Annotated in this window: 56 protein-coding genes and 2 pseudogenes (2 of these 58 only partly in view); 26 read left to right on the forward strand and 32 right to left on the reverse strand. The window is 54.0% G+C overall.

The window, feature by feature from the left end:
* Positions 1-205, forward strand: the 3' portion of a protein-coding gene (locus FH039_RS04845; RefSeq protein WP_139680415.1) for a hypothetical protein. It extends 551 nt beyond the left edge of the window; only the last 205 of its 756 coding nucleotides appear in the window; its start codon lies beyond the left edge, outside the window; its stop codon occupies positions 203-205.
* On the opposite strand, the gene FH039_RS04850 is transcribed toward FH039_RS04845, so the two are convergent.
* Positions 170-2,050 (reverse strand): threonine--tRNA ligase, encoded by a 1,881-nt coding sequence (locus FH039_RS04850; RefSeq protein ID WP_139680416.1) that lies wholly within the window; start codon positions 2,048-2,050, stop codon positions 170-172. The two genes, FH039_RS04845 and FH039_RS04850, sit on opposite strands and share 36 nt — an antisense overlap.
* A gap of 120 nt (positions 2,051-2,170) precedes the next feature.
* On the opposite strand from FH039_RS04850, the gene FH039_RS04855 reads away from it, so the two are divergent.
* The 5 genes from FH039_RS04855 (at position 2,171) to FH039_RS04875 (ending at position 5,480) form a co-directional block, all read left to right on the forward strand.
* On the forward strand, positions 2,171-2,761 hold the full coding sequence (locus FH039_RS04855; protein WP_139680417.1) for an exosome complex RNA-binding protein Csl4: 591 nt from the start codon (positions 2,171-2,173) through the stop codon (positions 2,759-2,761).
* Between the two features lie 2 nt (positions 2,762-2,763).
* Positions 2,764-3,396: a DUF2067 family protein gene (locus FH039_RS04860; RefSeq protein WP_139680418.1), complete on the forward strand. Its 633-nt coding sequence runs from the start codon at positions 2,764-2,766 to the stop codon at positions 3,394-3,396.
* On the forward strand, positions 3,386-3,673 hold the full coding sequence (locus FH039_RS04865) for a DNA-directed RNA polymerase subunit L (protein ID WP_139680419.1): 288 nt from the start codon (positions 3,386-3,388) through the stop codon (positions 3,671-3,673). The genes FH039_RS04860 and FH039_RS04865 overlap by 11 nt, the downstream gene beginning before the upstream one ends.
* 107 nt (positions 3,674-3,780) lie before the next feature.
* The gene (locus FH039_RS04870) at positions 3,781-5,097 is read left to right on the forward strand and encodes a hypothetical protein (protein ID WP_139680420.1); all 1,317 of its coding nucleotides are present in this window, start codon (positions 3,781-3,783) and stop codon (positions 5,095-5,097) included.
* Positions 5,094-5,480 carry a ribonuclease III family protein gene (locus tag FH039_RS04875; RefSeq protein ID WP_139680421.1) on the forward strand — a complete coding sequence of 129 codons (387 nt, stop codon included), beginning with the start codon at positions 5,094-5,096 and terminating at the stop codon, positions 5,478-5,480. Before FH039_RS04870 ends, FH039_RS04875 begins: the two co-directional genes overlap by 4 nt.
* A 110-nt stretch (positions 5,481-5,590) precedes the next feature.
* Here the strand turns inward: FH039_RS04875 and FH039_RS04880 are convergent, their stop codons facing one another.
* The 10 genes from FH039_RS04880 to FH039_RS04930 form a co-directional block, all read right to left on the reverse strand.
* Positions 5,591-5,971, reverse strand: coding sequence for a hypothetical protein (locus tag FH039_RS04880; protein ID WP_168188371.1), 381 nt, complete (start codon positions 5,969-5,971; stop codon positions 5,591-5,593).
* Positions 5,972-6,067: 96 nt separating this feature from the next.
* Positions 6,068-6,700: a hypothetical protein gene (locus FH039_RS04885; protein WP_139680423.1), complete on the reverse strand. Its 633-nt coding sequence runs from the start codon at positions 6,698-6,700 to the stop codon at positions 6,068-6,070.
* Between the two features lie 4 nt (positions 6,701-6,704).
* Entirely contained in the window at positions 6,705-7,367 is a 663-nt protein-coding gene (locus tag FH039_RS04890; RefSeq protein WP_139680424.1) for a hypothetical protein, read from the reverse strand.
* A gap of 647 nt (positions 7,368-8,014) precedes the next feature.
* Positions 8,015-8,758, reverse strand: a complete 744-nt coding sequence (locus tag FH039_RS04895; RefSeq protein ID WP_139680425.1) for a hypothetical protein — start codon at positions 8,756-8,758, stop codon at positions 8,015-8,017.
* Positions 8,733-9,275 carry a hypothetical protein gene (locus tag FH039_RS04900; protein WP_139680426.1) on the reverse strand — a complete coding sequence of 181 codons (543 nt, stop codon included), beginning with the start codon at positions 9,273-9,275 and terminating at the stop codon, positions 8,733-8,735. Before FH039_RS04900 ends, FH039_RS04895 begins: the two co-directional genes overlap by 26 nt.
* A 3-nt stretch (positions 9,276-9,278) precedes the next feature.
* The gene (locus FH039_RS04905) at positions 9,279-9,668 is read right to left on the reverse strand and encodes a hypothetical protein (protein WP_139680427.1); all 390 of its coding nucleotides are present in this window, start codon (positions 9,666-9,668) and stop codon (positions 9,279-9,281) included.
* A gap of 78 nt (positions 9,669-9,746) precedes the next feature.
* Positions 9,747-10,247 (reverse strand): hypothetical protein, encoded by a 501-nt coding sequence (locus FH039_RS04910; protein WP_139680428.1) that lies wholly within the window; start codon positions 10,245-10,247, stop codon positions 9,747-9,749.
* A 4-nt stretch (positions 10,248-10,251) separates the two neighbouring features.
* Positions 10,252-11,409 carry a hypothetical protein gene (locus tag FH039_RS04915; protein ID WP_139680429.1) on the reverse strand — a complete coding sequence of 386 codons (1,158 nt, stop codon included), beginning with the start codon at positions 11,407-11,409 and terminating at the stop codon, positions 10,252-10,254.
* Between the two features lie 615 nt (positions 11,410-12,024).
* Entirely contained in the window at positions 12,025-15,393 is a 3,369-nt protein-coding gene (locus FH039_RS12345; protein ID WP_240703283.1) for a hypothetical protein, read from the reverse strand.
* A gap of 97 nt (positions 15,394-15,490) precedes the next feature.
* A complete protein-coding gene (locus FH039_RS04930) occupies positions 15,491-16,297 on the reverse strand; it encodes a sugar phosphate isomerase/epimerase family protein (protein WP_139680431.1) in 807 nt (268 codons plus the stop codon).
* A gap of 94 nt (positions 16,298-16,391) precedes the next feature.
* Here FH039_RS04930 and sppA point away from each other — a divergent pair, with 94 nt between their 5' ends.
* The 3 genes from sppA to FH039_RS04945 are packed head-to-tail and all read left to right on the forward strand — an operon-like array spanning position 16,392 to position 18,871.
* The gene (gene sppA / locus FH039_RS04935) at positions 16,392-17,405 is read left to right on the forward strand and encodes a signal peptide peptidase SppA (RefSeq protein WP_139680432.1); all 1,014 of its coding nucleotides are present in this window, start codon (positions 16,392-16,394) and stop codon (positions 17,403-17,405) included.
* Between the two features lies 1 nt (position 17,406).
* A complete protein-coding gene (locus tag FH039_RS04940; protein ID WP_139680433.1) occupies positions 17,407-17,886 on the forward strand; it encodes a PH1570 family protein in 480 nt (159 codons plus the stop codon).
* Positions 17,876-18,871: an AI-2E family transporter gene (locus FH039_RS04945; protein WP_139680434.1), complete on the forward strand. Its 996-nt coding sequence runs from the start codon at positions 17,876-17,878 to the stop codon at positions 18,869-18,871. The genes FH039_RS04940 and FH039_RS04945 overlap by 11 nt, the downstream gene beginning before the upstream one ends.
* Here FH039_RS04945 and folP read toward each other — a convergent pair.
* On the reverse strand, positions 18,861-19,679 hold the full coding sequence (gene folP, locus FH039_RS04950) for a dihydropteroate synthase (RefSeq protein ID WP_139680435.1): 819 nt from the start codon (positions 19,677-19,679) through the stop codon (positions 18,861-18,863). The genes FH039_RS04945 and folP overlap by 11 nt on opposite strands.
* A gap of 170 nt (positions 19,680-19,849) precedes the next feature.
* Here folP and FH039_RS04955 point away from each other — a divergent pair.
* Positions 19,850-21,153 (forward strand): annotated as a pseudogene (locus FH039_RS04955) (RNA-guided endonuclease InsQ/TnpB family protein).
* Positions 21,154-21,173: 20 nt separating this feature from the next.
* Here FH039_RS04955 and FH039_RS04960 read toward each other — a convergent pair.
* Positions 21,174-21,434: a hypothetical protein gene (locus tag FH039_RS04960; protein WP_139680436.1), complete on the reverse strand. Its 261-nt coding sequence runs from the start codon at positions 21,432-21,434 to the stop codon at positions 21,174-21,176.
* Between the two features lie 89 nt (positions 21,435-21,523).
* Between FH039_RS04960 and FH039_RS04965 the strand changes: the two genes are divergently transcribed.
* From FH039_RS04965 to FH039_RS04995, 7 genes are all read left to right on the forward strand, one after another.
* Entirely contained in the window at positions 21,524-22,495 is a 972-nt protein-coding gene (locus tag FH039_RS04965) for a beta-ribofuranosylaminobenzene 5'-phosphate synthase family protein (protein WP_139681652.1), read from the forward strand.
* Between the two features lie 15 nt (positions 22,496-22,510).
* A complete protein-coding gene (locus FH039_RS04970) occupies positions 22,511-22,915 on the forward strand; it encodes a nucleotidyltransferase domain-containing protein (RefSeq protein ID WP_168188372.1) in 405 nt (134 codons plus the stop codon).
* Positions 22,891-23,268 (forward strand): HEPN domain-containing protein, encoded by a 378-nt coding sequence (locus FH039_RS04975; RefSeq protein WP_139680438.1) that lies wholly within the window; start codon positions 22,891-22,893, stop codon positions 23,266-23,268. The genes FH039_RS04970 and FH039_RS04975 overlap by 25 nt, the downstream gene beginning before the upstream one ends.
* Positions 23,265-24,056: an N-glycosylase/DNA lyase gene (locus tag FH039_RS04980; RefSeq protein ID WP_139680439.1), complete on the forward strand. Its 792-nt coding sequence runs from the start codon at positions 23,265-23,267 to the stop codon at positions 24,054-24,056. Before FH039_RS04975 ends, FH039_RS04980 begins: the two co-directional genes overlap by 4 nt.
* Before the next feature lie 122 nt (positions 24,057-24,178).
* Positions 24,179-25,486 carry an RNA-guided endonuclease InsQ/TnpB family protein gene (locus FH039_RS04985; RefSeq protein ID WP_139680440.1) on the forward strand — a complete coding sequence of 436 codons (1,308 nt, stop codon included), beginning with the start codon at positions 24,179-24,181 and terminating at the stop codon, positions 25,484-25,486.
* Positions 25,487-25,764: 278 nt separating this feature from the next.
* Positions 25,765-26,634: an ABC transporter permease gene (locus tag FH039_RS04990; protein ID WP_139680441.1), complete on the forward strand. Its 870-nt coding sequence runs from the start codon at positions 25,765-25,767 to the stop codon at positions 26,632-26,634.
* Positions 26,635-26,639: 5 nt separating this feature from the next.
* Entirely contained in the window at positions 26,640-27,557 is a 918-nt protein-coding gene (locus FH039_RS04995; protein WP_139681653.1) for an ABC transporter ATP-binding protein, read from the forward strand.
* A 3-nt stretch (positions 27,558-27,560) separates the two neighbouring features.
* On the opposite strand, the gene FH039_RS05000 is transcribed toward FH039_RS04995, so the two are convergent.
* Entirely contained in the window at positions 27,561-28,826 is a 1,266-nt protein-coding gene (locus FH039_RS05000) for a UbiD family decarboxylase (RefSeq protein WP_139680442.1), read from the reverse strand.
* Between the two features lie 67 nt (positions 28,827-28,893).
* Between FH039_RS05000 and FH039_RS05005 the strand changes: the two genes are divergently transcribed.
* Positions 28,894-30,294 (forward strand): DEAD/DEAH box helicase, encoded by a 1,401-nt coding sequence (locus FH039_RS05005; RefSeq protein WP_139681654.1) that lies wholly within the window; start codon positions 28,894-28,896, stop codon positions 30,292-30,294.
* Here FH039_RS05005 and truA read toward each other — a convergent pair.
* The 4 genes from truA to tdh form a co-directional block, all read right to left on the reverse strand.
* Positions 30,241-31,044: a tRNA pseudouridine(38-40) synthase TruA gene (truA, locus tag FH039_RS05010; protein ID WP_139680443.1), complete on the reverse strand. Its 804-nt coding sequence runs from the start codon at positions 31,042-31,044 to the stop codon at positions 30,241-30,243. The genes FH039_RS05005 and truA overlap by 54 nt on opposite strands.
* A 255-nt stretch (positions 31,045-31,299) precedes the next feature.
* Positions 31,300-33,006, reverse strand: coding sequence for a phenylalanine--tRNA ligase subunit beta (pheT, locus tag FH039_RS05015; protein ID WP_139681655.1), 1,707 nt, complete (start codon positions 33,004-33,006; stop codon positions 31,300-31,302).
* A 10-nt stretch (positions 33,007-33,016) separates the two neighbouring features.
* Positions 33,017-34,522 (reverse strand): phenylalanine--tRNA ligase subunit alpha, encoded by a 1,506-nt coding sequence (gene pheS, locus FH039_RS05020; RefSeq protein ID WP_139680444.1) that lies wholly within the window; start codon positions 34,520-34,522, stop codon positions 33,017-33,019.
* Between the two features lie 71 nt (positions 34,523-34,593).
* On the reverse strand, positions 34,594-35,646 hold the full coding sequence (gene tdh, locus FH039_RS05025) for an L-threonine 3-dehydrogenase (RefSeq protein ID WP_139681656.1): 1,053 nt from the start codon (positions 35,644-35,646) through the stop codon (positions 34,594-34,596).
* 200 nt (positions 35,647-35,846) lie between these two features.
* Between tdh and FH039_RS05030 the strand changes: the two genes are divergently transcribed.
* Positions 35,847-36,590 (forward strand): MinD/ParA family ATP-binding protein, encoded by a 744-nt coding sequence (locus FH039_RS05030; protein WP_139680445.1) that lies wholly within the window; start codon positions 35,847-35,849, stop codon positions 36,588-36,590.
* A gap of 20 nt (positions 36,591-36,610) precedes the next feature.
* Positions 36,611-37,840, forward strand: coding sequence for a hydroxymethylglutaryl-CoA reductase (NADPH) (hmgA, locus tag FH039_RS05035; RefSeq protein WP_394344277.1), 1,230 nt, complete (start codon positions 36,611-36,613; stop codon positions 37,838-37,840).
* Here hmgA and FH039_RS05040 read toward each other — a convergent pair.
* From FH039_RS05040 to FH039_RS05060, 5 genes are all read right to left on the reverse strand, one after another.
* Positions 37,837-38,490 carry a hypothetical protein gene (locus FH039_RS05040; RefSeq protein ID WP_139680446.1) on the reverse strand — a complete coding sequence of 218 codons (654 nt, stop codon included), beginning with the start codon at positions 38,488-38,490 and terminating at the stop codon, positions 37,837-37,839. The two genes, hmgA and FH039_RS05040, sit on opposite strands and share 4 nt — an antisense overlap.
* A gap of 24 nt (positions 38,491-38,514) precedes the next feature.
* Positions 38,515-39,042 carry a hypothetical protein gene (locus tag FH039_RS05045; RefSeq protein ID WP_139680447.1) on the reverse strand — a complete coding sequence of 176 codons (528 nt, stop codon included), beginning with the start codon at positions 39,040-39,042 and terminating at the stop codon, positions 38,515-38,517.
* 246 nt (positions 39,043-39,288) lie between these two features.
* Positions 39,289-41,175, reverse strand: a complete 1,887-nt coding sequence (gene gatE, locus FH039_RS05050; protein WP_139681658.1) for a Glu-tRNA(Gln) amidotransferase subunit GatE — start codon at positions 41,173-41,175, stop codon at positions 39,289-39,291.
* Between the two features lie 5 nt (positions 41,176-41,180).
* Complete coding sequence (gene gatD / locus FH039_RS05055) at positions 41,181-42,500, reverse strand: Glu-tRNA(Gln) amidotransferase subunit GatD (protein WP_139680448.1); 1,320 nt, start codon at positions 42,498-42,500, stop codon at positions 41,181-41,183.
* A gap of 105 nt (positions 42,501-42,605) precedes the next feature.
* Positions 42,606-42,899 carry a transcriptional regulator gene (locus FH039_RS05060; protein ID WP_139680449.1) on the reverse strand — a complete coding sequence of 98 codons (294 nt, stop codon included), beginning with the start codon at positions 42,897-42,899 and terminating at the stop codon, positions 42,606-42,608.
* A gap of 45 nt (positions 42,900-42,944) precedes the next feature.
* Between FH039_RS05060 and FH039_RS05065 the strand changes: the two genes are divergently transcribed.
* From FH039_RS05065 to rsmA, 5 genes and pseudogenes are all read left to right on the forward strand, one after another.
* A complete protein-coding gene (locus FH039_RS05065) occupies positions 42,945-44,105 on the forward strand; it encodes a tRNA pseudouridine(54/55) synthase Pus10 (RefSeq protein WP_139680450.1) in 1,161 nt (386 codons plus the stop codon).
* A 136-nt stretch (positions 44,106-44,241) separates the two neighbouring features.
* The gene (locus FH039_RS05070; protein ID WP_139680451.1) at positions 44,242-44,538 is read left to right on the forward strand and encodes a 50S ribosomal protein L21e; all 297 of its coding nucleotides are present in this window, start codon (positions 44,242-44,244) and stop codon (positions 44,536-44,538) included.
* A 2-nt stretch (positions 44,539-44,540) separates the two neighbouring features.
* Positions 44,541-44,908: pseudogene (locus FH039_RS05075) on the forward strand (RNA polymerase Rpb4 family protein).
* Positions 44,909-44,977: 69 nt separating this feature from the next.
* Positions 44,978-45,598: a DUF655 domain-containing protein gene (locus tag FH039_RS05080; protein ID WP_058939164.1), complete on the forward strand. Its 621-nt coding sequence runs from the start codon at positions 44,978-44,980 to the stop codon at positions 45,596-45,598.
* Entirely contained in the window at positions 45,595-46,425 is an 831-nt protein-coding gene (rsmA, locus tag FH039_RS05085) for a 16S rRNA (adenine(1518)-N(6)/adenine(1519)-N(6))-dimethyltransferase RsmA (protein WP_139680452.1), read from the forward strand. The genes FH039_RS05080 and rsmA overlap by 4 nt, the downstream gene beginning before the upstream one ends.
* Here rsmA and FH039_RS05090 read toward each other — a convergent pair.
* Positions 46,409-46,930, reverse strand: a complete 522-nt coding sequence (locus tag FH039_RS05090) for a ferritin-like domain-containing protein (protein ID WP_139680453.1) — start codon at positions 46,928-46,930, stop codon at positions 46,409-46,411. The genes rsmA and FH039_RS05090 overlap by 17 nt on opposite strands.
* Positions 46,931-46,990: 60 nt before the next feature.
* Between FH039_RS05090 and FH039_RS05095 the strand changes: the two genes are divergently transcribed.
* Positions 46,991-48,739 carry a radical SAM protein gene (locus tag FH039_RS05095; protein WP_139680454.1) on the forward strand — a complete coding sequence of 583 codons (1,749 nt, stop codon included), beginning with the start codon at positions 46,991-46,993 and terminating at the stop codon, positions 48,737-48,739.
* Here the strand turns inward: FH039_RS05095 and FH039_RS05100 are convergent.
* From FH039_RS05100 to FH039_RS05135, 8 genes are all read right to left on the reverse strand, one after another.
* On the reverse strand, positions 48,726-49,508 hold the full coding sequence (locus FH039_RS05100) for a hypothetical protein (protein ID WP_139680455.1): 783 nt from the start codon (positions 49,506-49,508) through the stop codon (positions 48,726-48,728). The two genes, FH039_RS05095 and FH039_RS05100, sit on opposite strands and share 14 nt — an antisense overlap.
* A gap of 50 nt (positions 49,509-49,558) precedes the next feature.
* A complete protein-coding gene (locus tag FH039_RS05105; RefSeq protein ID WP_139680456.1) occupies positions 49,559-51,373 on the reverse strand; it encodes an S-layer protein in 1,815 nt (604 codons plus the stop codon).
* Positions 51,374-51,574: 201 nt separating this feature from the next.
* A complete protein-coding gene (locus FH039_RS05110; RefSeq protein WP_139680457.1) occupies positions 51,575-52,405 on the reverse strand; it encodes a hypothetical protein in 831 nt (276 codons plus the stop codon).
* A 2-nt stretch (positions 52,406-52,407) separates the two neighbouring features.
* Positions 52,408-53,457 (reverse strand): AmmeMemoRadiSam system radical SAM enzyme, encoded by a 1,050-nt coding sequence (gene amrS, locus FH039_RS05115; protein WP_139680458.1) that lies wholly within the window; start codon positions 53,455-53,457, stop codon positions 52,408-52,410.
* Positions 53,458-53,481: 24 nt separating this feature from the next.
* Entirely contained in the window at positions 53,482-54,204 is a 723-nt protein-coding gene (locus FH039_RS05120; protein WP_139681659.1) for a polysaccharide deacetylase family protein, read from the reverse strand.
* On the reverse strand, positions 54,204-55,427 hold the full coding sequence (locus FH039_RS05125; RefSeq protein ID WP_139680459.1) for a glycosyltransferase family 4 protein: 1,224 nt from the start codon (positions 55,425-55,427) through the stop codon (positions 54,204-54,206). Before FH039_RS05125 ends, FH039_RS05120 begins: the two co-directional genes overlap by 1 nt.
* Complete coding sequence (locus FH039_RS05130) at positions 55,403-56,284, reverse strand: lysylphosphatidylglycerol synthase transmembrane domain-containing protein (RefSeq protein ID WP_139681660.1); 882 nt, start codon at positions 56,282-56,284, stop codon at positions 55,403-55,405. The genes FH039_RS05125 and FH039_RS05130 overlap by 25 nt, the downstream gene beginning before the upstream one ends.
* Positions 56,285-56,324: 40 nt before the next feature.
* Positions 56,325-56,533, reverse strand: the end of a protein-coding gene (locus tag FH039_RS05135; RefSeq protein WP_139680460.1) for a thiamine-phosphate kinase. The gene runs 760 nt beyond the window's last position; 209 of the gene's 969 nt are visible here — the last part of the coding sequence; its start codon lies off the right edge, out of view; its stop codon occupies positions 56,325-56,327.

Raw genomic sequence — 56,533 nt, forward strand, 5'->3', positions numbered from 1 at the left:
GTGGGTTTCAAACGTCAGTGACTACGTGATTCTTGCAAAATCCTGGATACGGGAGGACCATGTCAAGGAACTCCTGTACTTCATAAAAGCCCCCTATGCTGACTTTGAGCCGGGCGTTTATTCACTGAGGGTAAGTGCAGGGAAGAAAAAAATAACACTTGAGAGGCTATCAGCCCCTGAACCTGGGTCTTCTGCTGAGGAGTAGCGGCAGGGGCCTCGGCCTGTACGGGAAGCCCTCGACCTGACCCTTTATCTCTTTGATGAGATCCTCGAGCTGCATCTCGACCTGCCTTCCGTCGCTCCTTCTCCTGACGGTTACGGTGCCCTGCTCCTTCTCGTTCCTGCCGACGACGATGACGTAGGGAATCCACTCCTTCTCGGCCTTCCTTATCTTCTTGTTGAGCCTGTCGCCGGTGTCATCGACATCAACGCGGATCCTGGCCCCCTCAAGCTTCCCGGCCACGTAGAGCGCGTAGTCCATGACCTCCTCACTGACCGGGACAACACGGACCTGTATCGGGCTGAGCCAGAGCGGGAAGGCCGGCTTGGTACCCTTCGCCTGAAGCTTCGCCTGCTTCTCAAGGATGGCGTACATAACGCGCTCAATGGCACCGCTGGGCGAGCAGTGGAGTATGAGCGGGTGCTCCTCCTTGCCTTCCTCGTTGTAGTAGGTTATGCCGAAGCGCTCGGCGTTCTCGACATCGATCTGGACGGTGCTCAGAGCCGCAGCCTTGTCGAGGTTGTCCACGAAGTTGAACTCGAACTTGAGTATGAAGTAGAAGAACCTCTGCTTCCACATCTCGATGAGGACCGGCTTGCCGATTATCCTCGCCAGCTCAACGACGAAGTCCCTGTTCTCCTTCCAGAAGTCCTCGGTGAACCTTATGGCAACCTCGTAGTCGTCCGGGGTGAGGCCAACACCCCTAAGCACTTCCATGCTGAGCTTGTACTGCTTCTTGAACTCGTCCATGGCCTGTTTCAGGTCCCTCGCAACGGTGTGCATATCGGGCATCGTGAAGGCCCTGAGCCTCCTGAGGCCTGAAAGCTCGCCGCTCTTCTCGCGCCTGAACGAGTAGCGGGTGAGCTCGTACATCCTGAGCGGCAGGTTGCGGTAGCTTATCGTGGCGTCCTTCTTTATGAGGAACTGGCCGAAGCAGGCAGCGAAGCGGAGGAAGAACTTCTTGTCGCCGCTCTTGACGACGTACTGCCTCGCCGGGAAGCGGTTGAGGTACTTCTCGAGCGCCGGGTGCTCGAAGTCGTACATAATCGGGGTCTCGACCTCCATGGCGCCGTACTCTATGACCTTCTCGGTGACGTACTGCTCAAGGAGACCCTTTATCAGGCGTCCCTTCGGATAGTAGCGGAGGTTGCCTCCGTCGCTTCCCGGTTCGTAATCAACCAGCTCGTGCTCGAGCATGAGCCTGACGTGGGGCGGCTCCCTGTCGGCTATCCTGTTCTTGCTTATCTCGTAGTTGGCGAACTTCCTGAGGTTCTCGTGCCCGGTGAAGTCGAACTTCTCGACCTCGACCAGCTCACCCTCCGGCGTGAGCACGTACCAGTAGCTCTTCAGCTCCTCCTCCTTCTCAAGGGCTATGTTGCGCTCCTCCTTGCTGACGGTCTCGCCGCTCGGCACTATCGTCCTGCTGAGCTCCGCCAGCGGGTGGCCCTTGCAGCTCAGCCTGAAGGCCTTGTAGTAGCCGAAGGGCGCGCGCTTGACCTCAAAGCCCTCCTGCCTGAGCCTCTCTTCGATCCTCTGGAGAACCTTGAGTGCGACATCTGGCTTTGCCAGTTCGCTGCTCAGGTGGGCGAAGGGATAAACGAATATCCTGTCAGCCTTTACCTGTGATGCAACGTCCTTAATCTCAATAACTGCCTTCTCAACGACCTCGTCGGGGTTGGTCTCGTCGGCCTTCTCAACGCTCATGAAAACCGCCAGAACCTCGTCGAGCCTTCCCTTCTTCTGTTCTTCACTTATCGGCTCCGGGTTCTTAAGGGCCCTGTCTTTGACCTCATACTCCAGATAGTCGCTGTGTATCAGAAGCATTCTCATTCCTAACCACCACCATAGGCTCAATTGGAATTACTAAAACTTTTTCCCTCGCCCTTATAAATCCTCCCGCATGGCAAAGGCTTAAAAAATCCGGATTTCAACTTTCATGGAGGTGGAAGAATGGACGAAAAGAACGGCGCAAAAAGCGGTGATATCGTTCTTCCCGGTGACTACCTCGGCGTCATCGAGGAGTACTTCCCAGGAGAAGGGGTTAAGGAAGAGAACGGCGAGCTCTACGCCGTGAGAGCGGGGAAGGTTGTAATCGACCAGGACAGGATGGAAATCAGCGTTGAACCCGTCACCGACACCCCACCCCTGCCGCAGGTGGGTGACGTGGTCATAGCGAACGTCATAGAGGTCAAGCCGCAGGCGGCGATAGTCCAGCTCATTAAAATCGAAGGAAGGGAGGATGACAGGGAGATAGCCACCTCGAAGCTCGCCGGAATCCATATATCCCAGGTCAGGGACGGCTACGTTGAGGGCATGTCCACGGAGTTCAAGGTCGGCGACATCGTGAGGGCCAGGGTTATAGCGAACGAGAAGAGTCCCATACAGCTCTCCACCAAAGGGCCTGACCTCGGCGTGGTCTATGCCCTCTGCTCCCGCTGCAGGACCCCCCTGGTGAGGCGCGGCGACAGGCTTATCTGCCCGCGCTGCGGAAGCGTCGAGACGAGGAAGCTCTCCACCCTTTACAGGAAGATGAGGGTGTGAGTATGGCGAGGGCTAAGAAGGTAATAACCATCCACGTCCGCGACGACAGGGAGAAGGAGGAGTTCATGCGGGAGCTTCAGCGTCTCCGCCTTCCGGCGTTCATATACGTCCACGGCAAGCTGAACGACCTGAAGATAAACGTCCAGGGGACGAAGGAGGACATCCGCGAGGCCATCCGCAGAATAAGGGAGATACACAACCGCGTCAGGGCCAAGCTCTACCCCGACAAACGCGGTCTCTACAGGTACACCATAGACGACCTCTTCAGAGAGGCGGGGGCCAGCGTTTCAACCCCCATCCTCGTAAAGACCCTCGAGCTCCTGGGCGAAACCGTTGAGGTGCGGGAGGGGGAGCTGGTAACGTCCATGCCCTGGGAGGAGCTGGTCTCCCTGACCGGAACCCTCGGTGGATACCTGTCCGACATCTCCCTCCAGACAACGCGGCAGATAAGGGAGGTCGTCCTGCCCGCCGCCGTTGCCTACGACCTCGATCCCGGGGAGGTAATCGATATCCTCGTAAACCTCGGCGCCGCCGAGTGGAAGGAGGATAAGTTTAAATACGAACTGGTGAAGAACAAGGAGCAGGCGCTGGAGATGCTGATTAACCACTTGAAGGGTGAGGAAAATGAAGATTGAGGTCATCAAGCGTGAGGAAAACGTCCTTGAGTTCTACCTTGAGGGGGAGGATCACACCTTCGCCAACCTGCTCAACGAGGTGCTCCACGAGAACAAGCACGTGACCTTCGCGGGCTACACCATCGAGCACCCGGTTCTCATGGCGAGGAAGCCCAAGTTCCGCATCGTTACCGACGGCAAGGTTACCCCCGAGAAGGCCCTTGAGGAGGCCGCACAGAAGGTGTTCGACAGGGCCAGGGCGGTTCTGGATGCCTGGAAGGCCGCTATAGGCGAGTGACCTTCCTTTTCTCCTTTGATGTGTTCCACGCGGCGATTTCCGAAACCCTTAAATGTGGAACTCTTCTAACTTCCAGTTGAAATGGATACATTTCGAGGGGTGGAATCTTGAGGCACCCTGAGCGAGCCCTTGCCCTCATCCTACTGGCCGGTCTCACAGTCCGGCTTGCCCTTGCGCCCTATTCGGCCGGAAGCGACCTTGCCCAGTTCTACGGCTTTGCCGGGACGATGCTCGAAAAGAAGGCCTGCTTCTACGCCTACGCCGATTGGGTCGGCTACTCCGGCAAGGGCTGGCCATACCCCTGGCCCTACGTTTACGGGCCCGTTCTGGCTTACCTGCTGGCAGGAATCAGATTTCTGGTCGGGGGTGGCGTTGAGTACTTCTGGAGCGGCGGCGTTTACCACGTCTACGTGGACCCCACCTGGGCGTTCTCCGTTAAGCTGGTATTCATAGCCGCAGACACGGCAACCGCGGTTCTTATCTACCTCCTCCTTCGAAAAAAGGGGGAGTGGGAGGGCGTCATGGGGGGTGCGGTTTACTACCTGAATCCAATGGTTATCCACGTTTCAGCTGTTTACGGCATGTTCGACGCCCTGGCCCTGGCCCCGTTCCTTCTTGCCCTGTACCTGGAGGGCAGGAAGGAGGCCTCCCCCTTCCTCCAGGGCCTTTCCCTTGCGGTTAAGCACACCCTCCTGTTTCCGGCCATCGTTTCTTTGTGGGAATACCTCCTGGACGGAGTTGGGGGTCTCAAAAGAGCCGCACTTCTCTTTGTCGGAGCCATTGCCCCGTTTCTCCCCATGCTGCTCCTCTGCCCGTCGAGCCTTCAAAAACTTCCCGAGCTGATGCGGGGGATTGAAGTCGGGTATCCCCTTCCGTTATCGTACAGCATGAACGGCTTCGTCAGCCTAGCCACATACTTTCACGAGGTTTACGGAGTTGAGACGCTGATTTTTATCGAGCACTGGTACGTCCCGGCAGGTTTCCTTCTCTTTCTTACCCTTTTGAGACATTCCTTTGAGAGGAACCTGATAGTTTCCGTCTCGCTTGCCTACGCCACCTTTACTGCAACCTACTGGCGCGTTAATCCCCAGTACCTCCTGCCCCTCGTTGCGTTTCTGGTTCTCCTATCCTTCACCACCGGTGGCCGGATTGGCCCTGTCTCACTCTTTACCGCCTTCTACGTTGGAATCTGGCCGATCCTCCAGCCGAGCGAGTTCTGGTTTCACGTTCACCTCCGGAACCCCAACTGGGCCGTCGTCCGGTTTGTGGGCCACTTTACGATTGGGGTTGGGGGAGACGCTCCATACGTCGCCTATTCCCTCGGCCTGACCCTGCTCCTCTACGCCCTCGTCCTGGGGAGCACCTTGCCGTACCTCAAAAACCTTAAAGCCTGGCTCTCGGAGAGGGTTTGGGTGAGAGCTTGAGGTACGAGAGAAACTTCACGGACAAGGGACTTTCAAAGTTCGGGGACTCACTGGTCAACTTCGTCTTCTCACTCGCTTTGAGCGAGTACCTGGGCAGGCCCACCGGGGAGAGGGTCCCCAACGCGTCTCTCACGATAGCCCTCGAGCTGGCGGGACTTAGGCACGTGATTCCGCCAAGGACCGACAAGCACGGTAAGGGCGACATAGCCGAAGCTATTTTCGCCTACGCGTGGCTCGAGGGCAAGATAACTGTGGAGGAAGCCGTCGAGATTTTGAGGGAGAACTTCACCGAGGACGTTACGCACTTCTCAAGAAGAAAGGAAGCGATAGGGAGGGCCTTCGCGGAGGTTTTTAAGGTAATAGGGGAGAGGTTGGGGCTGTGAAGAATTCCCGCCCCGGCCGATAATTTAATCCGTTAATGGCTACTAAAAAGAGGGTAAAAAACCAGAGGATTTCAAGCACCAGTACACCCCAGTCTCCACTGTCCATACGTTCAACCCCCAATAATATTATTGTTAGGCGTTTCTCGATCCTCAAGCAATGTGTGGTAGTGTAATATCCATGCCAGTTCTTTACCTCCTTTAACCGTTACTGTTTCAAGTATTCCGATTATCTCAGATTTAGCATCGTCGTACGCGCTCTTTATTGTTTTGGCGATCCCGTATGCTTTTCTAGCTTTATCTTCAAAGGTTTGAACATCTACTGGATCACTCAGTTGAACTACATCTGAGACTCTGAGTCCATCGCTAATCTTGGCGACTATCAGGTATGAATACTTAGTCATCTTGTACCCATAGTTAAGGAGAGGATAGTCAAGATAATAGTTTACGAACTCCTTATTTATGTCAATGGTTATCGTTAGATCCTCCTGCATGTTGGTTGGAGTTAGGGTTACTATTTTTAATACTCCCCCACAAGCCTGCCGTAATGTTAACGTAGATATTATGAGTGCTGGCACTGTCCACGTTAATTACTTCACAAACCCATCTTTTTTCTCCTTTAATAGTGCCGGAGTCCTCTTGGTGATGTAGTGGGTCATCACAAACACAGCAAACCCGAAGAGGAATCCCATGCTGAGCACGAGATAGTCTACTTTGTAGACTTGATTTACAAACACCCATAAGATTACATACGACGCTATATACTGAAGTTCTAGTTTTTCCCTGAAGGTGTAGAATGCCAAAGACAGGAGTATCAGCCCTATCGCAATGAGGCTCTTATTTGGTATGCCGAGACACGCTAACAGTGAAAGAGCGAAAACAATGGAATTTGTCTGATTATCCTTAGATCTGTAATACCTCGCTGAGAGTGCTGGAATCAATATGATTAAACCTACTAAAATCCAAGAAAAGGGGCTTTTCGTGGCATATGCGAATGGATATAGTCCTAAAATAGGTAATACTGCATGCACGAACATTAGATCCTCCTTTTCTCTTGCAAAGCGGTAGCCAATAACAAGGAACGGCAGAGATGCCATCGCAAACAGGGTCCCAGCAGCTATCCCATCTTCTCCACCGGAGACCGCTACTATTATCTGAAGCGTGGAGATCATTAAAAGTCCGGGAAAAATGAGGGGAAGAGAAACACGCATGTTTACCTCCATATTATCACCCTCCAGCTATAGAGTTATTGTCATTTTCTCCTGCTCCCGGATCGCTTATCCCCCAGCAATACTCACCCCACAGGTCCCAGAGGAACGTGCCCAGCGGTTTTACCACGTATTCTGTTGTTGCGGCTCCATCAATAAATGTTGCTACGAATGTTAGTGAAAGTGGATTCGAACCTGCAACTGCTGCAACTATTGCACCTCCTGCAAAGTCCGCGCCTAAGCTAACTGCACTATCCTTCCAAGTTTCTTCTTTCTCTGTAATTGTAATGACATCAGATACAGGATAACTCAGGCCTGTCAAATAAGCTTCTATAAGATAAGAGGGAGTTTCCAACAGTTTATGAGTATAACCCCAGTGGCCGAAGTAGTAGTTCGCTAGCTCGTCATTTATGTTAATGGTTATTGTCAGGTCCTCCTGCATGTTGGTTGGAGTTAGGGTCACAGTTTGCTTGTTAACTGTAACGCTGCTTGGCCCGTTCGGCCACACTTTCTTACCCCCAAAATCAACCTCCTCCAGGTTCAACGTAACCGTGTCAGCACTCTTCAGCTCAAAGTGCACAGTACAAGTGGTTGAACCGTCCAAGGGAACAACTGTAGGTTTGCATTCCATACTTGCTTTAACTGGCCCGTTCTGCTTGACGTTGATTTTTGCACTTGCCAATGTCTTACCCCCAACCTTTAAGTACAGAGTAGTAGCCTGACCGATATTGTTGAAATCCGTCCAGTCACTCGGTGTTTACCAGCAATTACAATTTTACTTAGCAGTGTCCATGCGGATACGTAAGTCATCGCTCCGCTAAGTATGTAGTCAGCTGTAATTGTCTTTGCATCCATTCTCATCTCGCTCCCGAATGCATCCTTCATTCTAAGTTTTAACCTGTGATTTCTGGCATCTTTCATTTATCCATCGGTGTGTGAGCCCCATTAAGCCTGTTGTAAGAGGGAAGAGTGACAAGAAGAATCTTGTGGAATCCTCAACCAGCGGAAGATTTGGCAACCCGCTGAGGGCAAAATACCCTACGAAAAGGGCAAAAAGCTGTCGGGATTTCCCCTTAGCACCTGAGAGCTTGGTATAGCCGATGATATACTGTATTATCCTGCCTCTGCAACTCTGAGAATCTAACTGCCTACCAGTCCAGCAAATCATAATCATAAGCGCGAACGCTACTGCAGAGCCAATTAATGTTCTGATTGCGCTACGTACTCCAAAGTACCAGGCCTGCAAAAACAAAGATGAAAAAATCAAAGAGCCAAAGACAAACCTAAGACCAGTTCCACTCCTCATTTTCCATCCCCTTTACGTGTGTTCTAGATAAATGGTTTAATGAACGTGTTCCAGACTATCGGCCACAGGTCTATGCTTAGTTTAATATTAATCATCTTACCAAAGACTGTTACTGTCCCAATATTATAGCTTATCATAGTAGCTGGATCAAGAACAGCCATTCCTCCACTGAGTATGTAGTCTGCCGCAACGGTCTTTGCGTCCATTTTCACCTGAATGGTGTCGTAGATTTCTTCGGAAAAGTGAGTCCAAGTGTTCCCGTCGTAGCTGTACCCGAGGGTGTAGGGTATTTCAACAGTGATGAATTCTCCATCCTTGAGTACTACTTCGGTGGCATCTGCGCCGCTTATTGGAACCCACGAGCTAATCTCTAATGGAAGACTGAACTGGACAATTTTAGTGGTTTGTGCTGGAATAGTGAATGAATCTGGCTGAATGTTCCACTCTCCCGTGTTCAGACTGCCCGCGGGCACATTCTTCAAATCACCCAAAGAGTAGCTGTTTAGCACTGCGATATCTTTGATCCTAACTTCATTTTTAGGATTGGGATTGTGTAAATAAACCCTGCATGACAACGTGGCTCTGTACGCACGATCCTCAAAGTCAAAGTACAAGTCACTGCACTCAAAGCCCACTTGTTTGAGTTCTGTTCCGTTCATCAGCTTCACTTCCACCTTCACTTCGCTCCGGTGTTCTTCTCCTTTTCCGTTGGGTTTTCCGTCGTAATTGTTGATGACATTCTTAACCAGTTTTAGCTTCGCGCGCACTTTCACACATGCGCCAGAGTTTTTTAACGTCTTCGTAGAGCCACCAGAGCAAGATTCCGTAGGGTATCGCGAGGAGTGTACGAAAGAGAGCTGCCATTAAAACTGCAGGAAGATGCACAAGGACAATCACTGTTTTTTCTTGGTGGTACACCATACGAAAACCGTACCACAGGCCAAACCACAGGAAAATTCCGATGAAGGCTATTGCTCCGTACTTCAGGGGCAACACTGTCAGGATTGGGAGATATCCCAAGGAGGTAAAGGAGCAGGCGGATTCAACTTCTTTTCTGTTTATTCCTCTCAAAGACCAAGCGAGGCTTAACAGCGAGAGAGACAGCCAGAGCAGGAATACCGCAATGAATGCCATAAGATCATTGTGTCCATGACTAACCTTGATGAGATATAGGAGGGATACCACTATAACACCTATTCCAATTATCGATTTGTGGTCTGAGATAAGAGCCCCAATCCCAATGATAATCCACAAAATAATGGAAATAAGAAGGAAAACGTCCACCCTTCATCCCCCCACCACAGCATTATCGTCGTTTTCTTGTGGGAATCCATTCACACCCCATTCAAATATCCACTGGACCTCTGAGGCGGCTTTTCCGAGCTTTGGAAGACTTGTTAATGCAAATACCGCCCAGCCCACAGGGTTACTGCCCTCAACAACAAGCTGTGCTGTGGATATTATTTCCCCTGCGGTTGAGCCATAATCTATTGCCTTTTCCGTCCTACTTCTCGTGTCCTTGTAAATTATTGTTATCACATCTGAAACTGAATAATTCAGTTCACTGAACCTTGCTTCAATTAGGTATGAGTGTCCGTCAAGTTTATCAATGTACGTTCTGTAAATGGGCTTTCCTAAGTAATAATCAGCCAGTTCGTCGTTTATTGTTATTGTCACGCTTAAATCCTCCTGCATGTTGGTTGGAGTTGTTTCCAACATTAAATATACCAACGATTTGTTAAATATCCTCGCTTATCATTGCACTGTCATCGTTTCCTTTTGATCGTTTATCACTCGCAATAGATTAATGGCACAGTAAATCACAAATGAGCAGTAAGCTAATGGAATGAGGGGGTATTCATAAAGATGTACCCATGCAAGTATCACCAGCATTGAGTAATACGCCATGACAACGCTTCTGCTGAGTTTCCTCTGGAGTATATACGTCAGCAACTCCCCTACCCCAGATAAGATTATGGCTCTAAGGAGGAAGTCAAATAAGCCTGAAGAATAGAATAATGCTATGAAAATTACCAATGAAATAAGCGGATAGTTCAGAAGTTTGTCAACTCTGTACCATTTTGGAGTTTTATCTGGCGGTGCTACAAGGATAATCCCCACAGTCCACAGAAATATCCCGATGAAAGTGTAACCCCACCATTCAGAGTCGTTAACTTTAACCTGATATGCTGAATACAAGATTATTAAAATATTAATGAGGAGGGAAAACTTAAAGACTCTGGAGGGACTATTCACACTATCACCCCGCTATCACGTTATTGTTATCCTCATCTGAAGGAGTCGGTGCTCTCAGCCAGTTTATAACATCCCTAGCGGTCAAGGACCATGAAATGAAGTCTAGAACTGGGGTAACTTTGGCTACTACCTTTCCCAATGGTCCGCCTGCCACGGTTTCCAGTTGTCCTGTATGCTCAGCTACTTTCTGAAGTACGGAATTTGCTATGCCCGCAGCTTTTACTGCCGTTTCGGCATTCTCCCCCACCGATTGGGGATTGCCCGTTATTTCAATTATATCACTAACCACAACGTTACCGTTGAATACTGCTCTGATGAGATACGAGTATCCTACAAGCCTATCCTTATACGAGCCTGTGGATAGCCATGGACTTTTCTTAAAGTAATAATCCGCTAGCTCATCATCTATGTTGATGGTTACTGTCAAGTCCTCCTGCATGTTGGTTGGAGTTAGGGTTACAGTTTGCTTGTTGACTGTAACGCTGCTTGGCCCGTTGGGCCATACTTTCTTACCTCCAAAGTCAACCTCCTCCAAGTTCAACGTAATCGTCTCAGCACTCCTCAGCTCAAAGTGCACAGTACAAGTGGTTGAACCGTCAAGAGGAACAACGGCAGGCTTGCACTCCATGTTTGCTTTAACTGGCCTGTCCTGCTTGACGTTGATTTTTGCACTTGCCAATGTCTTGCCCCCAACCTTTAAGTACAGAGTAGTATCCTGACCGATATTGCTGAAATCCGTCCAGTCACTCATCGTCTTGCCTGCATATATCTTTAATGCTCCATCTTGGATTACATAACCGCAACCGCTGCACCCGTACTCCGTGTCTTTCTTCGGCCACCACTTTGCTCCTGAATCATCGACCAGCTCAATGTTGAAGGGTCCATGTGCACAGTTCGGATCCAGGTTGGTGACGGTAATATGGACACTCACGCTATCCCCTGCCTCAACCCACTCTGGATAAACCTCCAAGTGGCCCTCCAGGGGGACACCGCTCAAACAAGTTGAAGAGGAAGACTTTTCCACACGTATCTTGCCGCTTCTCGAATCCTCCAGTTTTCCATCCTCCCACACTTCTACCCTCCAGTCATGATTCCCAGCGGTTGCGGTCCACATTAGGGTGACACACTCAAATCCCACCTGCTCCAACTCTGCTCCACTCATCGGCGTCACTTCCACTGTCATCTTTCTATAGCGTTCTTTTCCCGCCTCATTTAGTTTCAGTCATAGTCTTTTGAGGAGAGCTTATGCTTTAGCTAACGCCTCTTTCTTAGGCATAAGTTACTAAATCATGTTTCAGTACCAAGTATGTCCATAAACTAAGGAGCGCAAATATCGTGGGTTCTAGAATGCTTTGCGTGATTATAAAGATTACAAGTGAAGACCCAAGGGATAAGATCAATAATCCACGTCCCAATGATCTACCGATCATTTTGGAAATTGGCACATACATGAGAAATACCACAGTAAGGTAAATCATGATATCCCTGATAAGAGTTGCTCTTGTTGAATAAGCAAGAAGAGTAGGTAACAGAAAGCCTACTGCAAGCAAGTCATAGATCAAAAGAATTTTGGTAAACTCTGCATCTCTATGTGCGCTCCATTTGTGAGTGTAGTGATGAATTTCAAGTCTAATTGCCAGATAAGCTATCAAATATCCAATGACATAAACCAGCGCCCTAGAGTTCTTATTCAAGAATTCATACATAAAACTAATTAAAATTAAAAATGGAAGATAAAAAGTTAGAATGTTGTGAACTCGAATACTCTTCATGTAGCTCACCCCACGAAGTTATCATTGTCAAAATCTCTTGGTTGCTTCCATCCATAGAAATATACATTCTCCGTTATATCTGCTAGCAAGAGCAGTAGTCCGGCGTATCCGAACAGTCTAGATCCAAAAACCGCCAATTGTCCGGGTCCTGTTGCCTCGGTTGTTATGTACCCTGCCCTTTCGAGTATCTCTGTCACTACAAATGTTCCTGAACCGCCGTATTCAACTGCGTCTTTAATCGTGGTGCCATCATTCTTCAGTATCTGGAAGGTAGTGCTTATTGACAGTGCATTCTCAAAGTGCACCAGTATTTCCCAAGGCTGCTCCGTGGCAAGTTTATTCACATAAGAATGCCACGGGAAGAGGGGATCGATCCCAAAGTAAAACTCTGCAAAGCTTTCATCTACCGTAATCGTGATGTGAGTCTCGTCATCTGGATCATTCGGAGTCACCCTAAGAGTATCCTTTGACAATGTGACTCCTTTAAACTCGCTTGGCCAGACTTTTGCTCCCCCAACGTCGATTTCTGATATTCTAACTTGCACCGATTCTTCCGGGTTAGTTCGGAATAAGTATAAAGTGCAGTCAAGGTCGTCTACATCATTTTCACCCAGTACAACTTCATCATCGCATTCCAACTTCAAATCCGCCTTCCATGATTTCACTTCCACTTTCACTTCGCTCCAGTGTTCTTCTCCTGCTCCGTTTGGTTCACCATCGTAATTGTCGAGGAAGAGTTTGAACGTGTGAGTGCTGACTCCAGCAATGTTATAAGTGAGCGTTAGTATTGAGTCACCGTTAGCATTCACTGGAATCTTGGCTTCAATGCTCCTTATCACTTCCCCATCAACTTCAATGAAGCCTTTAACTGGAATCAGCGACCCATCGTAATTCCACGCCTTCACTTGCAAATACACTTCCCCTCCACCCTCAAGCTCAGTCGGGTAAGCGGTTAAAACAACGTTAAACAAATTGCCGGAAGTTCCAGAGACGCTCAAACTTCCGCTCCTCGAATCCTCCAGTTTTCCATCCTCCCACACTTCTACCCTCCAGTCATGATTCCCTGCGGTTGCGGTCCACACTAAGGTTGTGGTGCTCTCGCCGTTGCCCCCGATTGAGACGGTTCTGCTGGACTCCTTGACCCCATCAATAAACAGCTTCACATTCAGGGATCTGGACCGGGAGGAGGGGTTTCTGATACTCACGTCGAATCTCACTCTGTCCCCATCATCCGGATTCCGGGGTGATACATCAACGTCCGATATGACCAGAGTGCCGGTGGTTACTATGACCTTATCGCTTGCGCTCTTCGTGTGTCCGTTCCACGAAATGGTCGCCCGTGCCAGATATGTGCCGGAATCAGGATATGCTACGGTTTTGGTGAGTATCGTCTTCTCGCCATTTGCAGGGATCGTGACGGTACCTGAATAGTTTTTGGGGTCAAATTGGGGGAGAGATACTGTTACTCTGTACTTGACACCGTCCACCGGCAGACTATTGCCGTTTTTAACCTTCACCGTATACGTGACGCTCTCTCCCTCAACAATGTTGTGCCTTGATGCGGTAACGATAACATCGACCTTGCTCCAGTCAATTGAAGACCCGAGATCGATGGTTTCTGAGTAGCTCCTTGTTATGGTTCTGTCCTGACATTTCCTGGAGAGGGTCTGGCCGTCTTTAAATGATGTTGGTGGGCTGCTGCATACTGGCCGATAGGTGATTTTTACGTTCCCGGTTATCCGTATACTGCTTCCGGATACCCTAGCTGAGAACTTCCCGCTCCTCCATGTTTCCTCCTCGTCCGGGCCCAGGTAACTTATGGTTCCTGTGTCAGTTCCCCTGGAGGTTTTGTCTGAAACATTGACCTGGATTTTGCTTACCGAGTTATACTTGGCTACCATCGAAATTTCGACGTGGTACTTTATCTCACCCGCATCGTTCCTGTCCACCACGACACTGATCCCGTTTATTGAGAGAACTCCGAGAGTATTTTCCATATCCAGCGCTTCTTTGATCAGCCATTCGGGCAGGTTCAGGGGTTCTTGGAGATCTGGAGATGCCTTCTCTACTGGCATGGTCTCTTTGGTGTCCAAACCGCTCAGGGGTCTGGGCTGGCCAGGTTTAAGGTTGTCGTAACACGATACCCTTTTAGTCTTGTTAGTGCTGTATATCATGTAGACCCCGAGGGACTGCTTTAACTCCGCCATTTTTTGATTTATGATTTTGTCAATCTCAGGATTGTCGTTACCCCCTTTCTTTGCCTCCAACAGGGCCATGATATTGCTTGACAGCTCATATGCTTCGAGGGCAGATGGCCAGTAGTATACTGTATGGGTTGTTATTATCCAGGTCTCTGGACACCGGACTTCTGGAGTTGATTTTACGTCAGCGTCACCACTTCTACCGATGTCTTTTATGAGAAAATCATAGACCTTGACTATTTTTGTTTTTTCGATTGTGAATACAATGCCTCCGTTGGGAGTTCTCTTCTCAACCCTTGTTATCTCCTGTTCCGGGGATATTAGGCGTGGGTTTATTGGGGGAGATATGTTGAGAGTTATGTTCCGAGGCGGTCTTGGTGTTGGATGGGGAGGCATGAATTTTGTATATTTATACTCCTTTGGTTTTATCCTGTCGAGAATCAGTGCGGTTATTAACTCATTCAGTCCGCGGACGCTGCTGTAAAAAGTTTCTATGCCCGTCGAATCTCCCGAGTAATTGTAGTAGCTTGCATATGTTTCGATCCACGACCGTTTCAGAACAGGGTTGATCTGAAGGGACGAACCTGCCGTTGAAGGGGCCTCTTCGATATTTTTCCAATAACCTGTTTTCAAACCCCATGCTCCGTACTCGTTGTATTTGAACGCCACGTCGATGAAGGCCATGGAGAAATCCTCAAGGAAGGCTGTCATGTTGAAGTCTTCGTTAATCTCACCAGCGTTCTTGGCGATGTAATCTTCCAATGCTTGAATCTGCTCATCAGTCCAGCCTTGGGCTTTCAAAGCCTCCACGGTCTCTTGGGGAAGACCGTTCTGGCTGATGTTTTGAGCCATTTCTCTCAGCTCTTCCGCAGTGTAGTACGTCTTTACACCAGAAGCCTTCAGTTCCTCCATGGCCTGCCAGATTAACGCTGAAATGTTTGCGGCATTCTCGGCACCGAAGCGAGAGTTTTGAATTAGCTCCTTGACAAGAGTCGTGTTTCCAGTGGCGTTGAGGCGAACCACAAGTTCGGCTTCTCTGTTGAGGATTTCCCAGAATTTCTCGTACGGGTCGTTCTGGGCTTCAACAGTGGTGGCGTAGGCTGTACTCCCCGCCGCTGCTACTATCGATCCTAGCAGGAGGGTTATCAACAACACTCCTACTGCCTTTCTCATTGAAATTTCACCATGACACTAATCAAAGTTAGAAATTAAAAGGTTTTTCTATCAACATTTTGCACACCACCAAAAATAGTACACAAAAAATGGAAAATCACAGGCTCGTCAGCAGCTCTATCAACCCCTGCTTCGTCGGGACCTTCATGAACTTCTCGGGGTCCTTGACCTTGAGGAGCAGGGGGACGTCGCCAAACAGCTTGAGAACCTTTCCGAATGGTATGCTTCCCTCGCCGGGGAGAAGGTGAAGGTCGCCGACACCGTAGGCGAGGGCATCCTCGGGCTCCACCTGGGGGAAGAGCTTTCCGAAGTTGTCGTGTATCATGAGGATAATAGTTTTATCAGTTCCGAGCTTGACGTCCTCGAGCAGCTTGTCCGCGTCACCCTGGGCGCTGAGGAAGGCGTGGGCGACGTCGAGGGCGAAGCCGACGTTTTTCCTGTCCACGTTCTCGACGACGTAGAGCGTGTCCTTGACGCTGAAGGTGTTCTCGAGGGCTATCTTTATCCCGAACGGACCCACCATATCCGCAAGCTGCTGGAGGGCCTCTATTTCGAGGTCGAGCCGTCCGGTCCTTCCGCTCTGCATGACGATGACCTTGGCGCCCAGCTTTATCGCGACGTCGGCGACTGCCCTTGCGACGCGGAAGTGACGGGTGTAGTAGATGTGATCGCGGAGGTTGACGGAGGTGGGCATCCTGACGATGTAGTCGATTCCGACGCCCCTCAGGGTCGTCTCGATGTTTTTGAGCTTTTTCTCAACAACGACGCCGTTCTTTATGAGGCCGAGCGTGTGGGGGAATATCGAGACGAAGTCGTAGTTCTTTATCTTGACGTCCGCGAGCACCGACGCGAGGGTCTTGTCCTTCGTGACGAAATGCGGATAGACCGTAATTCCTATCTCCATGCTACCACCTACAAGAGAGTGTGCCGCTGGATATAAAAGCTTACCGAGGGACAGGGTTTAAAAGTTCCGGGCGGAACATCTTCCGGGTGAGTGGATGAGGGAAAACATCTGGAAGTACATATCCGCGGTTCTCATACTCCTGCTCGCCGCCTCAAGCGTGGCGGTGGTGCTGCTCTACATGCAGAACTCGGAGCTGAAATCTTACACCCCTTCGAACGTCTCCCCTGTAGTTGTGGAGACCTCACTGAACGCCACGTGCAACGAAACGGCTTACAGGCTCCAGATAGAAGAGCTCCAGAGGCAGCTCGACTTCATGCGGGCCCAGCTAAGGGAGAGGAACATGCCCGAAGACAACACGACGATAGCCGTCGTCCCGATATTCGGCCTGATTGACGAGTACACCGCCCTAAGAATCGTGCCCCTTCTGAGGGACGTTGCCCGGAACGACTCAATCGGCGGCGTTGTTCTATGGATAGAGAGTCCGGGCGGATACGTGGGGCCGGTGAGGGACATCTACGCCACGGTTCGGAAGCTCAACCTCATTAAACCCGTGGTCGCCTACACCGGAGGCATGGCGGCATCGGGTGGGTACTACATCGCCGCAGGCGCCGAGAAGATAATAGCGGACCCCCTCGCGGAGGTGGGCAGTATCGGCATCATCTACGTCCACTACAACCTCCAGAAGAACTACGAGATGAACGGCATCAAGGTCGATGTCTTCAAGACCGGCCCATACAAGGACACCGGTGCGGAGTGGCGCGACCTGAGCGAGGAGGAGCGCGAGATGATAGCGGAGAGCATTGACACCTATTTCCAGGCATTCCTCCAGGCGGTGAGCAGCGGGAGAAACATGCCGCTCAACGAGACCAGGAAGTATGCAACCGGCCAGACCTGGTTCGCCATGAACGTGACCGGCTCCCTTGTGGATGAAACCGGGGACATCGACCGTGCCCTGAGTATCCTTTCGGAGGAGCTCAACGTCACCAACCCGCGCGTCGTTATATACAGTGGGGACTCTCCTTCGGATTTTGGTATCTTCGGGAGCACGGCCCTCCTGCTTGATCCGCGCTACGTGAGCGCTTACCTGAAGACCGGCTGGGGTGGTTGAGATGCTCTGTGAGGAGAAGCTCGAGGTATTTGAAAACGGATTCCTGGATGAGAAGTTCAACCTCAGGGTGGAGTTTTACGGAAAGGACACCAGAAAGCTTCTCCTTGCGGTGATAAGGGAGCTTTACCTCCCCGATTATGGGGAGGATTATGTCTATCCCTTTGAGTGCGCCAAGGAGTTCTGGGGCATTCACATGGATTCCTCCGAGATAGTCGTCGAGGAATTCCGGCCGAGCCCCATCAAGTTCCTCAACCGCAGCGTTCTCAACCGCCTCGAAAAGGCCCTCGAGGAGATCGATGCGCCCCCGGAGGTTAAAGGTGCCATAGACTTCGAAAAGGCCGAGGTTCACAAGCTCAAGAAAGGTTTATTAGCCCTGGGGAAGAACTTCATACTCGGTGAGGGGGCGTACCTCATCGTCTTCAACAAGCCGAGCGCGCGGGAGCTCATACTGAAATACCTGGGGATGCTGGATGGAGCTTGAAGCCGCGGTCTGGATCGCGATATCACTCGTCGTCCTCTACCTCGTCTGGGAGACGGTTAGCCCTATCCTTTCTCCCCTTATACTCGCGATAACCCTGGCTTACATTCTCTATCCGTTCCACGAGCGCCTCTCCCGGAAAACCGGAAAGCGTGTTTCTGCTTTCACCATGACAGGTATCCTCACGATCCTGACGTTTCTCTTCATGATCGGCTTTGCCCTCTGGATAAACGACGTCAAGCAGTCCCTGGCGTACTACATCGATGCCTTCTTCCGGTGGCTGCTTGGCTTCCACCTTCCCCCCGCAATCTACGAGCTCATCCAGCGCCTCGCGGAGGATATTCCCAAGCGCTTTGAGGAGTACGTTCTTGGCTATACCTACTCCCTTCCCAAGCTCTCCCTCCAGGCCATCGTGATGGTCTTCGCGTTTTACGGGATCCTCGTGAACACCGAGACAATACGGGAGGAAGTTCATGCCCTCCTTCCACAGGACAACAGGGAGCTGGCCCTTAAACTCCTGAACAGCGCTGGAAGAACCCTCCACAGCCTCCTCCGCGGATGGCTCGCCCTGAGCATACTCAAGGGTGTGGCCATAGCGATAGGTTTCTATCTTTTCGCCATAGCCGACGCCGGCGGTGCGATAGCGGCCGGCATCTTCACGATAATCTTTGAGCTCCTCCCCGTCCTCGGGGGATGGATAGTCTGGCTGGCCGGGGCAGCCTATCTCTTCGGCACCGGAGAGGCCCTCGCGGCGGCCGTCTTTGCCCTCTACGGCGCGGTTTTCGTCTCCCCGATGCCGGACTACATCCTCAGGTCCCGCCTGGGCGAGAGGGAAACCGGTGTAAACGCGCTGATAAGCCTCGTTGGAATCTTCGGGGGTTACATAGCCTTCGGCTTCGTCGGCCTGATAATCGGCCCCGTTGCCCTGTCCCTCCTCGGAACCCTGGTTGAGGAATGGAAGAAGACGAAAGAAGCGGCTATGGCCTGAACTTCCTCATGAACGCTGCCATCTTGACGGCATCGAGTGTTTCCCTGACGTCGTGTGTCCGGATTATGTTTGCTCCGTTGAAGACGGCCACTGCCGTGGCGGCAAGACTCCCCGGGAGCCTCTCCGCGGGGTCTTTTCTGTCAGTTATTGCCCCGATGAACGACTTTCTGGAGACCCCTATAAGGATGGGCCGTCCGAAAATTTTGAGCATGTTGAGGTTCGTCAGAACCTTTGAGTCCCACTCGTACCAGGGGGGCCACTCCGGGCGGAGGAAGCCTATGGCCGGGTCCACCGCCACGTCCTCTATACCGTGTCTCTGGGCTACAACGAGGCTCTCCCGGAGAAGGTCTATCACGGTATGAATCGGGTCGCTGAGGTTCCTCACTTTTCCATGGGCGCAGACTATCACCGGAGCACCGTACTCACCGGCCACTTCCGCCATCCTCGGGTCGCCCTTCAGACCGGTGACGTCGTTTATCACATTCGCGCCCGCCTTCAGGGCCTCCTCTGCGACTTTTGCGCTGGTGGTGTCTATGCTTATTGGCACGTCCACGTGGTCGCGGATGGCCTTAACCGCCCATACCGCCCGTCTTACCTCCTCCTCAACGGGAATCTGGGTCTCGAGGTAGGGGGCGGTGGACTTGGCGCCAATATCTATGAATGCTGCCCCATCCTCAACCATCTTCACCGCGGTCTCGATGAGCCTGTTCTCGTCGTCCCTGACGCTCCCCTTGTAGAAGCTCTCAGGCGAAACGTTGATGACGCCCATTATCCTGGGCTCACCCAGGTCAATCCCCGCGAACTTCATGGTTCACACCCAGCTCGAGCTTGATTGCCATGAATAAAAAGGTTAGTGTGGCTATGACTTTTCTCTTCTCCAAGCCCCGCCCTGTAGGGCGGGGTACAGTATTCTGAAAATCAGCCTTCAAGCAGGAAAGCAACCTTTTTTAAAGCCCAAAAACCGTACTATACTTTGGAATGAAACGGGCAGTAACGGTAAAACTCCAGCCCTCAGCAAGAGAAAATTCTCTTCGAGTTAGCCCACGCCACAGCAATAATCTGGAACAGGCTTAACTACCAGAGGCTCAAACAGTTCAAAGAATTTGGCAAAATAGACTTTTCAACAACTGAAAAAGAGGCCTATCACGAGTTCAAAAACTGGATTGGCGGCTCAACAGTTCAACAATTAGCTCGAAAGAATGCAGAAGCGTGGCGAAGTTTCTTCTCACTCAACAAAAAGAAAAAGAAGAGAGAACTTCCCGAGTGGTTCAAACCAAAACCACCAAAATTCGTCAAAGAAGAGAATGGGTGGAAGCTCTTCATAATTCCCCTCAGGAACGACCAGTATCGGATTGATGGGAACGTTATTGAATTGAGGAGGCTCGGCAAATTTGGAAAACTCGAAGTTCAGTTTAAGGGGAGAATACACCTGAAGGGCAAGCAAGGACGCTTGGAAATCACTTACGACCCGGTAAAGCGGAAGTGGTATGCTTACCTAAGCATCACAGTCGGGGAAAAACTTGAGGGTAGAGAATGGGTTAAGCTTCCGAGAACTCCCAAGGGAAGCCTTTCAGCGGGAATTGACTTGGGTGTAAACAATTTGATGGCCATTTACGTTGAGAATGGGGAAAGCTTCCTCGTGAACGGAAGACCGCTGAAGAGCATTGATTTTTACTGGCGGAAGAAGATTGCTGAGTACCAGTCGAAACTCAACAAGTCCGGCTGTAAAAAGAGTAGAAAACTCAAAAGAATGCATGAGAAGGCGAAACTTCAGGCGAAGCACTACATCAATACTGTCGTTAGACAGACTGTTAAGAAACTCTATTGGAGTTTCCAAAATCGTCGTGGGTTATCCGAAAGGCATTGCAAGAAACTCCGACAAGGGCAAAAGGCAAAACTTCCTCCTCTCTCACGTCTGGCGGTTTAATTACCTCATCAAACGCTTAACCGAGGTTGCGGAAGAGTATGGTATTCGAGTTTTGGTTGTTGATGAGGCTTTGACTTCGCAAGTTTGCCCCCTCTGTGGCCAACGCCATGAGAACGCTCGTTTTGTTAGGGGTTTGTTTAAGTGCCACAGGGAGGGCGTTGTTATGAATGCTGACCTTGTTGGAGCGTTTAACATTTTGAAGAAGGTTTTGGAAACCATAACCCCGAATCTGAGCGGTCTTTATGCTCAGAGGAGGGGTAACGGGGGGAAGACCGCCCCAGAGGGGTCGAAGACCCACTTTTTGACGGGTTTGAATGAGACCCCTCAAACCTCCCTGCCATTGGCGAGGGGTTAGCTCGTTGGAACCCTCGCCCTTCAGGGTGGGGAGGAGGTCAGCGTGGGCAGGATTGGGTCGACATTCGGGTCGTTGGAATGCACCGCGGCCGCGAGGAGGCCATTGACTGCGCTGAAGCCGGCCAGGACCGCCTCGTCGGTTACCTTCACCTTGAGCCTGCCGAGGACGTGGAAGAGGTACAGCTCGGTCACGAGGGGCGCTATGGTTAGTATCCCGATAAGTCCGGTGAATATCATGAGGATGTACAGGGCAATCCCAAGTGCGTCATCGCCTTCCCCCATATTATCACCGTGGGGTGTAATATTGGAGATACTTAAAAGTTTTGCCAACCGTTAAAAATCGATAACCCCAAATCCCCCCGGTGACGTTCATGCTAATCCGTACTCCGAGGAGGCTTCATCTGGGTCTCATCGATCCATCGGCTACCTTTGGGAGGCGCTTTGGGAGTCTCGGCGTTGCCCTTGAGGGTGGCTACGAGGTCAGAATCGTCGAGGGCGAGGCCATGGAAGTGATTGCAGATGGAGAAGACAGGGAAACCATCGAGTTCGTCATAAGGAGGATGAACTCCGCCTACGAAACGGGGGTTAATTACCTGGTTGAGGTTAGACAGGCTATTCCTAGGCACGTTGGCCTAGGCTCCACCACCCAGCTCAGCCTGGCGGTCGCGATGGGGATAGCCCGGCTTAACAACCTGAACGTCTCGATTGAGGAGCTGGCGAGGGTTCTCGGGAGGGGGAGGAACGGCGGCGCCGGAATTTACTCCTTCGCCCACGGTGGATTCGTCATAGACGGCGGCGTTAGGAACGGCATTCCGCCCCTGATATTCCGCCAGGATTTTCCCCCCGAATGGGGCTTTCTCCTCGTGATTCCAGAACTTAAACCCGGCCTCGACGAGGAGGAGGAAAAGCCCGTGATGGCTGGCGTCGTTGGAAGGGCCGACGTTGCCATGGAGATAAGCCACAGAATACTGCTTGGCCTCCTACCTGCTTTAAAGGAGAGGGACGTGAAGACCTTCGGTGAGCACCTCTCCGCGATACAGAGGCTGGTCGGAAAGCACTTCGAGCCGTACCAGGGCGGGGAGTTCAGGGAGGACGTTAAGCTGATACTCGACTTTCTGGCGGAGAAAACCTACGGCCACGGCCAGAGCTCCTGGGGCCCGACTGTCTACGGGCTGATACTCAGGAGTGAATTCCAGAGGCTCAGCGCCGAAGCCCACGACTACCTCCAGGAGCACGGGATAAGGGCGAAGGTCGAGCTCGGCCTTCCGAACAACACCGGCGCGGAGATAATCGGGGAGAGCGCTTTTCTCGAAAGGTTGATAAGGTCCGTGGAAAAAGAGTAAATAACGGTGACTGTCATGGAGCCATTGGAGGGGCTTCTAAAGCTCCTGGACAGGTACTTTGGAGAAAATGTAAGGGTCGTGCTCCTATTTGGCTCCAGGACAAGGGGTCTGGCCAGCCCGGGTTCTGATTACGACATCCTTGTGTTGGTTGAGGGAGATAAATCCGGCGGGAGGGAGTTCTGGAGGGAGCTGTTCAAACTGGAACTTGAGCTGGGAGTTTCTTTTGATGTGATAATTCTCCGCGAAGAAGAAGTTTCAGCAGATAATCCCCTGCTGTGGGGGATTCTTACAGGATACAGGGTTCTGCGTGGCGAAGAGCACTGGGAGCGCATGTTGAAGAGACTTAGGAAGGACATCAGAAAGAGAAAACCCCGCCTCATTGAGGGGGACAAACAATGGCAGATAGCCCAGTTGGTCTAACCCTCCGCCTTGCGGAGGAGCACCCGAACGCTGCCCTCGACGAGATTAACTCGGGTAGATTGAACTTCGCGGTCTTTCACATTCAGCAGGCGATTGAAAAGAGCCTGAAAGCCCTTCTTCTCTCAAGAAACCTGGACGTTCGCACCCATAAGCTGAGTGCCCTCGTTTCCCTTGCGGGCATTGATCTTGATGATGAGCTGTTGCTGAGTCTCGCCGAGATTGAAAGGGAGTACACGAGGAGCAGGTATTACACTCCGGGATTCAATCCGCTCACCGACTACCGCATTGAGGACGTTTCCCGGTGGTATGAAGCAGCTAAAAGAGTATACAGCACGGTGGTGAGCATGCTATGAGCTTGGACCGCTTCATTCAGATAAAGTACAAGGTCGACGATGAAAAGGTTGGAATTCTCAGGGAGATTCTAAGTGAACTTGGCATCGACTGCGCCGGAACCATCGAGGAGAGGGTTGACCTCCAGTTCGACGCCCTCAGGAACCTCCACGACAACCTGGGAGACGACGAACTCTTCATCAGGCTGGTCGTTGCGAACTCCCTCGTGAGCTATCAGCTCTCCGCCAGGGGGGAGCAATGGTGGTGGGAGTTCTCAAGGTACTTTTCAGAAAATCCGCCGGGGGAGAGCATATCGGAGGCATACTCCCGCTTCCTGCCGAACTCCAGGACCAACAGGCGGCTCGTTGCGGGGAAAATAAAAAGGTTGGAGAGAGTTGAGCCGTTCCTCGATTCCCTGTCGCTGGATGACTTGAGGGACTACTACTTCAACGGCATGGAGCGCCTGCGCGACGAGCTTGCAAAGGTCCTCGGCTCGAAGAAAAGCGCCAAGACGATAGTCTTCACCGTCAAGATGTTCGGCTACGCGGGCAGGATAGCCTTCGGGGAGTTCGTGCCCTACCCAATGGCCATTGAGATACCCGACGACGTGAGGATAAACGCCTATACCAAACGCTTCACGAACGAGCCTCCGGTGAGCTTCTGGGGTAGAATCGCGGAGGGAACTGGAATTCCGCCGCTCCACATAGATTCGATACTCTGGCCCGTTCTGGGAGGAAATGACGAAGTTCTCAGGCGGCTGAGGGAGCACTGCACGAAGTGGGAGGACGTCTTGCGGCTGACTGCCCTTTGAATTTTTGACGTTTTCTCTTTTTCAAGCCTCGCCGTTCACGGCGGGGTACGGTGTTCTGCAAATTAGCCATCAAACAGGAAAGCAATCTTTTTTAAAGCTCAAAAACAGTACCATACTTTGAAATGAAGCGAGAAGTAACGGTTAAACTTCAACCCTCAAAGGAGCAGGAGAAAATCCTTTTCGAATTAGCTCACGCCACAGCAGTAATCTGGAACAAACTCAATTACCAGAGGCTCAAACAGTTCAACGAATTCGGCAAAATTGACTTTAATGGAACAGAAAAAGAAGCCTATCACGAGTTCAAAAACTGGATTGGCGGCTCAACAGTTCAACAGTTGGCAAGAAAAAACGCAGAAGCGTGGCGTTCATTCTTCTCACTCAACAGGAAGAAAAAGAAGGGAGAACTGCCCGAATGGTTCAAGCCGAAACCACCGAAATTCGTTAGAGAAAAGAACGGCAGAAAATTCTTCATAATTCCCCTCAGAAACGACCAGTATTGGGTCAAGGAAAATATCCTCGAATTGAGAAGACTTGGCAAATTTGGAAAACTCGAAATTCAGTTCAAGGGAAGAATACACTTGAAGGGCAAGCAAGGGCGGTTGGAGATAACTTTTGACCCCGTTAAGCGGAAATGGTACGCTCACTTGAGTTTTACGGTAGAGGAAAAACTTGAAGGTGGGGAGTGGATTAAACTCCCGAGGACGCCAAAGGGAAGCCTCTCAGCGGGGATAGACTTGGGAGTGAACAACTTGATGGCCGTTTACGTTGAGAATGGTGAAAGCTTCCTCGTGAATGGGAGACCATTAAAGAGCATTGACTTCTACTGGCGAAGGAGGATTGCCGAGTACCAGTCAAAACTCAACAAGAGTGGAGCTAAAACGGGGAGAAAACTCAAGAGAATGCACGAGAGAGCTAAACTCCAAGCCAAGCACTACATCAACACGGCAGTCAGGCAAACGGTGAGAAGGCTTTACGATTTGGGTGTTTCCAGAATAGTTGTTGGTTATCCGAAAGGTATCGCAAGAAACTCTGAGAAGGGCAGTAAGCAGAATTTTATCCTCTCCCACGTCTGGCGGTTCAATTACGTGATTAAACGCTTAACCGAGGTTGCTGAAGAGTATGGCATTGCTGTTGAAATTGTTGATGAGGCTTTTACTTCTCAATCCTGCCCTCTCTGCGGCCAACGCCACTCTGACGGGAGGATTTTTAGGGGTTTGTTTAAGTGCCGTAGAGAGGGCGTTGTTATGAATGCTGATTTAGTTGGTGCTTTCAACATTTTGAAAAAGGCTGTCAAAACCATAACCCCAAATCTGAGTGGTCTTTACGCTCAGAGGAGGGGTAACTGGCCGAAGGCCCGGCCAGAGGGGCTGAAAAGCCCGCCTTTATTGGGCTTTAGTGAAGCCCCTCAAACCTCCCCGCCTTTAGGTTAAGGGGTTCATCGTTGGAACCCCCGCCCTGAAGGGCGGGGAGGAGGTCAGTTGGGCCGACCCAAAGGTTTAAATATTCCGCCGTCAATAACACCTCGAAGTTCGAGGTATCGGAGTGAAAGGTATGTCCGAGGTTCTTATAACTGTCGGTGGAGCGTCGGCCAGCAACCGCAGGGGGGCGCCGTCACTTCAACCCCATAGACAAAATTTTTATACTCCTCCGATTAGTTGTAGTCGGGTGGACGGCTTCACTCCGGTACCGAAATAAGGAGGTAGGTGTTATGTTTTGGGGATTTCAGCTTGAGTTCAAGCAGAGCCTTCGAACTAAGAAGCTCTGGGTTATCCTGGGTGTCATGATGCTTCTGTACATACCGGGGTTCTACTTCCAGAAGGCCTCTGGTGAGGGAATAGAAACCGTTCAGCAGGCCGTTTCGGTTCTCATAGGCAACATCAACGGACTGGGCGGCTTTTTCATCGCCATACTCGCCCTCCTGATGGGGGCCACCGCGATAAACAGCGAGATAGAGAAGGGAACTCTGCGCGTTGCCATGAGCAAGCCGATAAAGCGGCTGGGCTACATCGGTGGCAAGTTCCTTGCCCACACGGTGGTTGTGCTGATGGCACTCCTTCTGACGACCCTCGTGGGAATAGTCGGCCTGGCGTGGTTGGGTGCCCCCATGGGGAGTCAGCTCGTCACCGATTCTCTCCTGCTCAACGGTCTGCTGCTCCTGGCAATGGTACAGCTGATAGCGCTGGGCTACATAATCTCCACCGCCGTGAAGTCTTCCAGCACCGCCCTCGGCGTGGCCCTGGTGATCATGTTCGTGGTCTTCATGATAATGCCCGCCATAGTTCAGTTCATGGCCGCCAAGGACACCGTACTAAGCGACCACCCCGACTGGGAGGCGTATCAGGAGAAAAGCAAGGAGTACAAGACCAGATATCTCTTCTACGTTCCAACGACCCAGATAGACGTCATAGTCAGCGATGCCACAAAGGTTACGGGGGACATAGAGAATCCGCAGATAGAATACGTGGGAATAGGGGGTGCCATACGGAAGAATCCCGTTAACCTGGGCATACTCTTCGGACTCACCTTCGTCTACCTCGCCCTGGCCTTCCACCGCTTCCTCCGCATGGATTTGAGGTGATGGCGATGATAAGGATTGAGAATCTCGTTAAGGTTTACAAAGACGTTCGCGCCCTCGATGGCCTGAACCTTGAGGTTAAGCCCGGCCAGATATACGGCTTCCTCGGTCCCAACGGCGCCGGAAAGAGCACCACCATCCTCAGCACCCTGGGCCTGATATTCCCGCAGGAGGGGAGGATTCAGCTCTTCGAGCTTGAGGTTTTTGCCAACGGTAAGTTCGATGAGGGAAGCCTCGTTGAGGCCAAGAAGCGAATAGGCTACATGCCGGAGCACGCCACCCTCTGGGATTTTCTAACGCCGGAACAGACCCTTGACGTTATTGCCGACGCGTTTGGGATTCCGAGGGCTGAGAAGGAGAGGCGGATTAATGAACTCCTTGACCTTGTTGGTTTGAAGGAAGCCAGAAGGAGGAAAGTCGGCAAGTTCTCGAAGGGAATGCGCCAGCGTCTCCTGCTTGCCCAGGCGCTCATCAACGACCCTGAACTGCTAATCCTCGACGAGCCGATGACTGGTTTGGATCCGCGAGGAATAGCGGAGTTCAAGGACATCATCAGAGAGCAGAAAAAGGCCGGGAAGACGGTTTTCTTCTCGAGCCACATCCTGGCTCACGTCGAGGAAATATGCGATACCGTCGGTGTAATAGTCAAGGGCAAGCTTCGCGTTGAGGACAACCTCGACAGCATCAAGAGGGAGTTCCTGAGGAAGGCAGGCTACACGATCGTGCTTGAGACCAACGTTCCGGTGGACTTTACGGGGGTCGAGTGGAAGGTTACGCCGCTGGGCGAGAAGAAGTACCGCATAGTGGCACCGGGGGACATAAGAGAGGAGGTTCACGATTTCGTTGCTTCACGCGGCGCCAAGATACTCACAATGCAGGTCAAAGAGCCGAGCCTTGAGGAGATATTCCTCAAAATGGTGGAGTGAGGGCTAAAGCCTGGCCCTCTCGAATTCCTCCTTTCTATCCAGGGGCTTGGTTGCATCTATCCCCCACTTCGCGGTTAGGCTCTTCTCGGCGGAGGGGTCAAGGGAGCTTCCGCGGGCGTTGGGGATGACCACAAGGTCCCTGTCCGCCTGGAAGCGCGTAGCTATCGCCCACTCGACGTCCCTGTCGTCGTATATGTCCACGTCCTCATCGACAACTACCACGTGCTTCAGGCTTGGATGGCCGGCGAATGCCGCCAGGATAGCGTTCTTGCCGTCACCGTCGTGCTGTTTGGTTATGCTCACCACCGCGTGGAGCCACATCGCACCGCCCTCGGTCAGCCTTACGCCGTGAACCTTTGGAACGACCCTCTTAACGCTCGCGTAAATCTGCGGCTCCTTCGGCAGGCCCATCAGCATGTAGTGCTCGTAGCCGCCGGGGAGAAGGGCGTGGAAGATTGGCTCGTCAACGTGGTGCATGCGCTCGAAGACCACCACCGGCTGCTTCCTCACGTAGTCGTAGGTTCCGGTTATATCCACAAAGGGCCCTTCGTCCGTCAGTTCGGGAAGTATCTTCGCCTCGAAGACGAAGTCGGTCTCGACGGGAACGGGGATTCCTCCGAGGTCGAAGACTTCGAGGGGCTTTCCGAAGGAGATGCGGCTCATCGCCGAGGCTATCTCAAGCTCGCTTACGCCGTACGCAACGCTCGTGGCACCGGCGATTAGGAGGTGAACCGGGTTCCCGACGACTATCCTGACGTCCAACTCTTCTCCCTCCTCTGCCTTTTCCTTCCACATGGCGTAAAGGTGCCTCGGGACGAGTCTTATGGCGGCCCTTTTCTCGTCGATGACCATCATCCTGTGGAAAGACATGTTGACGAAGCCGTTTTCGTCCTTGGCTATGACCATGGCGGAGGTGAAGTACTGGCCGCCGTCCTGGGGGTAGTACTTTGGAATCGGAAGCTCGCGGAGCGAAAAGTCTCTGATAGAGTTCGCCATGAAGGGTGCACCGTCAACCGTCCTGTAGGGTTCGGGGTTCTCCATGGCCTTCGTCATCGTGTGAAGTATCTCCTCCCTCTCGATACCAAGGTACGATGCAATCCTTTCCCTGGTGCTCCAGATGTTGCCCGCGACTTCCCATCCGTCCACGTCTTTGAAGAGGACGGGTCTGTCGCGGTACTTCAGAAGATAACGCGTTACCTCGAGCTCTTTGCTTACCGGCTCCTTAACAACGACGGCATCATCAAACCGTTCGATGATTTCCCTCAGCATTCTATCACCTTAGTTTGGTGTTCCAAAAGGCCTATAAAGCCTTTTTCCAAACTTTCGACGATTGGCCATGCCTACGGTAACCCTCCGCATTCCCGATGGCTCCGCACTGGTCCGGATTGAGAAGGCAGATCCACAGGTGTATTTCAAGATCTACGAGCTGCTGAGCTACAAGAGGGACTTTGGCAAATGGGAAAAGCCGGAGAGCCTCTACGACCCCTACGAGAAGACGTTTCCCGTTGGGGTTCTTCCGAGGGTCAAGAAGTTCCTCAACTGCAAGGGATACCGCGTCCGTGTGAAGGACGAGCGGCAGGTTAGGGGTGCCAAGCTGAACTCCACGTGGAACGAGAACTACAGCATGCGCAGGTATCAGGAAAGGGCGGTTAAAAAGGCCCTCCGGGAGAAAATGGGTGTTCTGGCCCTTCCCGTTGGAAGCGGTAAGACCGTCGTTGGGCTGAGGATAATACACGAGCTTGACCTCCCGGCCCTCATAGTGGTCCACACCAAGGAGCTTCTCTACCAGTGGGCGGACAAGGTTCGTGAGGTCCTGGGGGTCGAACCGGGCATCGTCGGGGACAACAAGTGGGACGAGAAAGACGTCACCATAGCCATGATACAGACCCTCCTGTCGAGGGGTGCCGACAAGCTCCAGAACGAATACGCGATCCTCATGTTCGACGAGTGCCACAGAACCTCCGCCGCCGAGAAGTTCTACCAGCTCGGCCTTTCGCTGCCCCAGGTATACCGCTTTGGCCTCTCCGCGACGCCCTGGAGGCGCATACGCGGTGAGGAGATTAAGATAGAGGCCGTCGTTGGGCCCACCATCTTCGAGGTTCGTGCGGAGGACCTCATAAAGGAAAAGTTCCTTGCGAAGCCGCGCTTTGAAATAATCACCTACGAGTCGAGCATGCCATCCTTCAGCGAGCGCTACAAGGAGCTGTACGAGGACATGATAATGAACAACGACGAGAGGAACCGGGCCGTGGCAGAGAAGGCCGCCGAGCTCGCCCGAAAGGGGCACCGCGTCCTTATCGATGTCAGAAGGATAGAGCACGGCAGGATACTCAGGAAGATGCTTGGCGAGATGGGCGTGAAGGCGGAGTTCCTGAGCTCAAAGAGCTCCAACCGCTGGGAGATACTTGAGGCGTTTAAGAACGGCGAGATTCCGGTTCTCATCTCGACACTCCTCAAGGAGGGCGTGGACATACCGGAGATTTCGGCGATAATACTCGCGGGAGGCGGCAAGAGCGATATAATGACGATTCAGACAATAGGGCGCGCCCTGAGGCCGAAGAAGGGGATGAAGGCCGTCATAGTTGACGTTCAGGACGACGACCCCCTGCTCTTCACCCACTTCATCGAGCGGCAGAAGGCGCTCAAGCAGTACTACGGTAAATACTACGACAGGGAGATGGACTCAAAGCTCGAGGAGAACATCACCAAAAAGGGCCGCCCTCGTAAGCGCTCTTGAGTAGCGCTCGAACAGGTCACGTTTTGCTTTTTTGATCCCCCTTTCATCCACCTGGAACTCCACGTCCGGGTACTCCATGTGCCAGAGGATGAGTCCTTCGGGGGGCGCGGGCGGGACCTTTTTGTTGTACTCCCCCCCGAGCATCATCTCAACCTCGCGGCTTTCCATCAGCCCGAGGCCGCAGAGCCGGACGGCGTTGACTATCCTCCTCGCCATCTCCCACAGGAAGCTTTTGCCCTCGATTTCGATGATGTAGTAGCCCTGACGCCCGATGACATCAACCCGTAGGAGCTCTCTGATTGGGTCCCTGCCGGGTTCAAGCCGGGAGAATGCCGAAAAGTCATGTTCACCAACGAAGAGCGCCGCGCACTCCCTCATGTCATTCTCGTTGAAGCCCTCATCAACCAGGTAGTAGCGGTAGGTCTTTGACCTCGCCTGGAACCGGGGGTGGAAGTCCTCCGGAACCTCTGCAACCCCGAGAACCCAGAGGTCCCTGAGGTGGTGGTTGAGAACCTCCGCGCGAACGAGGTCCGGCCTCGCGGCGACGTCAAAGGCCACGACGTTGAAGACCGCTGAAACCCCCCTGTCCGTCCTCGAGGCCCCTTTAAAGTTCGAGCTCTCGGCGTCCCTTATTATTCCGAGCTTTGATAGAGCCCGTATCAGCTCTCCTTCGACGGTTCTAACGTCGGGCTGCCTCTGAAAGCCATAGAATGCGGTGCCATCGTACGCGATTCTAAGTGCGAACCTCATGGTTGTTGGATGGGGGCGGCGGGTATAAATGTCTTTTCCACGGTGCCGGTTGATACTGCGACGGATTATTTTGCAAATGTAAACCCCAATTTTGGACGCCGTTCAAGTCGGAGCGGGAAAAATTGATAAACCACATCCCCCAAGTGTACCTGGAGGTGGGAGGATGGATGCGATAATAGGGATTGAGGTGCTTGAGAACGTGACGAACTTCGAGATAATGTGTGCCCTTCTGGAGAAGAGGATAAAAATTGAGGATTAGAGGTACGGCGCCCGATAGAGCGGCTTCAGAAACATTTCAAACGCCGCCACGGGCATTTCTATTCCCCAGTTTTCCAGGACGGCCGGGTGGATCTCCCCGATTATGCCGATCGGTTTTCCTTCGACGACTATTTTTCCTGCCCTCCCCGGGATGAAGCTCGGGTGATCAACGCCCTCGAGCTCGTATGTGAAGCCGAGGTGGTGCATCACGCTCTCAAGTATTTCCTTGGCCTCGGTGAAGGTAACGCGCGGGTGGGCGAGGGCAACGGCGACCTTGCTCTCACTGACCGTTTTGGTCTCCCTGCTCTCGTCTATGAGCGTAGCCTTCCCGACCTCGAAGATTCTCTGCGGGTACTCCTCGTGGGTGTTCTGGCTCAGGAAATCGAGGAGGCTCGGGATGAGCCAGACCCGCAGGGCGGACCACTTGGGGCTTATGGGGTTCTCTATCTCAACGAGCTCCGCGGGCGGGTGGCTGAAGCGGTCCTCACCGGGTTCGAGCAGCATCTTCCCGTACTGGGATTCCCTGTTCGTCAGGTTGAAGGTCATGACCTCCTGGAGGCCGTAGCCGACCATGAGCTCCCTGACGGCGTCCTCGAACTCGATGAACTTGTCGCCCCTTCCCTGGACGGCCAGCTCCGGCTCCTCCGGTTCCATTTCGTTGTATCCGTAGGCTATGAGCACGTCCTCCAGGACGTCGCGGGCGTGCATTATGTCGTCGCGGAAGGCCGGATAGCGGAGTCTTGCTCTGCCATCGACGATTTCGACGCTGTACATCATCCTCTCAAGGAGGTCTTTGATATCCCCGTCACTCAGCTCGAGGCCGGTGAGCCTCTTGATGTAATCGAGCTCGACCTCAAACTCCTTCGGGGTGAGGTCGGGGGTCCTGATCTCGAAGTCCGGGTAGACAACCTTAACGCTCTTGATCTTCCCTCCGCGCTCCGCTAAAGCCGTTACGACGACGTTGAGGGCGAGCATGACTTTGTTCAAGTCCCAGCCGGTCACGTCGATGAGGACGTTTCTCGTCTCCGGGGTCACCCTGCCGGTTATCTCGGAGTTTATAATTGGGGGCATCGAGAGGACTTTGCCCTCGCTGTCAACGAGCAGGGGGTAATAGGGTTTGTCCCTGATCAGGTGGCCGTACTCCTTCCCCTTTTCGTGCTTCTCCAGTATCTCCTCGAGCGTCATCTCCTCCTCGAAGCCCAGCGGGACGAACTTTTCGGTCTTCTCTGCGGCGCGGTAGTAGATCGGCGGCTTTATCTTGTCGAAGTCGAAGACGCCTATCGCTACCTCTCTCCTCCTCCTTCCGAACGTTAGGGCGACCTTTTCCTGGAGGTTTATCATCTGCCTGAGTGCCTCCTCGTCGAGGCTGAGACCCTCAACGATGGCGTAGAGACCGTAGGGGCGGATATCCTTCAGCTTCTCATCAACGTAAACGGTTACACCGCTCTCCTCGACTTCGTATTTCGGAAGGCCCTTTTCAAAGCCGAGCGCCCAGCGGATCTGCCTCGCTATTCCCTCGGCGCTCCAGAGGTCGGGCCTGTTGGTGTCCTTTGAGTCCACCTTGAAGTATATCCTGCCGTCCTCCTCCCAGACGTCGTCCAGCTCGCATTTCGCGTAGAGGAAGAGGTCTTCCCACTCCTCAACGCTGAATTCCTTTCCGACCAGCCTCTCAAGGTCAGCCTTGGAAACATCGAACTTCGGCATGAGCATCACCTCACCAGACCAGCCTCGCCTCCCTCAGCCAGCGCAGGTCGTAGCTGAAGAGGTAGCGGATGTCGTCTATTCCGAGTTTGAACATAGCAAGCCTGTCGATTCCTATTCCCCAGGCTATGACAGGGACATCAACTCTGAGGGCCTTCGTCATCTCCTCGCGGAAGATTCCGGCACCGCCGAACTCAACCCAGCCGAGCTCGGGGTGGTAGGCGCTCATCTGGACGCTCGGCTCGGTGAACGGGTAGTAGTCCGGCAGGAACTTGACCTTCTTGGCCCCGGCTATCTCCACCGCGAAGCGCTTGAGTATCCCGAGGAGGTTCCTGAAGTTCAAATCCTCGCCGACGACGAAGCCATCGACCTGGTTGAACTCTATGAGGTGGGTCCTGTCGAGGACGTCCGGACGGAAGACGCGCTGAATCGTGAAGTATTTTCCGGGTATCTCAACGCCCCTGGCGAGCTGTCTGCCGCTCAGGGCGGTTCCGTGTGCCCTCGGCATGAGGAGCATGGCCCTCTCCGGAGACCAGACGTAGCCCCAGCCGCGGGAACCCGTATCGCCGCCGTGCTCGTGGGCGGCCTTGACGCTGGCGACGAGTTCCTCCACAGGCAGATGGCCGCTCTTCGGGTATTTGAGCTGGTAGGTATCGGTCCAGTCCCTGGCGGGGTGGTTCTGGGGCTGGAAGAGCGCATCGAAGTTCCAGAACTGGGTTTCTATGAGACTCTTGACCGTCATCTCGATGAAGCCCATCTCGATGAGCCTTCTCCTAATTTTGTCGAGGAAGGCCCTGTAGGGCTGCTTCTTGCCCGGGTAAATCCTCCGAACCGGTGCCGAGATGTTGAAGCGCTTGAACTCGACCTCGCGCCATTTTCCGGACTTTATCAGCTCGGGGGTCAGGTTGGAGACCTCCTCCTTCAGCTCAATGCCGCCCTTCACGAGCTCCGCTCCCTCTGGGGTTATCTCGACGAACCTCTCGGTAACGGAATCTTCCTCCGCAATCTTCCTTCTCTTGAGCTCTTTAACGGGAATGAGTCCCTCAATCTCGCCCAGGGGTACGGTCCCCTTCTCCGTGAGGAGTTTGAGTGCGACATCGACGGGCCTCTCTTCCGCGTTGAGTCCCTTCTCGGTGATTTCGAGGACTAACTTCCCGTCCTCCTTCCTAACGCTCGCCCAGCCCTCTTTCCTCAGGAGGCCGACGATGGGTTTAAGCTCATCCTCGCTGAGAACGTCCCCCAGGTCATCCAGGGTTACCTTTTTCCTTTCCTTCAGAACCGCCAGCGCCCTCCACTCTGGGAGACCTATCTCCGCGTACTTTCTTCCGGTCTCGGTGAGCCTGACAACCCTCTCACTTTTCTCGTGGAGCTTCGCCAGTCCCTTGCTCTGAAGGCCGAGAACCGCTCTCATAACAGCGACCTGATCCAGACCGGCCCTTTTGACGAGCTCTTCGAATTTAGTCTTTCCAACTTCGCTGAGCTTTATGAGCGTGAATTTCTCCTGGTAGCTTAGCTCCATAGTGCCACCTCCTTGGGGTGAGTTTGAGAGGAGTTACTTAAGAATTGCGGTGAAAGAAAAGGAGAAATGGTTCAGCCCTTGTGCGGGAAGAAGACGACCTTACCGGTCTTGCCGGCCTTCATCAGCTCGAAGGCTTCCTCGAACTTCTCGAAGCCCTTGTACTTGTGGGTGATGACCGGGTCGAGGTTGAGCCTGCCGCTCTGGATGAGGCTTGAGACCGTGTACCAGGTCTCCCAGAGGTGCCTTCCGGTGATGCCGTGAACCTCGAGGGCCTTGAAGATGATCAGGTTGTTGAAGTCCACCGTAACGTCCCTCGGGAAGAGGCCGAGAAGCGAGACCCTTCCCCCAGGGGTGGTGGCGGCGAGGCCCTGCTCCAGAGCCTTCGGCGCTCCGCTGAACTCAAGGAAGACCTCAACGCCGGCGCCGTCGGTTATGTCCATGACCGCCTTGACGGGATCCTCCTCGAAGGGGTTGATGACGTAGTCGGCACCGACCTTCTTGGCCAGCTCGCGCCTGAACTCGCTCGGCTCGCTCACGATAACCGGATACGCTCCGGACGCCTTCGCGACGGCGATTCCAAGGAGTCCGAGCGGGCCGGCACCCGTTATGAGAGTGCTCCTGCCGGCTATTGGCCCAGCCAGAACAGTATCAACGGCGTTGCCGAGCGGCTCCTGGAGCGCCGCGTACTCGGGGGGCATGCCTTTGGGGTTCTTCCAGGCGTTCTGGGCGGGAACTATGGCATACTCGGCGAAAACACCGTCCATGTCAACGCCGAATATCTTGGTGTTCTGGCAGACGTGGTAGCGGTTGTGCCTGCAGGCGTAGCACTTTCCGCAGACGATGTGGGTCTCGGCGCTTATGTAGTCGCCGACCTCGAGGGTGTCAACGCCGGGTCCGACCTCGACCACCTCTCCGGCGACCTCGTGGCCCATTATCTGCGGCGGCTTAATCCTGCTCTGGGCCCACTCGTTCCACTCGTAGATGTGAAGGTCGGTTCCACAGATGCTGGTGGCGAGAACCTTGATGAGCACTTCGCCCGGCCCCGGCTTGGGAACATCGACTTCAACGAGCTCGGCACCGTAAGCGGGCTTCGTTTTCATGATAGCCGGCATCTTTTCAGCCATGGCAATCATCTCCTTAGCATTTACATGGATATCTGAACGGGGGACGATATAAACCTTTTGTGGCTGTTCTGAATCGTTTGCCCGTTTGGGGGTTGATTCCTCCAGCAGCCGTCCACTGGGCCTTGGAGTGTCCTCTGCTAAGCGGAAACCTTATAACGGACGCCAACTATTCTTTCCGTGGGATTTCGGGGGACTGAGCAATGGCGCTCATTGTTGTCACGGGGAGAGGCGGTGCAGGAAAGACAACAACAACGGCCAACCTAAGCGCTTACCTAGCCATGAGTGAGTACCGCGTTCTTGCGGTCGATGGTGACCTGTACCTCCCGAACCTAGGGTTTCACTTCGCCCTGGACACCGTCAAGTACACGGTTCATTCCCTCATGAAGAATCCGGACATTGACCCGGAGTGGGCCGTTTACCGTCACCCCGAAACGGGTGTTCATGTAATGCCCGGGAGTACCCGCCTTCAGGACGTTCTTGGCATCTCCCCCAGGAGGCTGGTCGAGATACTTGACAGGGTCAAGTACAAGTTTGGGGTTGTTTTTGTGGATTCCCCAACAGGTATACCCTTCGATACGCTCCCCACCTTTGAGCTGGCCAACTATCAGATTATCGTCGTTGAGATAGAGCGTTCCCCAATATATTCCTTTGAGATAATGGTCAAGAACGAAATTGAGAAGCTGAAGGCCCTCGGAGAGAGGTATAACCTCAACATCGGAGTGGTGCTTAACAAAGTCAGGGAGTCCGAGGATGTCGTCGATAAAATAATCGAGGTAATTGAAGATGACCTCAACGTGCCCGTTCTTGGATGGATTCCCTTTGATAACGTGGTTCCGGAGTCGATAAACGCGGGTATTCCCGTTCTGAGGTACGCCCCCAAGAGCGATGCGGCACTTGCGTTTATGGAGACAGGTAAGGTGCTTGAGGAATGGCTGTTCGGGTAAATGCTGGTGGAGGGAGTTGGATGGTGGATTTTGATGAACTCGTTGAGAAAGTGGCCAGCGGGGAGATAAAGCTCCATCAGGTTGAGAAATACACGAACGGCGATAAGAAACTTGCCACTGAAATAAGGAGGAAGGCGCTCGAAAAGAAGCTCGACATTAGCCTTGAGAACATAGGACACTACTCGATAGACCCGGAGAGGGTCATAGGAAAGAACATCGAGAACATGATAGGCGTCGTCCAGATACCGATGGGCGTCGCCGGACCGCTGAGAATAAACGGCGAGTACGCGAAGGGCGAATTCTACATCCCTCTCGCCACCACCGAGGGAGCACTCGTCGCGAGCGTCAACCGCGGCTGTTCTGCTTTGACCGCCGCTGGAGGCGTTAAGACTACGATAATAGACGACAAGATGACCCGCGCGCCCCTCCTCAAGTGCCCCGACGCGAGGAGGGCGAGGGAAGTTGCCGAGTGGGTCAAGGCCAACATCGACTACCTCCAGGAGAAAGCTGTCAGCAAGGTCACCAGACACGGGAAGCTGAGGGACGTTAAGCCTTACATCGTCGGCAACAACCTCTACCTCCGCTTCGAGTTCGAGACCGGCGATGCCATGGGCATGAACATGGTCACCATCTCAAGCGAGGAGATAATGAAGGTCATTGAGGAGGAGTTCCCGGACGTGAGGTACCTTGCCCTCTCGGGCAACCTGTGTGTGGATAAAAAGCCGAACGCCATGAACTTCATCAACGGCCGCGGGAAGACCGTCATAGCCGAGGCGGTAATCCCGCGCGAGATTGTGGAAAAGAAGCTGAAGACCACACCCGAGTTGATAGCCGAGGTCAACTACCGCAAGAACCTCGTCGGTTCCGCCCAGGCAGGTTCCTACGGCTTCAACGCTCACTTCGGAAACATAGTCGGTGCCATCTTCCTAGCCACCGGTCAGGATGAGGCCCAGATCACCGAGGGCTCGCACGGCATAACCCTCGCCGAGGTCACTCCAGAGGGAGACCTCTACATTAGTATTACTATGCCGAGCCTCGAGATTGGAACCGTCGGCGGAGGAACGCGCGTTCCGACCCAGAGGGAAGCTCTCTCAATAATGGGCGTCGCCGGCGGTGGAGAGCCAGCGGGTACGAACGCCAGGAAGTTCGCGGAGATAATAGCCGGTGCCGTCCTCGCTGGGGAACTCTCCCTTCTGGCGGCAATAGCTGCAAAGCACCTGGCGAAAGCCCACGCCGAGCTGGGGCGTTAGCTGCTCCTCTTCTTTTCTGCCCTTTTGACCTTGATAACGAAGACCTTTGCGGAAGGTTCCGGGTTCTGGATGACCTCGACGCCCTTGATGTAAAGCAGGGAGAACGGGTAGTCAAGGATGATAAAAATGGCCAGGGCCAGAAGGAGCATAAGGGTAGCCTGGCCCCAGTACCCCTCGATGTTCACTGCGCTTGAAAGCAAAAGGCTCCCAACGAAGCTGATCAGAAAGTTCAACAGGGAGCGGTGTTTGTGTCTGATGCCCCCGATTCTCTTCCGTCCTATGACATCGAGGAGGGCGCGGAATCCTTCTCTTCTCTTCACGCGAAACGCAAGGACGAACTCCGGGTGGGGAATTTCCTTGAGGCTCACGGGCACGTCCGAGGCGGCCAGATAAAAAAGGCGGCCCAGTCCATCGGTTAGCTCTATCACCGTTAGAAACTTTCCGCGGTCGTAGAGGTCCTCCCCCGACGATACCAACAGGTACGGGTCGGGGTCGGTCAGACGGGTGAATCTCATCCCTATAGATTTGAGGGCCCTCTCCACAGGCCGTGTGCAGTTCGAGAGAATCTCGCATCTGACGCGCGCGTAGGTGCACCTCTTTCCGTCCATCCAGCCGGAGATGATGCTTTCAACCTTCGCTTTGAGCTCCATACCATCACCCGGCCCTTCCCGTGCTCACTTTTTCCTCTTTTTGTAGCCCCTCCGGAACCCCTCTATGAGGCCAGACAGGAGCAGCACAAGGGGCAGGAGACTGTTGATCCACTCCAGCTCGTCGTTTTTGTAGCCCAGATAGCTCAGGACGAGAAATCCTCCCCAGAGCAGGAGCTGTAGCATCGCGGAGAATTTATCCACGCCGGGCTTCCCGTGTGCGGACCCCTCAGCTATTTCTCGGAATACCACTTCAAGTGCCTCTTCCTTCCCAATCTCGTACTCGTAAGCCGCTTTGGGCTTTTCCAGGCCATTCACGCCCTTAGTCAGGTAGAACCATCTGTTGATGTCGTTTCTAATCTCGATCACGTGGGCCTCCTTTGAGGTTCCGAGGATGCTTTTGAAATTCGTCATGAGGGTGTACTCGTCCGGGTTCACCAGCCGAATGAAGCGGCCGAGCTTTGATTCAACGGCCTTCGCGTAGTTCCCGAGGGGCTCGTCTTTAACCTCGTAGAGGTAGTAGACGATTTTGATCCTCTGGCCCATGCTTCCCACAAAGGGAAGTAAGAAAAGGAGGTTAAAAACTTAACCGTTTCCGCTTCCAGTTGCGTTTGTTGCAACTGGTGCGGTTGGCTTCCACTCCCGTTCACACTGGGGCCACCGGCCACCTCAAACGGGAGGTCATCAACCTTAAGGCCGAACGGAAACGACCCGCAGGACAGAATTACACCAAAAACCTCAAAAAACTTACGGTTACAAAAACAAGCAAAAACAACAAAAGAAACCATTAAAAGAACAGCCTCAGCTCAGCTCCCCTATCTTCTTCCTCACGAGCGAGCTGACGAGCTTTCCGTCCGCCCTTCCGCGGAGCTTCGCCATGGCCCTGCCCATGACCATTCCCATCGCGCCCATTCCCTTGGCTTTGATGACTTCGATGTTCGCCTGAACGACCTCGTCTATTATCCTCTCGACCTCTTCTTCGCTGAGGAGGGTGAGGCCCTTCTCCTCCGCGACCTGTTCTGCGGTCTTCTCAGGATTCTCTGCCAGCTCCTTGAATATCTCCTCGAAGGCTTCCTTGGCTATCTTTCCACCGAGGTACAGGCCAAAGGCTTCTCTGATGTGCTCATCGGTGATATTCTCGATGGGTACCTCCTTCTTGAGTCCCTTGAGAACCACCACGAGGATTGAAGCCGCTAAAGAGGGCTTGACTCCCCTGGCTATCAGCTCCTCGAAGAGCTCGTCGCGCTCGTCGTTAACGAGGGTCTCGGCAAGGCTTCTGTCTATCCCGTACTCTTTCACGTAGCGCTCGACGCGCTCCTGCGGGAGTTCGGGCAGGTTGGCTAGTATCCCCTCCTTCATCTCGCTGGTTATCAGTATCGGCGGTATGTCCGTTTCCGGATACATCCTGGCCTTCCCCGGGAGCGGACGCATGTACTGGGTGTTGCCGTCGGGCAGAGCCCTTCTTGTCTCCTCAGGAACACCTTCGATGGCCTCCCTGGCGCGCTTTACAACCTCGTAGAGGGCGTTCTTTGCGGTTTCCTCCTCTGCCGCGACGAGTACGAAGGCGTCAAGCTCGCCAAGACCAAGTTTTTCGATAACTGCATTAACCTCTAATTCTGTAATTCCATAATTCGGTAGTTCATCGATGTGGAAGATTCCCTTCACGTACTTCTTGGCCCTGTCCGCCATCTCGGTGCCCAGGCGCCTGCCGGGCTGTATCTCCTTCCCTATAAGCCCGCGGAACTTGGGGAGTTTAACGGCGAGAACCTTTCCGCCCTTCTTTACGGTGCGGGCGATTATCTTCGAGCCGGTGTTCTGGAATATCTCGGTGACGTCGTGAAACTCCTCTTCGATGTCCTCAGGCTTGAGGCCCCTCGATCTGAGCTCGTCCCTGATTTTGAGCAGGTTCACCTGCCTCTCTATCTCGCGCTCAATGATGACCGGAATCATGTCCAGCTCCTGGACACCCTTGATCTCGACCCTTGCTCCGCCCCTGATGGAGACGTTCAGGTCCTGCCTGATGGTTCCGAGGCCGCGCTTGACCTTCCTCGTTGCCCTGAGCGCGTCGCCGATGTACTTGGCGACGACCTTCGCCTGCTCCGGATGGTGTATGTCAGGGGTCGTGCTTATCTCAACGAGCGGAATACCGAGGCGGTCGAGGCGGTAGATGACCTCCTTCTCGCCCCTCTCGACGATTCTGCATGCGTCTTCCTCAAGGCAGATCGTCGGGATGCCGACGCTTCCCCATGGCGTATCGACCTTTCCGTTCATGGCGATTATCGCGGTTCTCTGGAAGCCGGAGACGTTGGAGCCGTCTATGACGATTTTGCGCATGAAATGGACCTCGTCAACCGGCGTCGCGTTGAGGAGGTAGCTTATCTGGAGGGAGATCCTGAGCGCCTCCTCGTCCGGCATGTGGGGAGGCTCCTCATCCATATAAACGAGGTCCGCCAGCCTGTAGTTGCCCTCGTAGATGTAGGTTTTTCCCTTCTTGAACTCCTCAAGGGCGGCCGGGTCGATTTCACCCAGCTCGCTTATCGTCGGCCTGAGCCTGCGCTGGAACGTGAAGTCCACCTCGTCGCTCATCTCGCTGGGAACCGGGGAGAACAGTCTCCTCGTGTCGAGCTGTCTGTGGATTTCAAGGCCCACCTTGAGGCCAAGCTCCTCGTAGTTGAACTTCTCAACCATCATCATCACCTCAGGAACGTGTCAAACCTCGTGTACGGCGTTATCTCTCCGGCGTAGTTCGTGAGCATCATCTCACGCACTTCCTTCGGGTCGTTGGTGTGGCCGAGAACCCACATGAGCTTGACGTATGCCGTCTCTGGGAGCATGTCCTCGCACGGTATGACACCTGCCTTTAGGAGCCTCCTTCCGGTGGAATACACGTTGAGGTTCACCCTGCCGTAGAGGCACTGGCTCGTCATGCAGACGGCGACGCCTTCCTCTGTAGCGCGCTTTATCGAATCGATGACGTAGGTGGGCACGTGGCCGAGACCCGTTCCTTCGATGACCAGCCCTTTGTACCCTCTGTCAACGAAGAAATCTATTATCTCCGGCTGGATTCCCGGGAAGGCCTTGATGATGGCCACCTTCTCCTCCATCTCGTCGTCCACCCAGACCTCGCTCTCGGTTCTCCTGCGGTAGTCGTTTCTCATGAATTCTACCTTTCCGTCGCCCCATATCCTGGCGATTGGGACGTCGTTTATGCTCCTGAACGCGTCCCTCCTGCTCGTGTGCATCTTCCTGGCCTTGGTCCCGCGGTGGGCGAGGCAGTAGGTGTCGCTGGTCTCGCCGTGCATGACGATGGCCACCTCACCGAAGTCGGCGGTCGCCATCCGGACGGAGCAGATGAGGTTCATCGCCGCGTCGCTGCTCGGCCTGTCGGAGCTCCTCTGGGAACCTACGAGGATGACCGGCTTTCCGAGATCGCGGAGCATGAAGCTGAGCGCCGAGGCGGTGTAGGCCATCGTGTCCGTTCCGTGGGCGATGACAACTCCATCCTCGCCGTTGTTCAGCATTCCGGCTACCTCGTGGGCTATCTTAACCCAGTACTCCGGGCGCATGTCCTCACTCATTATGTTGAAGAGCAGCTTCGGCGTTATGTTCGCTACCTCGAATATCTCGGGGACGGCTTTGGCGAGCTCCTCGGCGGTGAAGGCCGCGTGAACAGCGCCCGTCTTGTAGTCAATCCTGCTCGCTATGGTTCCGCCGGTTCCTATTATCGCGACGCTTGGAAGGCCTGGCTTCTTGGGGAAGACCTCCTCGAACTTCAGCTCCTCCCTGGGGGCGGCCTTCTCGATCACCTCGACCTCCAGGATTTGATCCACGAGGATTCCAACGTTGTACCCGTTGTCGAGCTTCAGCGTGAGGGTTTCGCCGCTGGACAGCTCGTAGGGGTTCATGACAACGCCCTCATAGACGCTCGTGTTTCCGTTCTCCTTTTCGATTATCCGGACGTGATCTCCGACTTCGAGGCCTTTCTCCTTCATAAACCTCTCAACTTTCCGCATAACTCTCCCTCCGCCCTAAGCTGATACAAACCCAATATAAACCTTCGGGCTGGACAGGTGACAAAAACCGGCCACAATTATCGGCAAGCTTTGTCGAAATGACAACTATCTGGCCTCAATCTTAAACCTGGGTTCCTCTATCCACTCCGACCGGCACCTTGGGCAGCGGGAGGGGACGTTTATCTCCTGCCGGAAGACGAAGCCGCACTTCCTGCACTCCGCGGGCTTTATGAGGAGCACCTTTCCCTCGCGCTTGAGGGTCTTCTGGATGGCCTTCAGGTCCTCCAGCACGGTTTTCTTTGCACCCCAGCCGCGGAGCTCAAGGGCCAGTGCCAGCTCGCTCGGTGAGTAGTCCCGCTCCTCCAAAAGCTTTATTATTCTCTGCCTGCGAGTCATCATCGCGAGAAGCTTTGAGCCGCGGGATATAAATCTTAGGGTGAGAGCATGATAACCGAAAAGGCTGCGAAGGTTCTTGAATCTCACGAACTATGCGACCACTGTCTGGGCAGACTGTTCGCGGGGCTTGGGAAGGGCACCAACGAGGAGCGCGGGAAGGCGATAAGGTTCGTCCTCAACATGGAGCGCTCCGCCGAGGGCTTGCCCCCGGTTGAAAGGCCCGAAACGTGTGAGCTGTGCGGTAACGTTTTCGAAAGGATTCCCGAACTCACCGGAAGGATGGAGGAGGCCGCGGCTGGCGTCGAGTTCGAGACTTTCCTCGTCGGCTCCCGCTTCCCCGAGGAGGTCAAGGAGAACGAGAAAGCCCTCTGGGAGGAGTTTGGGATAGAGACTGCTGAACCAATAAACCGCGAGTTCAACCGCGAGCTCGGCAAGGCCTTTGGGAAGGCGACGGGAAAAGACACAGCGAAGAACCCCGACGTGGTTTTCATCGTCGAGCCGTATTCCGGTAGAATCGAACTCCAGATAAACCCCCTCTACATTTACGGCCGCTACAGGAAGCTCGTGCGGGGAATTCCCCAGACGCCCCTCCCTGACTTTGATGAGAGCGTTGCCTCGATCATCTGCAGGGCGTTCTCCAGGGCGAGCGGTGGGAAGTGCGTCTTCAAGGGGGCAGGAAGGGAGGACGTTGACGTCCGCATGCTTGGAAACGGCAGGCCATTTATCGTTGAGGTAAAGCGGCCGAAAAAACGGAAGCTAGACCTCGACGCGATGGCGAAGGAGATAAACGCAAGCGGAAAGGTTGAGGTTCTGAACCTGCGCTTCGTTTCACCGAAAGAGGCCGAAGAGGTCCTCACATGGAGTCACCGCAAAGAATACCTCGCGCTGGTTCTGGTCGAGGATGGGGTAACCCCCGAGGAGGCCGAGGATGTTGCCAGAAAGCTCAAAGGACTTGAAATTCACCAGAGAACCCCCTGGCGCGTGAGGAATGTGAGGGCCGATAAAGTCCGCGTCCGGAGGGTTCACGAGGCGAAAGCAAGGTGGCTCGATGGGAAGCACTTCGAGCTCCGCCTCGTCACCGACGGAGGTCTGTACATCAAGGAGCTCATATCCGGCGATAAGGGGCGCACGAAGCCCTCGGTGAGCGACCTGCTCGGAAAACCTGCCTGGTGCAAGAGGCTCGACGTCATGAACATTCTTGATGAGTGAAAACTTTATAAACGGTTCCCGCCGATTGGATAGCGGAGCCATAACAGGCTTAGTCGATACGCCGAAGAGGCGTGAAACTCTGAGAAGTGCCTTTGCGTCTGTTGCGCGATGAGTAAAACCCTGCGAGGTGATTGGAATGGTTAAGAAAGCACACAGCTTCAGAAGGAAGACCCGCGGCAAGCTCAGCAAGAAGCCGAGGAGGAGAGGTCTCCCGCCCCTCACCAGGTTCCTCCAGGAGTTTGAGACCGGACAGAAGGTCCACATAGTTATCGAGCCGAGCTACCACAGGGGCATGCCGGACCCGAGGTTCCACGGAAGGACGGGAACCGTTGTCGGTAAGCGCGGCGATGCCTACGTCGTCCAGGTTAAGGATGGTGGCAAGGTCAAGACCTTCTTCATCCACCCGGTTCACCTCAGGGCTCAGAAGGGATGAGCATGATAGGGAGGAAGAAGCTCGAGGAGCGCTACCTCACGATATCCGAGACCAAGGAGCTCCTCGAGAGGCGCAAGGCTGAGGGCATGGTGGAGAACCCGGAGGAGCCCATGTTTTACGAGGCCAGGGTTAGCCTCGAGCACGCCGAGCGCTTTGCCAAGCTCAAGCCCGAGCAGGTCGCCGAGCTGAAGGAGAAGCTCCTCGGCCTCTTTGAGTGGATAGACGAGAGGATAGCCGTGAAGCTCGTCGACTTCATGCCGGAGGACTACTTCGACATCCGCGTCCTCTTCGCCAAGGAGGACTACATGCCCACCAGGGGGAGGCCGAGGAAATAATAAGGCTCCTCAACGACTACCGTCCCGAGGAGTGACCCTCCTTTCCTTTTCTCTTAGACAAAGTATAAAAACTCCGGACGGGTATAATTTCTGGGGGAGAGACAATGGATAGGTACCGGAGACACTCTTACAGGGAAAGCCTCGACAAGAAGAGGCGGAATGTTGAGTATGAGGAGTACGCCTACGTGCTGGACTATCTGCCCGAGGGCTACACCGATTTAAAGACCGGAAGGAGAACCGGCAAGCCCGTTGCTCAGGTTATAGGTGAAAAGGCTTTCACGCTGCTCGAGGTTGCCCCGAAGGAGGACCTCATGCTCTACGAGAGGGTCTTCATAGGCAAGGGACAGAGGGACAAGATACTCATGATCAACAAGAAGATTCACTTTGATGACCTCACCGCCACCGCCAAGGCCGAGCTTCCGTACGTGGTTGAGGAGATAATCAAAAACAACGAGGAGCACTTCGTCAAGTTCTTCAACATGGCCCCCCCTATAACCAACAGGCTCCACAGCCTCGAACTCCTGCCCGGCATCGGCAAGAAGCACATGTGGGAGATACTCGACGAGCGCAAGAAGGAGCCGTTCAAGGACTTTGAGGACCTGCGCCACCGTGTCAAGGGGCTTCCAGAGCCGGCAAAGATGCTGGCGAAGCGTGTCGTTGACGAGATCGAGGGCAAGGACCGCTACCGCCTTTTCGTTGGCTCAAGGAGGATATTCAGGGTATGAGGGAGCGCCTCTTTTCTCTAATTTCAAAATACAACCTTAAGGCAAATTCTGACCTTGGACAGAACTTTCTGGTAGTGCCGGATATAATCGAGCGCAACGTTGAACGGGCGGAACTCAATGAGAATGATATCGTCCTCGAAGTTGGTCCGGGTCTTGGAGTTCTCACCGATGCCCTGAGCCGGCACGCGGGTAAGGTGTACGCCATTGAAAAGGATTCCCGCCTCGTGGAGATTTTGAGGGCCGAATACGACTGGCCCAACGTTGAAATAATCGAGGGAGATGCCCTGAAGGTTGAGTTCCCCGCGTTCAACAAGATAGTCTCCAACCTGCCCTACCAGATTTCGTCCCCCATAACCTTCCGCTTTCTGAGGTATGATTTCGAGAGGGCCGTTCTTATCTACCAGCTGGAATTTGCCCGGAGGATGGTGGCGGAGCCGGGGGATAGGAACTACTCCCGCCTGTCGCTGATGGTTCGGGCGAAGGCTCACGCCGAGCTCGTGGAGCGCATTGGCAGGGGCGCCTTCTGGCCGAAACCCAAAGTGGACTCCGCGGTCATCGTTCTTGAGCCCAAACCAAGGGACGAGCGCATTGAACTGAACGAGGATCTGGTTAGGGCCCTCTTTCAGCACAGGAGAAGCACCGTCCTGGCGGCCCTTAAAAAGTCGCATCACATGCTGGGGCTGAGTAAGGAAGATTTCAAACGGGTTCGTGGCCTTCTCGGCGCAGTGCCCCACGCCGGGAAGAGGGTCTTTCAGCTGAGTCCGCTGGATGTCATTGATATTGAGCTGTACCTTCTGGAGAACCACCTGATTAGGTCCTCCGAATGAGTTCTTCCCTGAGCCGGGCAAGCTTCTGGTAATGGCCCTCCTCAATCCTCGCGAGGTTCCTGAAAATCTCCCTGGTGCCTTCATCTGAGTTCTCCGATAGGTATGAGTACACGTCTCTCGCCATCCTCTCGTTTTCCATCAGCACCTCAAGGACCTCCCCGATGCGGCCGTTCCGGAGGTGTTCCTCCAGTTCTCTGAGTCCAAGTCCTGTCTCTATTCCAGGTACATCAACGCTCACCAGCTCCGCCCCGCGATAGCGACGTTTGTACTCTGCCATTAGTATCTCTGCATGGTTCAGGCTTTCCTCTGCCAGCTTTCTGAAGATGATGGGTATCCTCTCATCCCAGCTGTATTCCTCGGCAATGTTGGCGAGTCTGTTGTACATTTCGGCCTCGTCTATCTCGGCCGATATCCAGTAGGACAGAACGCTTCTTTCGTCCAGGTTACTCAGTCGTCCGATTATCTCCTTCAGTTCTCTTTTCTCATTGTTAGAGAACTCCCTCATACAGATCCCCCAGATATGTCAACGCCTACATTTTTAAACATGTCTCGCAAACATGCCAGCATGATAGTTGCCATCATCGACGGCTACACTGACGAGCCCGCGGGACTCGGTGTTCCACCGTATCTGGGGATATACCCTCGCTATGCTTACGGCGCCATAAAAAAGGCTCGAAGGGACGCCAGGGTTTTCTACCTGACCATAGATGACCTGAGGGCCACCTTCGAGGGCGAAAGGGGAGTGGCCACTAAGAACAAGACCCCAAACTTCCCCCGAACCCGTGAGATACTCGAGAGGGCGGACGTTATCGTGTACATAGGTGGCCTGCACACCCCCGGTAAGTACCTCTCAGCCGTCCCGTCCCAGGTCGAGGAGGTCGCGAGGTTCCTCCGGCCGTTTCAAGGGGTTAAAATCCTCGGCGGCCCGGCGTTCATGGGCTCCGCCCACGCCGGCGGGACGAGGATAACCTCCCGCGAGCTTCTCCTTGCCCAGTCCGTCTTTGACCACATCGTCTACGGCGACCTCGAGGCGTTTCTGCACGATTACCTCGTGAATCCGTCCGATGCCGACCCCCTCCGCTTCAGAACCTACGGGGAGCTGAGGGACTACGCACTGCTCGGGGCGGAGGTGGTGGGGCAGTTCCCCGACTTTCCCGACTTCGTGATAGCTGAGATAGAAACCCAGCGTGGCTGTCCCAAGGCGATGGGCATAGGCGGCTGCTCCTTCTGCACCGAGCCGGTTCGCTACAGAAACGTCGAGGACAGGCCCATCGAGGATGTCGTTGCGGAGGTCGAGGCCCTTTACACCCTGGGGGTGAGGCACTTCAGGGTCGGCAGACAGAGCTGCATCTTCTCGTACATGGCCAGACCGGACGGAAGGGTCCCGATACCTAATCCAGAGGCTCTGGAGAAGCTTTTCCGGGGTATTCGCTCCGTCGCGCCCGGACTTAAGACCCTCCACGTGGACAACGCGAACCCCGCCGTCATAGCCAACTACCCGGAGGAAAGCGTTAGGATAGCCAAGGCGCTAATAAAGTACGGGACCCCCGGAAACGTCGTTGCCTTCGGGCTCGAGAGCGCCGACCCGAAGGTGGCGAAGCTCAACAACCTGAACGCCACCGCCGAGGAGACCTACGAGGCGGTGAGGATACTCAACGAGGTGGGGGCAAAGAGGGGCCCCAACGGCATGCCGTGGCTCCTGCCCGGGATAAACGTGATTTTTGGCCTTCCTGGGGAGAGGAAGAAGAGCTACGAGCTGACTTTCCAGTTTTTCAAGAGGCTCCTGGACGATGGGCTGATGGTCCGCAGGATAAACATCAGGCAGGTGGTCGTCTTCCCGGGAACTCCACTGTGGCACATGCGGGATAGGGTCAGGACCGAGAAGCACAAGAAGCTCATCCAGCACTACAAATACAAGATAAGGCACGAGATAGACCTCCCGATGCTCAGGCGCGTTGTTCCCGTGGGAACCATCCTCCGCGATGTCCGCGCGGAGGTCCTTGAGAACGGCCTGACCTACGGCAGGCAGATAGGGAGCTATCCCCTGATCGTGGGCATGCCCAAGGAGGTGCCCCTGAACAGGTTCTACGACGTCCTGATAGTTGGACATGGCTACCGGAGCATCACGGGAGTTCCCGTCCCGATAAACGTCAACCGCGAGAGCCCCAGGGTTCTTCAGTACCTGCCGGGGATTGGGAAGAAAACCGTGGTGAGAGTACTGGCGGAGAGGCCTTTCGGGAGCAAGGATGAATTCTTCCGGGTGGTGGGGGAAGAGAAAAGGAAAACCCTTGGGGATGTAATCACCCTGAAGTAGTGGTCTGGTTCTCGGTGGGCCACTTAAACTGCATGATTTTTTCGATTAACACCACTTCCGCACGGAGCGCGCCGTCGGATTTGCCTTCGAGGACTATCAGCCCGGGTCTGGGAACGATGACCCTGTTCACCTCGGCCCCTTCCGCCGGACCCAGCAGCACAACCGCCAGGTGGTCTTTGTTGCCTATCCTCCCCAGCCCGAGGGAGGTCTTTGTCATGAAGGAGAGGTACCTGGTGTCGTGGCGCTTCATGGTCTCTTCGTATGCGTACCCTCTTGCGCTGGCCTCGTCCATCCCGTTCTTCAGGGCCTCAACGTAGTAGTACCGTTTAAACAGTGTGGCAGTGAAGGCACTCATCTCAGCCACTGCCGCGGTGCGGTCTGAGCAGCTTCCCGTAAACTCCTCAGGATTGGAGGAGCAGACCTTGACGCTGGGGTCTCCAAGCACGATTGTGAAGCGCTGGTAGGGCGCGTTCATCGTCATGTTTACATCGACTTCGGGTATGCCCGTTATATACCCCGTAACGTTGATGGCGTAGCCCTTTGTTCCCTTGGGTATTCTGAATCCGCGCATTGTTAGATTGACGTACTGGGGAAGCGTGAAAACAGCGTACTGGCCGCTTGGGAACCTGAGTACTATGTATGTGTGCTCCGGAGCGGGTTTGTCCGGGTTTACTGAGACATCGTATTTGGAGTATCCATACAGCAGGTAGCCGATGGGCGAGAGAATCAGGACTGCCAGAAGGAGCGCGACCAAGAACTTCCTTGACACTCTGGAAACCTCCTAGAAGTGTTGGGAAGTAAAGGAAGAAGAAAAGGCCTTCAGCTGAGGCCAGCGAGGTACTCCATAAGGGCCTTGGCGGCGGCAGCGGTGCCCTCCCTGTCGGTACCGGCGACAAGGACGACGCCGTAGCCGTTGATGTCGCCGCACTCGGCGACGTACTTGACAACGCCGCTGTCGGCACCGGTGCCGTACTCCTCCTTCCAGCCGTCGTAGTCACTCGGGACCTCGAGCTTCTCGGCGAGGGCGGCGGTGACGCTGTTGACGACCGGACCGCCGATGAGGATGAGGTTGCTGTCAACCTTGTCGAGGCCCTGCTCCATGACCTCGGTGTCGAGGACGGTTATCGGGGTGGTTATCTTGCTGACGACGGCGGCCTGGGCCGGGTCGGCGGTGGCGGTTATCTCGTCGATGGTCCATCCCTCGAGCTCGTCGCCCGGCTTGAGGGTCTCGGTGGTGTAGTCGGGCTTGAGCGGGTCGATGACGACCCATGCCTCCATGGCGGCGTAGGTCCTGTCGTCGTCCGGGTTCTTCTTCTTCATTATGTCGGCCTTGTAGTCCATGACGTAGGTGTTGAAGAGCTTGACCTCCTTACCCTCAAGCTCATCCTTGTTCTCGAGGGCGAACCAGTTGAGCTTGCCATCACTGATGCCAAGGCGGGCGATCCATCCGGGTATGTACTCCTTACCATCCTTTATGTAGCTGATGTCGGTCTGAACTGCAACCTTGACGCTGGAAGTTCCGCCGATACCGATGAAGGTGTCAGTGAGGGTGACCCTTATGCCCCCGTCAAAGAGCTCCTCCGTTGGGTGGTCATCGGTGTTGAGGGTGATCATTTCGCTTCCGTCCGGGCCGGAGACCTCGAGGAACGCCTTCTCCTGGTTGACGTCGATGTCGAGGACCTTTATGGTGTAGTCGCCGAAGGTCTTGGCCTTGCCGGCGTCGATGTAGGTCTCGCCCCAGTCGTTACCGTACTCTATTGAGTCACTTCCAATGTCGAGGACCTTGACGGTCTTGCCGAAGAGGTCGATGGTGTCCCCAACCTCAACGCCCTTGATGACACCGCTCTCATATTCGCTGTATCCTTTCGGCTTGGTGTCGCTGACGGTGTAGGTGGTTCCAGTCTCACCGAGGACCGGGTCCCAGAGGGGCTTCTCGTAGGCGTTGAGGGCAAAGGTCACGTTGGCGACGACGTTGTCCACTATGAGGGTGAAGTCCTTGAAGTCGTCGATGTCGGTGTACTCGGTCGGGTCGTCGTTGAGCTGCTTGAGGGTGACCTTACCGATGTTAACGGTGTAGTGGAGCATGACGTCATCGGCAGTGTGCTTCTTATCGTTCGGGTCCGTCCAGTAGTTGTTCTTGACGTTCTTCCACTCGATGGCATCGTAGACGGTAACCTTCCAGCCCCCGTCAAAGACTCCACCTGACCAGACGGAGTCGTCGAAGGTCTCGCTGAATATCGGGTTGTCATCGTCGTCGAAGCTGCCGTTCCACCAGTAGGCCTGGTCCTGGAGGTCCTCTCCGTCCCTGTACTCGCCGGTGTAAGTGTTGTCGAACACCGGGATGTCGTCCGGGTCGTAGGCGGTGTCCTTCTTGACGACGACGCTGGCGTCCTTAACCTTAACGTCCTCGGTGGTGTAGAGCATGGTACCGAGAGCGACAGCTATGTCAGCGGCGCTTGAAACGTCAAGAGCAGCACCCTGGCTTCCAACGACGATTTTAACGTTCGGCTGTCCGTCTTTAACGAAGAAGTCCTTCGGTATTTCCGGGACGGTCGGCTGAGCGGTGGCGAGGCCGATGGTTGCTCCAACCATAGCGGCACCAACGGCGAGCGCCGCGATCTTCTTCACTTTCATTTCACAACACCTCCCTGACTTTGGGCTTACGCCCTGGAATGGTCTAACATGTGTTGTCACTGAGTTTCTCCCCTTTAGGGGTATATATACTTTTCGCTTTCAGACCCTTTCTATGCTTAAAAAAAGCTCGCTCATTGCCGTAAAAATGAAAGGGAGCTTAATTAAATGACTATAAGCTTTTCGCCTTTTGACGATAATATCTCATGGATTTAGTCTGAACTCGGTGTTCTTTTTTTCGAGGATGCGCTTTTTCAGGGGGCGCATTGTGAGCTCGTAGACAAAACCCGCCACGTCCGCCAGTGCACCCTGGAGTTCCGGAGCGGTTATGTCCACCACTTCGGGTTCCAGTATCGCTATCGCCACGGGAGAATATTTGGCGGTCAGCTGGATTAGATTCTCAAACGTGGACAGAAGCTCCGCCGCGATTAGTATGTACTTCCTTCCGTTCTCGTCTTCGCTCTGGACTTTAGGAACGAGTTTGTTTATGGTGCATCCCTCATACGCGAGGGCCTTTGCAAAATTCCTGGTGACTGTTTCCTCGTCGTCCCCAAAGACCTCCACGACAAAGCGGTAGAGGATTTTTCTATCCTCCACAATGAACTCTTCAATCTCCTCCCTGCTGTACCCTATCTGGGGCTCGGGAAACTCTTCCAGGGAAGGATAGGCCGCCAGTGGACCAAATTTGTCTATGAGCTGCCCCATGGCGTAGGAAAGCCCTCCAAGTAGTTCCATGAGTCCCTTTGCGTCCACTTCAATCTTTGGAGGGGATACAACCTCCACGGCGGCCGGTGCGTAGCGCACCGCGGTATTGAACACCGCATTGAGGGGTCCTGAGATCCTTGCCTCTATCATTCCGGAGTACGGCAACGTGTCGTTGTTGGGGTCTTCGATTATCTCTTCCACCCTCACGTCATGAACCCTGATGGATTTTTCAGCCTTCAGCCGTTCCGCGGTCTCCTCCATAGCCCTTTCTAAAACTTTCTTATCGCTTCCCAGGCCTTCGATGTAGAAAATAACCTCAATCGTCTCCAATTTCACCACCACGTCCTGTCATATCGCTTTTTTTGGTATGCCCCCACCACGGGAATCGGTTCGCCGCAGTACTTACACTTCCCATCGTCGGTCAGGTTGTACTCGGTGATTTTGAATCCCCAGCGGACTATTAAAGGTTTGCCGCACTTGGGGCAGTAGGTGTTCTCTCCATCGTGCCCGGGTATGTTACCGACGTAGATGAATTTCAACCCCTCCTCCCGGGCAACGCGGTGGGCCATTTCAACCGTTTCGACCGGCGTTGGAGGGAGGTGGGTCATCTTGTAGTGCGGGAAGAAGCGGGAGAAATGAACCGGCGTGTCGTCCCCGAGGTTCTCGACCACCCATCTGGCGAAGGTTCTGATCTCCTCCTCTTTGTCGTTGAGCCTTGATATTATGAGATATGTCAGCTCGACGTGGATTCCGAACTCCTTTTTGGCTATCTCCGCGGTTCTCCTGCTCGGCTCGCCGCCCGGAACGCCGGCTATCTTCATGTAGAAGGCGTCATCGAACGCCTTGATGTCGATGTTCATTGCGTCTATGTACGGTGCCAGCTCCCTGAACGGCTCCTCGTTTATGTAGCCGTTGGTTATCAGGAGGTTGTATATTCCCTCCTTCCTGGCGAGCTTCGCCGTTTCGAGCACGAGCTCATACCAGATTATTGGCTCGTTGTAGGTGTAGGCTATGCTCTCGCAGTCGTATTTTCTCGCCAGGGCAACTATCCCCTCCGGGCTCGCGTCGTGGAGGTAGGGGAAGTTCTCGTCGGCCTGGCTTATCTCCCAGTTCTGGCAGTGCTTGCAATGCATGTTGCAGCCGACGGTGCTTATTGAGAGGGCGCACGAACCGGGCCAGAAGTGGAAGAGAGGCTTCTTCTCCACCGGGTCGGCCCCTATCGCCGAGACCTTGCCGTAGTTGAGGGTGTAGAGCTTACCACCGATGTTCTTTCTAATCCTGCAGGAGCCGCGCTTTCCCTCGTTTATTATGCAGTTGAGGGGGCACAGTCTGCACCTTACTCTTCCGCCCTCTAGCGGCTCCCAGTAGGTAGCTTCACGCATGCTTCTCACCGCATTGTAGTAGGTTCACTCCCGTTTAAGTTTTTGGTACATTTCATAGTACTCACGCATCGTCAGGAACTTTGCGTTCTGGCTCTTGTAGTGATCTATAAGCCTTCCGAGCAGTTCAACGGCCTTGTCTCCTGTGTTGAACCTGCAGTCCCACCGGATTTTTTCTTTCTGCATGGGAACGAACTCCCATGGGTGGGCGAAGTAAACGCGGGGCTCCTTCAGGCGGGCATGGATGAGCTTCTGCGCCCTCCAAGGTAGTCTTATGACCGAGCTCGTGGTAGATGCTGGGACTTCAAGAACATCACCGAAAAACCTCACGCCCCCCCGGTAGCCCTTGTAGGTCGCCTTCGAAGAGTCCACCAGTATGCCGTTTCTTTCCAGTATATCATAATAGTAATCCGGAAACTGCAGATTGGGCGCGCGGAACGAGACGACCTCCCCAAACTCCCTCAGCACCTTCAGGGACTTCACGATGGCCCTCTCGCCCTCCTTCTTGGTGAGCTTATCCAGCCGCTCGTGGTTGTAGTTGTGGCTTCCAAGCTCGTGGCCCTCGTCGATTACACGCCTGACCAGCTCGGGGAAGCGCTTCGCCATCTCCGCGGTGAAGAAGAACGTCGCCTTTACCTTCTTCTCAGCCATCAAATCCAGCAGCTTCGGGAGCCCCTCCTCCATGCCCCGCGTCGTCACCAGGTACGGCGGGCAGTCGTGTTCGACGTCAAACGTTATTGAGACGAGCATCATCCCAGCCTCCTCATCAGCTTGTAGGTGAGGTACAGCCTGTCTACCTCCGAGCCCACCTCAATCGTCATTCTGTAAACCCGGAGGAGTCTCTTGAGCACGACCTCCCACGAGAACTCCCTTTCGGCCCTTTCTCTCGCGCGCACTCCCATCTCTACCAAAAGTTCAGGCTCCTCAAAGACCCTCGCGAGGTTCTCGGCCATTCCCTCCTCGCTGACCGCCAGAAGGCCGGTGGTACCGTGGACTACCATATCCGACAGCCCGCTCTCGTTCCGGCCGATGACGGGATTACCAGTCGCCATCGCCTCAAGTCCCACGACGGGAAATGCCTCAAGGATGCCGGGCATGAGAACCAGGTCCGCCGCCCAGTACAGCGGGAGAAGTCTTCCCCTCTCCATGAAGTCGTACAGTTCGGTTATCTCCCCGATGTCGGTTTCCCTGAGGTTTCTCTCCAGCAGGGGGCGCATGGGGCCGTTTCCCACCATTATGAGCTTTACCTTGCTTTTCGGAATTCCGCTCCGTTTCAGCGCCTCCCTCATCATCACCGGTATCCTGTGGGCCTGCTTGCGCTCGGTCATCCTTCCGAGGTAGAGCACGACTATCTCGTCCCTCACCCCGATGTCCCTTCTGGCCCTCTCCCTCTCCTCGGGCTCGGGGGGACGCCATTTTTTAACGTCTATTCCGTTGGGAACCACGACGACCGGACGCCCGTTGAGCTCCTTTCCCAGCAGGTTTCTGGTATCCTCGGCGACGGGAGTGCTGACGGCCACGAAGGTGTCTATTCGTTTAAGGTGATGTCTGATGAATGGGCCGATTAAAAAGTCCAGGGGTGGCTTGCCGTAGAAGGAGTGGTTGGTGGCTGCGACAGGGACGTCCCTGATTCCCCTCGATATCTTTGACACGGCAACGGCCAGGGGTGAATATATGCTGTGGACGTGGGTTATGTCAAACCCCTCTCTCTTGTAGAACTCGTTTATCTTCCAGAACTGCGAAAATCCAACGCTGGAGTGGTATTTGCGGAAGTAGAGGGTCGCGGGAAACCTGACAACGTGGTAGGGGAAATTATCAACGTAGGGTTTCATGTACCTGTAGTCATGGGTCAGGACGTAGGGCTCGTGCCCGGTGAGAACGAGGTTGCGGGCGAGTTCATCGATGTGTGATTCTATTCCCCCGATTTTGGGGTAGAACCAGTCGCTTGCTATTGCGATTTTAAGGCTTTCCATATTTCAACCCCTCCGGACGTCAGGAGAACCGCTAGCCCCACTAAGCTGCTGGCAACGTACGATACAAAGCGCTCCAGGAGGGTTATCGAAACCGCGAGCGCCATGGGGATTCCGAAGTATGTGAGCGTCCCCACAAGGCCACCCTCGATTATACCCACACCTCCCGGGGTGAAGGCTACGAGGCCGAAGAGGAGATTGGCCACTGAAACCACCGCTATGAAGCTCCATGCCAGGTTGAGACCGAAAGCTAGAGCTATGAGCTTCAGCCTGACGACGTCGAGGAGCCAGACTGCGGAGCTGAGCAGGACCGCAGCCATGTTAAGACCGTGCATGCTCCGGAGTGCGGTTATCTTCCTCATCTCCTCATCCGTCACAGGGGTGCGGAACAGGTGGAGCGAGAGCCTCACGAAGGCGTCCCACTTAATCCATATCAGGATTACCCCAGCTATGCCGAGGATCACGAAGGGAAGGGGTTCCCCCGATGAGAAGTAGGTCATCCCTGCGAGGAACAGGGCAAAGACCGGAATCGTCTCCAGTATGCGCTCGTAGACTATGCTGACCGCCGAGACACCGGCCGGAATGTTGGCCTTTTTGGAAACCCACGCCATCCTGAGCAGTTCCCCGCCGCTCCTGCTCATTGGGGTGACGTTGTTCATGAAAATCGAGGCGAGTATGGCCTTGACGAGCTCATGGAGGGGTGCATCCCTGCCGACACCCCTCAGAACCAGCTTCCAGCGGATGCCGTAGAGAACGACGCTCACGTAGTACGTTAGAAAGGCTAAGATGAGGTACTTGAGGGACGCGCTAACGACCACTGAAAAATACTGCTGCGCCGACGTTGCGATACTCTCCAGCATAGTCATGACCTACCCTAAGTCGGCCCAGGATTTTAAAACGTTATCGGAACATCTCTCTATACGTCCCTTTTACCCCTCTGTTAAGGTGTTCCCAGCCGAGAACAGGCATCTCCCTTCTTTTTCCATCGGTGGTAATGTAAACCCCGGCCCCTTCAAGAACCCTTCCGATGACGGTGCATCGTATGGGGAGTTCCTCCAGCAGGTTTTCGGGAATGGTGAAGATCAGCTCGAACTCCTCCCCGCTCGCGA

The sequence above is a fragment of the Thermococcus indicus genome (assembly GCF_006274605.1).
Lineage (GTDB): Archaea > Methanobacteriota_B > Thermococci > Thermococcales > Thermococcaceae > Thermococcus > Thermococcus indicus.

What these genes read in the sequence shown, in the direction of transcription:
- FH039_RS05095 (WP_139680454.1), top strand. Translation starts at nt 46,991, where the DNA reads ATGATAGTTGCCATCATCGACGGCTACACTGACGAGCCCGCGGGACTC.
- FH039_RS04850 (WP_139680416.1), bottom strand. Translation starts at nt 2,050, where the DNA reads ATGAGAATGCTTCTGATACACAGCGACTATCTGGAGTATGAGGTCAAA.
- FH039_RS04860 (WP_139680418.1), top strand. Translation starts at nt 2,764, where the DNA reads ATGGCGAGGGCTAAGAAGGTAATAACCATCCACGTCCGCGACGACAGG.
- FH039_RS04855 (WP_139680417.1), top strand. Translation starts at nt 2,171, where the DNA reads ATGGACGAAAAGAACGGCGCAAAAAGCGGTGATATCGTTCTTCCCGGT.
- FH039_RS12345 (WP_240703283.1), bottom strand. Translation starts at nt 15,393, where the DNA reads ATGAGAAAGGCAGTAGGAGTGTTGTTGATAACCCTCCTGCTAGGATCG.
- FH039_RS04990 (WP_139680441.1), top strand. Translation starts at nt 25,765, where the DNA reads ATGTTTTGGGGATTTCAGCTTGAGTTCAAGCAGAGCCTTCGAACTAAG.
- FH039_RS05030 (WP_139680445.1), top strand. Translation starts at nt 35,847, where the DNA reads ATGGCGCTCATTGTTGTCACGGGGAGAGGCGGTGCAGGAAAGACAACA.
- FH039_RS05005 (WP_139681654.1), top strand. Translation starts at nt 28,894, where the DNA reads ATGCCTACGGTAACCCTCCGCATTCCCGATGGCTCCGCACTGGTCCGG.
- FH039_RS04980 (WP_139680439.1), top strand. Translation starts at nt 23,265, where the DNA reads ATGAGCTTGGACCGCTTCATTCAGATAAAGTACAAGGTCGACGATGAA.
- FH039_RS05000 (WP_139680442.1), bottom strand. Translation starts at nt 28,826, where the DNA reads ATGCTGAGGGAAATCATCGAACGGTTTGATGATGCCGTCGTTGTTAAG.
- FH039_RS04985 (WP_139680440.1), top strand. Translation starts at nt 24,179, where the DNA reads ATGAAGCGAGAAGTAACGGTTAAACTTCAACCCTCAAAGGAGCAGGAG.
- folP (WP_139680435.1), bottom strand. Translation starts at nt 19,679, where the DNA reads ATGAAGTTCGCGGGGATTGACCTGGGTGAGCCCAGGATAATGGGCGTC.
- FH039_RS05090 (WP_139680453.1), bottom strand. Translation starts at nt 46,930, where the DNA reads ATGAGGGAGTTCTCTAACAATGAGAAAAGAGAACTGAAGGAGATAATC.
- FH039_RS04965 (WP_139681652.1), top strand. Translation starts at nt 21,524, where the DNA reads ATGCTAATCCGTACTCCGAGGAGGCTTCATCTGGGTCTCATCGATCCA.
- FH039_RS04940 (WP_139680433.1), top strand. Translation starts at nt 17,407, where the DNA reads ATGCTCTGTGAGGAGAAGCTCGAGGTATTTGAAAACGGATTCCTGGAT.
- truA (WP_139680443.1), bottom strand. Translation starts at nt 31,044, where the DNA reads ATGAGGTTCGCACTTAGAATCGCGTACGATGGCACCGCATTCTATGGC.
- FH039_RS05065 (WP_139680450.1), top strand. Translation starts at nt 42,945, where the DNA reads ATGATAACCGAAAAGGCTGCGAAGGTTCTTGAATCTCACGAACTATGC.
- FH039_RS05120 (WP_139681659.1), bottom strand. Translation starts at nt 54,204, where the DNA reads ATGCTCGTCTCAATAACGTTTGACGTCGAACACGACTGCCCGCCGTAC.
- FH039_RS05070 (WP_139680451.1), top strand. Translation starts at nt 44,242, where the DNA reads ATGGTTAAGAAAGCACACAGCTTCAGAAGGAAGACCCGCGGCAAGCTC.
- gatD (WP_139680448.1), bottom strand. Translation starts at nt 42,500, where the DNA reads ATGCGGAAAGTTGAGAGGTTTATGAAGGAGAAAGGCCTCGAAGTCGGA.
- pheT (WP_139681655.1), bottom strand. Translation starts at nt 33,006, where the DNA reads ATGCCGAAGTTCGATGTTTCCAAGGCTGACCTTGAGAGGCTGGTCGGA.
- amrS (WP_139680458.1), bottom strand. Translation starts at nt 53,457, where the DNA reads ATGCGTGAAGCTACCTACTGGGAGCCGCTAGAGGGCGGAAGAGTAAGG.
- FH039_RS04960 (WP_139680436.1), bottom strand. Translation starts at nt 21,434, where the DNA reads ATGGGGGAAGGCGATGACGCACTTGGGATTGCCCTGTACATCCTCATG.
- FH039_RS04975 (WP_139680438.1), top strand. Translation starts at nt 22,891, where the DNA reads ATGGCAGATAGCCCAGTTGGTCTAACCCTCCGCCTTGCGGAGGAGCAC.
- FH039_RS05040 (WP_139680446.1), bottom strand. Translation starts at nt 38,490, where the DNA reads ATGGAGCTCAAAGCGAAGGTTGAAAGCATCATCTCCGGCTGGATGGAC.
- FH039_RS04930 (WP_139680431.1), bottom strand. Translation starts at nt 16,297, where the DNA reads ATGGAGATAGGAATTACGGTCTATCCGCATTTCGTCACGAAGGACAAG.
- FH039_RS04880 (WP_168188371.1), bottom strand. Translation starts at nt 5,971, where the DNA reads ATGCAGGAGGATCTAACGATAACCATTGACATAAATAAGGAGTTCGTA.
- FH039_RS05105 (WP_139680456.1), bottom strand. Translation starts at nt 51,373, where the DNA reads ATGAAAGTGAAGAAGATCGCGGCGCTCGCCGTTGGTGCCGCTATGGTT.
- FH039_RS05130 (WP_139681660.1), bottom strand. Translation starts at nt 56,284, where the DNA reads ATGCTGGAGAGTATCGCAACGTCGGCGCAGCAGTATTTTTCAGTGGTC.
- rsmA (WP_139680452.1), top strand. Translation starts at nt 45,595, where the DNA reads ATGAGGGAGCGCCTCTTTTCTCTAATTTCAAAATACAACCTTAAGGCA.
- hmgA (WP_394344277.1), top strand. Translation starts at nt 36,611, where the DNA reads ATGGTGGATTTTGATGAACTCGTTGAGAAAGTGGCCAGCGGGGAGATA.
- gatE (WP_139681658.1), bottom strand. Translation starts at nt 41,175, where the DNA reads ATGGTTGAGAAGTTCAACTACGAGGAGCTTGGCCTCAAGGTGGGCCTT.
- FH039_RS04865 (WP_139680419.1), top strand. Translation starts at nt 3,386, where the DNA reads ATGAAGATTGAGGTCATCAAGCGTGAGGAAAACGTCCTTGAGTTCTAC.
- FH039_RS04970 (WP_168188372.1), top strand. Translation starts at nt 22,511, where the DNA reads ATGGAGCCATTGGAGGGGCTTCTAAAGCTCCTGGACAGGTACTTTGGA.
- tdh (WP_139681656.1), bottom strand. Translation starts at nt 35,646, where the DNA reads ATGGCTGAAAAGATGCCGGCTATCATGAAAACGAAGCCCGCTTACGGT.
- FH039_RS04915 (WP_139680429.1), bottom strand. Translation starts at nt 11,409, where the DNA reads ATGAGTGGAGCAGAGTTGGAGCAGGTGGGATTTGAGTGTGTCACCCTA.
- FH039_RS05125 (WP_139680459.1), bottom strand. Translation starts at nt 55,427, where the DNA reads ATGGAAAGCCTTAAAATCGCAATAGCAAGCGACTGGTTCTACCCCAAA.
- FH039_RS04945 (WP_139680434.1), top strand. Translation starts at nt 17,876, where the DNA reads ATGGAGCTTGAAGCCGCGGTCTGGATCGCGATATCACTCGTCGTCCTC.
- FH039_RS05080 (WP_058939164.1), top strand. Translation starts at nt 44,978, where the DNA reads ATGGATAGGTACCGGAGACACTCTTACAGGGAAAGCCTCGACAAGAAG.
- FH039_RS05060 (WP_139680449.1), bottom strand. Translation starts at nt 42,899, where the DNA reads ATGATGACTCGCAGGCAGAGAATAATAAAGCTTTTGGAGGAGCGGGAC.
- FH039_RS04995 (WP_139681653.1), top strand. Translation starts at nt 26,640, where the DNA reads ATGATAAGGATTGAGAATCTCGTTAAGGTTTACAAAGACGTTCGCGCC.
- sppA (WP_139680432.1), top strand. Translation starts at nt 16,392, where the DNA reads ATGAGGGAAAACATCTGGAAGTACATATCCGCGGTTCTCATACTCCTG.
- FH039_RS04885 (WP_139680423.1), bottom strand. Translation starts at nt 6,700, where the DNA reads ATGGAGGTAAACATGCGTGTTTCTCTTCCCCTCATTTTTCCCGGACTT.
- pheS (WP_139680444.1), bottom strand. Translation starts at nt 34,522, where the DNA reads ATGGAGCTAAGCTACCAGGAGAAATTCACGCTCATAAAGCTCAGCGAA.